We start from the raw sequence: 57,671 nt of genomic DNA on the forward strand, positions 1-57,671 counted from the left end.
ACAGGCGCCGCCCCCAGCCCCGGGGCGGCCGTGTGTCGGCAGGGGGCGCGGGTGCTTCGGGGCCGCGGTTATTTGGACGAACCTCCAGGTTCTGGGTGTGATGTGGGCGAAACGCCTGCCCGGAAGAGCCGCCCGGGGCAGCCATCGAGTACGGTCGTAGTCACAACAGGGATGAAAACCGACATTCACCCTGCTTGTACACACGTACAGATCGTCAGCTGGCTGTCGACACCGCGCGAGAGAGACCCCGCAACGGGGCGCCGACGGGGCAATACTCCCCAGTAACCTCTCAGGCACCATGGACCGCGTGGAGGAGGCCGCTCTGAAGCCTGGGCGCCGTCGTGCCCGGTGACAGAGGGGGAGACCGTGAGGAACACCGCCGACCCGACTCGGCCCTGTCACCAGGAGGTCTCCGTGCCAGACCAGCCCGTGCACACCCCCGGCGCACCCGCCCGGGTGTTCGCCGACCGCCACATCGGCCCCACGCCCGCCGAGGTCCAGGAGATGCTCAAGGCGGTCGGCTACGGCTCCACCGCCGAACTCATGGCCGACGCCGTGCCCGAGTCCATCCTCACCGGCCCCGGCCGCAGCGCGCCGCTTGACCTGCCCCCGGCGCTGAGCGAGGCCGAGGCCCTGGCCGAGCTGCGCGACCTGGCCTCCCGCAACCAGGTGCGCACCTCGCTGATCGGCCAGGGCTACTACGGCACCCTCACCCCGCCGGTCATCCTGCGCAACATCATGGAGAACCCCGCCTGGTACACGGCCTACACGCCCTACCAGCCCGAGATCTCCCAGGGCCGCCTGGAGGCCCTGCTCAACTTCCAGACCATGGTCTCGGACCTGACCGGCCTGCCCGTCTCGGGCTCCTCCCTGCTCGACGAGGCCACCGCCGCCGCCGAGGCCATGACCCTGGCCCGCCGCGCCTCCAAGAGCAGGGCCGACGTCTTCGTCGTCGACGCCGACGTCTTCCCCCAGACCCTGCACGTGCTGCGCACCCGCGCCGAACCCCTCGGCATCGAGGTCGTGGTCGCCGACCTGTCGCAGGGCCTGCCCGAGGGCGACGCCTTCGGCGTCCTGGTGCAGTACCCGGCCTCCAGCGGCGCCGTGCGCGACCCGGGCCGGGTCATCGCCCAGGCCCACGAACGCGGCGCCCTCGCGGTGGTGGCCGCCGACATCCTGGCCCTGACGCTGCTGCGCAGCCCCGGCGACCTGGGCGCCGACATCGCCGTCGGCTCCACCCAGCGCTTCGGCGTCCCGCTCGGCTTCGGCGGCCCGCACGCCGGTTACATGTCCGTGGGCGAGAAGCTGCGCCGCCAGCTGCCCGGCCGCCTGGTCGGCGTCTCGGTGGACAACGCGGGCAAGCCCGCCTACCGGCTGGCGCTCCAGACCCGCGAGCAGCACATCCGCCGCGAGAAGGCCACCAGCAACATCTGCACCGCGCAGGTCCTGCTCGCCGTCATGGCCGGGATGTACGCCGTCTACCACGGTCCCGACGGCCTGCGCGCGATCGCCCGCCAGGTGCACACCCGCACCGCCGCCCTGGCCGACGCCCTCGCCGAGCGCGGCTTCGAGGTCCTGCACCGGGCCTACTTCGACACCCTGCGCGTGCGCGTGCCCAGTGCCGCCCGGGTCGTGGAGTCCGCCCTGGAGGCCGGGTACAACCTGCTGGCCGCGGACGAGTACACGGTCGGCGTGAGCGTGGACGAGACCACCACCGAGGCCGACCTGGAGAAGGTCCTGGCCGCCTTCGGCGAGGCCGAGCGCGGCTCCTCGCGCGTGCGCCTGAGCGTGGACGAGGACGCCGACCGCCTCCCCGCCGAGCTGGCCCGCCAGGTGGACTACCTCACCCACCCGGTGTTCGGCACCCACCGCAGCGAGACCTCGCTGCTGCGCTACATGCGCCGCCTCTCCGACCGCGACCTGGCCCTGGACCGCACGATGATCCCGCTGGGCTCGTGCACCATGAAGCTCAACGCCACGGCGGAGATGGAGCCCGTCACCTGGCCCGAGTTCGCCGGGCTGCACCCGCTGGCGCCGCTGGACCAGGCCGCCGGGAGCGTGACCCTGATCCGCCAGCTGGAGGCCTGGCTGGCCGAGGTCACCGGCTACGACGCGGTGTCCCTCCAGCCCAACGCCGGGTCCCAGGGCGAGTTCGCCGGGCTGCTGGCCATCCGCGGCTACCACCGCTCGCGCGGCGAGGCCCACCGCGACGTGTGCCTGATCCCCAGCTCCGCGCACGGCACCAACGCCGCCAGCGCCGTGATGGCCGGTATGCGCGTGGCCGTGGTGGCCTGCGACGACAACGGCAACGTCGACCTGGAGGACCTGCGCGCCAAGACCGGCAAGCACGCCGACGACCTGGCCGCCATCATGATCACCTACCCGTCCACGCACGGCGTGTACGAGGACACCGTCACCGAGGTGTGCCGCCTGGTCCACGAGGCGGGCGGACAGGTGTACGTGGACGGCGCCAACCTCAACGCGCTGCTGGGCTGGGCCAAGCCGGGCGAGTTCGGGGCCGACGTCAGCCACCTCAACCTGCACAAGACCTTCTGCATCCCGCACGGCGGCGGCGGTCCGGGCGTGGGCCCGGTCGCGGTCCGCTCGCACCTGGCCGGTTTCCTGCCCAACCACCCGGGCCAGCCCGAGGCGGGCCCGCACACGGGGGTCGGACCGGTCTCGGCGGCCCCGTTCGGCTCGGCGGGCATCCTGCCCATCTCCTGGGCCTACGTGCGCATGATGGGCGAGGAGGGGCTGCGCTCAGCCACCGAGGTCGCCGTGCTGTCGGCGAACTACCTGGCCAAGCGGCTGGAGCCCTACTTCCCGGTGCTCTACACCGGTGCGGGCGGTCTGGTGGCGCACGAGTGCGTCGTGGACATCCGCCCGCTCCAGAAGGCCAGCGGCATCAGCAACGAGGACCTCGCCAAGCGGCTCATGGACTACGGCTTCCACGCGCCGACGATGTCGTTCCCGGTCAACGGCACCCTGATGGTGGAGCCGACCGAGAGCGAGAACCTCGCCGAGCTGGACCGCTTCGTGGAGGCGATGGTCGCGATCCGCGGCGAGATCGACAAGGTGGCCTCGGGGGAGTGGGACGCGCAGGACAACCCGCTGCGCAACGCCCCGCACACCGCTGAGGCGGTGACCGCGGACGAGTGGTCGCACGGCTACACGCGCGCCGAGGCGGCCTACCCGCTGGCGTCGCTGCGCACGGACAAGTACTGGCCCCCGGTCGGCCGGATCGACCAGGCCTACGGTGACCGCAACCTGGTCTGCTCCTGCCCGCCGCCGGAGGCCTTCGAGCTGTAGGGCGGCCCGGGCCGCGGGAAGGGGCACCGGTCCGAGGACCGGCGCCCCTTCCCTGTTGTCCCTTTGTAGATCTACGTCGTAAAAGTCCGTTTTGTTCTCTACCTCGGCAGGAGAGGGGTGAAGAGCGGGGCGTGCCCACCGGTCGCGGCGCGGGTCCCCGGTCCCCGGCCGCCGCAGGCGTTAGAGTTGCGGCGACACGGATCGCGTTCCCACCACGCGGACCGCCACCCCGCCACCCCCATGGAAAGCGGAGAGCATGACCACGACGTCCGGACCTTCCGCGCGCTCTGGCCCCGCCGACCCGCCCCCGGCCACCGATCCCCGGGACACGGACGAGGCGCAGGCGCCGACCGGGCAGGGCGCCGCCGAACTGTGCGACCAGGCCCAGGACCTCGCCGGGAGCGGCCACCTCAAACGCGCGGCCAGGCTCTACCAGCAGGCGGTGGCCGCCAACCCCCACCCGCGGGTGCAGGCCCGCGCCCTGCTCGGCCTGGCCGTGGTCGAGGACCAGCGGGGAGACCTGGCCGCCGCCCGTGAGGCCGCCCGCCGCGCCCTGGCCACCGGCGACCCGCGCTACGCCCCGCGCGCCGCCTACCACCTGGCGCTCTCCCTCGAACAGGACGGCGACCACGCCGAGGCCGACCGCGTCTGGCGCCGCCTGCTCGACCTGGGCGGGGCCGACTACACGGCCGTGGCGCACTACGGGCTGGCCCGCTCCGCCGAGGGGCGCGGCGACACCGGCGGGGCCGAGGAGCACTGGGAGGCGGCGCTGGCCCTGCCGTCCGACCCCGGTTCGCTCGGCCGCCTGCACGCGGCCACCGTCGTGGACGCCTCCCGCGACCTGGCCGAACGCCTGCTGGGGCGGGGGCTGCCGGGCGCCGCCGCGGCCGCGGTCGAACGCGGCCTGTCGGTCGCCGACGACCCGGGCCTGCGCCTGCTGCGCGCCGCCACCCACCTGGAGCACGCCATCGCCGACGTCGGCGCCATCGTGGACCCGGACGCGGCCTTTGAGGACGCCGAGGAGCCGGGGGTCGCGCCTGGCACCTTCGCCGCCGCCGTGGAGCTCCTGGCGGGGCTGCTGGCGCTGCGCGGGGACCCCGGCGCGGCCGAGCGGGTCTGGCGGCTGGGCCTGGGGGACCGGGACCCGGACACCGCGGGGCAGGTGCGCCAGAGGCTGCGCAGGGCCTTCGCCGGGCCCGAGGAGGACGGCGGGGCCGGGGAGGCGTGGTGGGACCCCTACCTGGAGGAGGCCGCGGCGACCGCGAGCGCGCCCGCGCTGGCGGGGGAACTGTTCGCCGTGGTCACCCAGATGCACGCCCTGCTGGCGCTGCCGGTGGCCGAGGGGGAGGCGCGCCCGGCGGCGCTGCGGGCCGTCATGGAACAGGCGCTGCGCACGCCGAGCGGACTGGTGTGGGGGCCCGGAGTGCACGCCGACTTCCGGCGTCGCCTGAGCGAGGCGATGGGCGGCCAGGACGTGCTGCCGGAGGGGTGGCCCGACGCGGTCCGGGAGTGAGGCCGGGGACGGGCCCCGGCGCTCGTGCGGTCACCGGGGGCCGTCGGGGGACACCTCACCGCCCGGGGGTGCTTGCCGGGCGGGGTACGTCGGCCTCGCGGCCGCGGTGTGCGGGTGCGGCCGGGCGTCAGGCGGCGACGCGGGGCCGGTGCGGGGCGACGACCGCCCCGTCGGGAAGCAGCTCACCGGTGTCGTCGAAGAGGACGACACCGTTGCAGAGCAGGCTCCAGCCCTGCTCGGGGTGGCTGGAGACGACCCGGGCCGCCTCGCGGTCGGTGTCCTCGAAGGACGGGCAGGCAGGTTCGTGGCTGCACATGGGACAGGCCTTTCGGTCCAGAGGTGCTCGTCGTTGAGCTGACGCCAAGAGTAGTGGTTCACATCACATGCTTGTCGCGGTTTAACACGGATGTGTTCGCCCCGCCGCTGTCGTCCGCTCTCGGGAGGTGAGACACCCCCAGGCCAGCAATGGTTCTGCCCCGTCCGTCCTCGGACACGAGGAACTCAGTACCCGCCGCGTGTCCGGCGCGCCGCAGGGCGGCTGCGCATCCCCGCGCCGGCCAGCCCGCCGTGCTGGAAGGCCCTGACCAGCTCGCCGCCGAGGTTGACCCCCGCGCCCAGCGCCAGGCCCACCGTGACCGCCTCCGCGAGGCTGAGCAGCCCGGCGGAGGGGTCGCCCTGCGTGATCTCGATCAGGCCCCGGTACAGGATGCTGCCGGGCAGCAGCGGGGCGATCGACGGGACCAGGTAGGGCAGCACCGGTCTGCGCGTGCGCCGCGCCAGCCAGTGGCCCACCACGCCCACCGCGACCGCGCCCGCGACCGTGCCCACCACCGCGGGCACGTGCAGCAGGTCGCGCATGCTCGCGTAGATCACCCAGATCATCACGCCGAGCACGCCGATCATCGGCAGCATCCGGGGCGGTACGGCGAGCGAGATCGCGAAGGCCACCGCGATCCCCGCCGCGCCGATCAGTACGGGGACCTCCATCGAGGTTCCCGCGGAGGGGAGGTCCTCCAGGTTGATGTTCACGCCCAGGCGCTGGGCGGTGTAGGCGACCGCGCCCACGCCGGACACGATCGCGCCCAGGATGAAGAAGGTCTCCAGCAGGCGCGCCGCCGCCGACACGTAGGTGCCGCTGATGCCGTCCTGGAGGCTGGAGACCAGCGGGCGTCCGGGCAGCAGGGCCATGATGTTGCCGGTGATGATCGCCCCGGCCTGGAGGCCGAGGTCCAGCGTGGTGCTGGCCCACAGCAGCGCCACGCCGATCGTGGCGGCCACCACCGCGGCGCCCGCCATCTGGTAGAACTCCGCGACGCCCCGCTTGGCCAGGAACACCGACGTGCGGTCGCCCATGACGGTGGCCAGGAAGGCCGCGGTCGCCACGATCAGGCCGCCGCCCACCATGAGGCTCGCGCTGGAGGCGATGAGGCCGAACCCGACCGCGATGAGCCAGTTGGGGTAGGGCATGCGGGCGCGCCTGATCTGGGTCAGGCGGGCGGCGGCGTCCTCCAGTTCCAGCAGGCCGAGCGCGCACTGCTGCACCAGGGTGTGCAGTTCGTTGACGCGGAAGTAGTCCAGGGTGCGGCGGCGCACCACCCGTTCGCCGGTGATCGGGGGGTGTTCGCCCCCGGGGTGGGTGGACAGGGTGATGGTGGTGAAGGTGACCGAGACCTCCGAGCGGGGCAGGTCGAAGGCGACCGAGAGGCTGAGCATCGCCTCGCTGACGGCCTCCGTGCCCTCTCCGCTGGCGAGCATCAGCTCGCCCACCCGCAGCACCAGGTCGATGGCGCGGGCGTCGGGGAGGTTGACGTCCTCGGTCTCGTCGAAGCCGTCCGGGGTCAGCTCCCGCTCGTGCGCCTCGCGCCAGTCCCGCATCCTGCTGAGCAGGCGGTCCTCGCTCGGGGGCACGGGTCGCTCCCGCTTGCTTGGCATTCCTGTCTCCGTCTCCTCCCCGCCTGTACCCGTGGTGACCGGCGTGCTGTGGACAACCCATGAGGGGACGCGGTACCGGAGGGTGGGGTTCGCCCGGAACGGGGCTCGTGGCCGGTGAGTTCGATCACCGGATCATCCTGTCAAGGCCGGGGGCCCGTCCACAGCGACGCGCCGGGGTCCCCGGCGCCGCGCCCGGGGCCCGTGTTCGGGGGGGTCCGGGGCCGGGCCGGAGCCTGTGCGGGGCGGGGGTTCGCGTGCCGGGGCCGTGTGTCCGCGCGGACCGGTGAACCTGGTGGCCCGGTGCGTGTGTCGCGGGCGGGGTCCGCGGGACCTGGTGGCCAGGTCCTCCCGGGACGCGGGTCGCGGGTGTCAGCCGGAGTGGGGTCCGGAGCCGTGGTCGCGCTCACCGGGGCGGACCAGTCCGTGCTCGTAGGCGTAGACCACCGCCTGGACCCGGTCGCGCAGTTCCAGCTTGGTGAGGATGCTGCCGACGTGGGACTTGACGGTGGTCTCGCCTAGGACCAGGTGGGCGGCGATCTCGGCGTTGGACCACCCGCGTGCGAGCAGGCGCAGGACCTCGTGCTCGCGGGCGGTCAGGGTGTCCTCGGCGGGTTCGGTGGCGGGGGAGGCGGAGGGCAGGAGCGGGGCGAAGCGGTCGAGCAGGCGGTTGAGCACCGCGGGGGAGATGGCCGCCGCCCCGTCCGCGACCACCTCCACGGCCGAGACGAGTTCGGCGGGCGGCGCGTCCTTGAGCAGGAACCCGGAGGCGCCCGCGCGCAGCACCTCGACGGCGTACTCGTCCAGGTCGAAGGTGGTCAGCGCCAGGACCCGTACCCGGTGTCCCAGGGGCCGCGCCCACGACACGATCTGCCGGGTGGCCTCGATCCCGTCCATGCCGGGCATGCGCACGTCCATGAGGACGACGTCGGGCAGCAGGCCGCGGGTCGCCCGGACCGCCTCGCGGCCGTCGGAGGCCTCGCCCACGACGGACAGGTGCGGGGCGGACTCCAGGATCATGCGGAAGCCGGCGCGGACGAGGGGCTGGTCGTCGACCAGCAGTACTGAGACGGGCACAGGGGGAATTGTGCCGTATCCCGGGCGGTGCGCGGGTCCGAGCCCGGGGTCACCCGTGTCAGTGGACTGTGGGCGCGGCGCGGATGGGGCGGGGCCGTCCCCGATGCGGGGCCGGACCCCGCGTCCTGCCGGTGCCCGGCCGGGTCACGCGCGCGGTCGGCGTACGGGCGGGTCACCCGCGTGGGCGGTCCGTCGGCGCGGGCAGGGGCGGCGGGGTGCCGCCGAACTCCGGGCACAGCGCCTGGTGCTCGCACCAGCCGCAGAGCTTGCTCCTGCGGGGCTCCCACACCCCGGCGCGTCCTGCCGCCTCGATCCGCGCCCAGATGTCGGCGATCTCGGACTCCGCGGCCCGGAGTTCGTCCTCGGTGGGGTCGTACCAGCGCACCGCTCCGTCGCCGCCCAGGTAGACGAGTTGGAGGCGGGTGGGGACGACGCCGAGGTCGCGCCAGATCATGACCGCGTAGAAGAAGATCTGGAAGCGGGCCTTGTCCTCGAACCGGGGCGCGGGGGACTTGCCGGTCTTGTAGTCCACGATCCGGATCTGGCCGGAGGGGGTGGCGTCGATGCGGTCCACGTAGCCGCGCAGCCGCAGGCCGGTGGGCAGGGACACCTCCAGGCGCATCTCGCGGTCGCGGGGCTCCAGGGCGGTGGGGTTCTCCAGGTCGAAGTAGCGGCGGACCAGGTCGCGGGCGGACTCCAGCCAGGTGTCGCGCTCGGCGTCGTCGGCGAACAGCTCGTCCAGCTCGGGCTTCTTCTCGCGCAGCTTCTTCCACTGGGGCTCGACGAGGCCGACGGCGTTGCGCGGGTTGCGCGACTCGGCGGGCAGCTCGTACAGGCGCTCCAGGCAGGCGTGGACGAGGGTGCCGCGCAGGGCCGCCGCGCTGGGCGCCTCGGGGAGGCGGTCGATGGTGCGGAAGCGGAACAGCAGCGGGCACTGGAGGAAGTCGGAGGCCCGGGAGGGGGAGAGGGCGGACGGGAGGAGCGCGGTGGTCATGGATCGAGCCTATGAGAAGGTCGCGACAGGCCGCGAGGGGAGAGGGCGGCCTGTGGACGAGCGGCCCGTGGAGAGAGCGGTCTGTGGAGAAGCGGCACGGGTGCGGGAGGCGGTCCCGAATCCGGGAAGCAGGGTGCCGACCGGTCCCGTGGGCCCCCTGTATCCAGGAAACACCGGCGGCCCGGCGTAGCGCCACGGGCGGATCGGGCCTGTGGACAACCGGGCGGGCGGTGCGGCGCGGAGCCGGGCCGTGGGCGCCGCGGGGCCGGGGCGGGCGGGCCGTAGGCTGGGGGTGTGACGACCGGTAGTGACCCATCCGCGCCCAGACCCCGCGAGCGTTCCGCCAGACCGGGGTTACTGATCGGCCGCCCCTTCGGCATCCCCGTGTACGTGACCTCCTCGTGGCTGATCGTCGCGGCTCTGATCACCCTGGTCTACGGCGGCGTCGTCCAGGGCCGCCTGGCGCTGGGGCCGACCGCCTACCTGCTGGCCTTCGTCTTCGCCGTGCTGCTCTACGCCTCCGTGCTGGTGCACGAGCTGGCGCACGCGGTGGTCGCGCGCATGTACGGCCTGCCGGTCCGGCGCATCGTGCTGTACGTCCTGGGCGGGGTCTCCGAGATCGAGCGCGAGGCGCCCACGCCGGGGCGTGAGTTCTGGATCGCGTTCGCCGGTCCGCTGTTCTCCCTGCTGCTGGCGGCGGGCGGGTTCGGTCTGTACCTGTTCACCGAGCCGCGCACCGTGGTGGGTGAGCTGCTGTTCCAGTTGTGGATCGCCAACCTGCTGGTGGGCGCGTTCAACCTGCTGCCGGGGCTTCCGCTGGACGGCGGGCGGCTGCTGCGCGCCGGGGTGTGGAAGGCGACGGGCAGGCCCTTCGCGGGGAGTGCGGCCGCGGCCTGGGGCGGTCGGGTGCTGGCGCTGCTGGTGGTGGCGCTGCCGTTCCTGATCACGTGGTGGGCGGGCGGTCGGCTCAGCCCGTGGAGCGTGGTGTGGGGCTTCGTCCTGGGCGGTTTCATGTGGATGGGCGCCTCCGACGCGCTGCGCTCCGCCCGGGTGCGGGAGCGCATTCCGCGCCTGCGGGCCCGGGACCTGGCCCGGGCCTCGGTGACGGTGTCGGCCGACACGCCGCTGGCCGAGGCCGAGCGACGGGCCCGGGAGGCGGAGGCGGTGGAGGTCGTGGTGACCGACGCCCGGGGCGTTCCCACGGCGGTGGTGCACCCGGCGGCGGCCGGGGCGATCGAGCCGCAGCGCCGGGCGTGGGTGCCGGTGTCGAGCGTGTCCCGTGCGGTGACCGAGCATTCTCTGGTGCCGGTGGGTCTGGAGGGTGAGGAGTTGCTACGGGCGCTGACGGGTCATCCGCTGCCGGAGTACGTGGTGGTGGACGAGGCCGGTGGGGTGCGCGGGGTGCTCAGGGCCGCGGACGTCAACGCGGTGGTCTCGGGCGGGCGCTGAACCGGCCGGGGCCGGACGGTGTCGGCGGGGCCGTTTTTCTCCTTCGCGGCGGGGCGCGCGGCGCGGGCGGTGGACGCTGGGTGGTGGGAGGGTGCCGATCTTCTCCTTCGCGGCGCGGGTGGGGGTCGCGCGGCGCGGTTGGCGGGCGCCGAACCGGGGATCAGCGGCGGGCGCCCTCGGGCCACAGCACCGAGACCGGGCGAAAGAGCGAGCGCGCGTAGGCCACCACGTCGGCGGTGCCGCCGGGGCCGCGCGCGGGCTGGCCGTCCCAGACGGCCACGAGCTGGTCGCAGCGCCGCACGAGCAGCCTTCCGGCCTCCAGGTGAGCCTCGGGGGTGGACTCGGTGCGGGGCAGCGTGTGCACGAGGACGGCCTGTCGCAGGAGGCGGTCGTAGACGGGGCGGTGCTCCTCGGGCAGCGCCTGGCGGTAGCCGGAGGCGGGGATGACCGCCTCCAGCGGGGCTCCGGCGGCGACGACGGCCTCGGCGAAGACGGCGTCGGCGCCGTCGGCCAGGCAGGACAGGCCCACCATCTCGCAGCCGTAGGGCTCCAGGTGGGCGGTGAGCAGCGCGGTGACGGTGCGTCGCACGCCGGGGGCCAGGTCTCGGTGACCGGTGACTCCGATGTGGATCACGGGACCTCCCTGATGGTCGCTTCGCGGTTTTCCTACCCCTGGGCGGCGGCGCCCCTCACCAGGGACAGGAGCCGGTCGTCCAGGTCGGCCACGCAGCGCGCCCGCGTTCCCGAGCAGCGGCGGCGAAAGGCCCGGACCCGGCCGATGATCCGCTCGGACTCGTAGCGCACGCCCGTGTTCAGCGCCTCGTGGACCAGGCGGAAGGCCTCGTCCACGTCCCCCGCGTCGGCGTGCGCCGAGGCCAGTTCCACCTGGAGGACCGCGGACTGCTTGGGGTTGCCCCCGTTGGGCGCGAACGCCTCGGCGAAGGCCCGCCGGGCGTCGTGCGGCTGGCGCAGCCGCACGCCCACCCGGGCGCGGTAACCGGCGACCTTGGTCTCGTCGAAGGCGAACACCCACGGCCAGGGCGGGTCGGTGTTGGCGGAGCGGGCCACCTCCCGCTCCGCCCGGCCCAGGGCGCGCGCGGCCGCAGCGCCGTCCCCGTTCCCGGCGTGCGCGAGCGCCCCCACGCAGGCCAGCCAGGCGCGCGCGGTGGGGTGGGCGGCGGGGCCCAGGACGTGTTCGGCCTCCTGGACCAGCCCCAGGCCCAGGTGGTGGTCCTCGGCGGTGTCGGTCTCGAAGGCAGCCAGGGAGCCCAGCATGTACACGTCGAGCAGGCGCATGTCCGCCTGGCGCGCGCGCGTCACGGCGGTGCGGTAGTGCGCCCTGGCCGACCCCATGTCCCCCCGGTCCGCGTGCAGCCAGGCGGCGAAGCCGGAGGCCTCGCTGGCCGCGGCGCTCAACTCGCCGTGGAAGGGCGTCCCGTGCGCCTGCCCACGCATGTGCTCGGCCAGATGCACGTGCGCCACAGCGCTGGGCAGCAGGTGGCGGGAGGGGGAGGTGGCGTCCATGCGGCGCTGGCCCCCGGTGATGGCGCGCAGGGAGGGCGCGGTCGTCTCGTTGACGGTGTCGGGGTACGGGTCCGACGCCACCGGGGCCGGAGCCGCACCGGTGGTGACGGTGGTGGCGGTGAGCAGGGCTCCCGCGGCCACCGCGCGTCCGAAGTCGCGGCGCCTCGTGGTGTCCACCCCCTTCTCGGCGGGACGGGCCTGGGGCGCGGTGCCGCCGAAACGCAGCATGTGCAGCGGGATGCCCAGGCGTCGGGCGAGGTCGTGTACCTGGCTGATGGTCAGCGACTGCTGGCCGTTGACCACGCGCGAGACCCAGCTCTGGGAGTAGTCGATCGCGCGGGCGAGGTCGCCCTGGGACCAGCCGTGCGCCGCGCGCACGCCCTCGATGATCGTCGCCATGTCACAGGTGGCCAGGGCACCCGCCATGCGGGGGCGTGTCCACAGGTCCGGTGGAAGAACGCCGTCTGGTTGGGACATGAGCTTAGGTTAGGGAATCCGGGCGCCGCTGGTGGCTATGTGTAAGAAAGAAGTACGTATGCGTGATCCGCATAGGACCGGCGGTTTTTCCTCCGGATACGGCAGAGTGCAAGGGTCGTTGGTCCCAGAAGGCGTCTGGGAAGGGGAGGGGAGTCCCGTTGACCGTTGAGACCCCGCCGACGGGGAGTCCGAGCCTGAGGTGTGCCCCGGGTACGGCCGGGCCGGTGGACCGCGTGGAGCTGACCAACCTCGCCCTGCGCGGGCTGGCCGCCGAGCTGCGCTCACGCGGGGTGGAGGCCCGTGAGGACGGGTTGTGCGGGGCGGTGGACGCCGGCCCCAGCACCCGGCCCCACCGCGCCCTGCTGCGGCCCCACCGCGGGGACCTGTGGTGGTGGATGCGCTGGCCGCTCCAGGACGGGCTGCCCACGGCGTTGGCGGGCGTGCCCATCTCACCGGTCGCGCACACCTCCACCGCCGCGCGGCGGATCGTGGTCGCCCTGTCCCTGTCCGTCGGCGAGGGCTGAGCGGGCGCGGTCCGCCGCGCGGAACGCCCCCGGCGTGATCCCGTAGGAGCGGCCGAACCACCGCGTCAGATGGCTCTGGTCGGTGAACCCCGACCGCGCGGAGGCCTCCGACAGCGGCACCCCCGCCGCGCACCGGCGTCCACGCCCCCGGCGCCGGGGACGCGGCGTCCGCACACCCGTGCGTTTCGACACCGGGGGCGCCGTGGCCGTGTACGGGCCCAGGGGGGACGTGGACAAGGCGGTCAGGGGGCTGCGCCCGCACCCCTAGGGCCGGGTGGCCCGGGCCGCCTCAGCCGGTCTCGGACTCGGCGGCGGCCAGGGCGGCGCCGACGATCCCGGCCGTGTTGAGCAGCGAGGCGGCCACCACGGGCGTGCGGATGTCCAGCAGCGGCAGGAACTTCTCCGCCTTGCGGCTGACCCCTCCGCCGACCACGATCAGGTCCGGCCACAGCAGGTCCTCCACGACCCGGTAGTAGCGCTGCAGCCGCTCGGTCGCCCACTCGCGGTAGGACAGCTCCTCGCGTTCCTTGGCGCCCGAGGAGGCCCGCGTCTCGGCGTCGTGGCCGTCGATCTCCAGGTGCCCGAACTCGGTGTTGGGCACCAGGCGCCCGTCCACCACCAGGGCGGTGCCGATCCCCGTGCCCAGGGTGGTCATCAGCACCACCCCCGGCACGTCCTTGGCCGCGCCGTAGCGGCTCTCGGCCACGGCGGCGGCGTCGGCGTCGTTGAGCACGCGCACCGGGCGGCCGGTGGCCTCGGCGAACAGCGACCGCGCGTCGGTGTCGATCCAGCTCTTGTCCAGGTTGGCCGCGGTGCGCACCACGCCCCCCTGCACCACGCCCGGGAAGGTCACGCCCAGGGGCATTCCCGCCGCCTCGGGGAAGTGCTCGGCGATCCCGTGCACGATCTCGGCCACCGCCTCGGGGTCGGAGCGGTCGGGGGTGAGGACCTTCATCCGCTCCTTGAGGAACTCGCCGGTGGTCAGGTCGACCGGCGCGCCCTTGATCCCGCTGCCGCCGATGTCGATTCCCAGCCCCGTGGTCAGCTGTGACATGGGTTGTCTTCTCCCGTGGTCCTCGTGTGGTGGTCGGGCGCGGTCAGGGGCCCGTCAGGCTGAATACTGCCCTGGGCGCGGGGATTTCGCACGCGGGGGCGCCCCGTGCCCGTTCGCCGCGGTACCGGGGGGCCGATACCCTGGGCGATCGCCCTGCCAACCAATAGCGACGTGGGAAGACGAGAGCGACGTTGACCGGTATCCATGGCCGCCGCGGCCCCTTCACCGACGGCGACACCGTGCAGTTGACCGACCCCAAGGGTCGCATGCACACCATCACCCTGCGAGAGGGCGCCGCCTTCCACTCCCACAAGGGCAAGGTCGACCACGACGACCTCATCGGACAGCCCGAGGGCAGTGTGGTGCGCTCCAACACCGGCACGGCCTACGTGGCGCTGCGCCCCCTGCTGATCGACTACACCCTGTCGATGAAGCGGGGCGCGACCATCGTCTACCCCAAGGACGCCGCCCAGGTGCTCGTGGAGGCCGACATCTTCCCCGGCGCGCGCGTGGTGGAGGCCGGGGCGGGCTCGGGGGCCATGTCCAACTGGCTGCTGCGCGCGGTCGGTGAGAGCGGCATGGTGCACTCCTACGAGCGCCGCGCCGACTTCGCCGAGATCGCCCGCAAGAACGTGGAGAGGTTCCACGGCGGTCCGCACCCGGCCTGGAAGCTCACCGTCGGCGACCTGGTGGAGGAGCTGGACGAGACCGACGTCGACCGCGTCTTCCTGGACATGCTCGCGCCCTGGGAGTGCCTGGACGCGGTCGCCGACGCCCTCATCCCGGGCGGGCTGGTGTGCTGCTACGTCGCCACCACCACCCAGCTCTCGCGCGTCGTGGAGCAGCTGCGCGAGGACCCCCGCTTCTACGAGCCGCGCTCGTGGGAGACCATGCTGCGCACCTGGCACGTGGAGGGCCTGGCGGTGCGCCCCGACCACCGCATGATCGGGCACACCGGTTTCCTGGTGGTCGCGCGCCGCCTGGCCGACGGGGCCGAGGCCCCCGAGCGACGCCGCCGTCCGGCCAAGGGCGCCTACGGCAAGGACTTCACCGCCGCGCGCGAGCAGGACCGGCGCGCGGACGGAGCGCGGGAGGCGACCCCGGCCGGGGAGGTCCGGGCGCTGGCCACCGACGCGGCGGTTCCCGAGGCGCCCCGGGGTGCCGAGGAGTCCGGCGGGGCGGCCGACGCCTCCGGCCCGCAGACCCCGGAGGGCGCTGTCGACCCTCAGGCCCCGGAGGACGGCGCCCGCGGCTGAGCTCCCGGCCCCTCACCCGAGCCCACCGACTGAGCCCGCCCGCGCGGGACGCACACCGCTCCTCACCGTGCGTCCCCGGCGCGGTCCCCACGGGGACCCGCCCGGGCGGGCTCCGGCGTGTGCGGGCGGGTCCGCTGACGTGCGCGGGGAGGGAGCGCCCGGAGGGGCGGACTCCTTGCCCGTGGCCGGACCCAGAGGTTACGTTCTCATTACGTCGGGTCATCCGCTAGCACTCTGACCTGTGCTGACGCAAGACCTGGAAATGAGGCCTACGACACTCTGCGGCCTTGGGAGGTTAGGAATAGGGCGAGGGTAGGTAGGCTCCGATGTAGTTCCTCATAGGGAGGTGGCGGACGTGGCTGAGCGCGACGACGAGCGTCAGAGCGACCGGGACCGTGAAGTCGAAGAACTCACGGCCCAGGTCTCCTACATGGAAAAGGAACTCAGCGTTGTTCGGCGCAAGCTCGCCGATTCGCCCCGGCATGTACGCCTGCTGGAGGAGCGGCTGAGGGAGGCACAGGCCAACCTCGCCGCCGCCAACGGCCAGAACGAACGGCTCGTCTCCACTTTGAAGGAGGCGCGCGAGCAGATCGTGGCGCTCAAGGAGGAGGTCGACCGGCTCGCCCAGCCGCCGTCGGGCTTCGGCGTCTACCTCGGTTCGCGCGAGGACGAGACCGTCGAGATCTTCACCAACGGCCGCAAGATGCGGGTCAACGTCAGTCCCTCGGTGGACCTGGACAACCTGCGCCCCGGCCAGGAGGTCATGCTCAACGAGGCCTTCAACGTCGTCGAGGTGGAGTCCTTCGAGACCGTCGGCGAGGTCGTCATGCTCAAGGAGATCCTTGAGGACGGCGAGCGCGCCCTGGTGATCTCCCACCACGACGAGGAGCGGATCGTCCGCCTGGCCGAGCCGCTGCGCGACGAGGCGATCCGCCCCGGCGACTCGCTGCTGCTGGAGCCGCGCTCGGGCTACGTCTACGAGCGCATCCCCAAGTCCGAGGTCGAGGAGCTCATCCTCGAAGAGGTCCCCGACATCGCCTACACCGACATCGGCGGCCTCTCCGGGCAGATCGAGATGATCCGCGACGCGGTCGAGCTGCCCTACCTGTACAAGGAGCTCTTCTACGAGCACAAGCTGCGCCCGCCCAAGGGCGTGCTGCTCTACGGCCCTCCCGGGTGCGGTAAGACGCTCATCGCCAAGGCGGTCGCCAACTCGCTGGCCAAGCAGGTCGCCGAGCGCACCGGCCGCGACGTCGGCAAGAGCTTCTTCCTCAACATCAAGGGCCCCGAGCTGCTCAACAAGTACGTGGGAGAGACCGAGCGGCACATCCGCCTGGTCTTCCAGCGCGCACGGGAGAAGGCCTCCGAGGGCACCCCGGTCATCGTCTTCTTCGACGAGATGGACTCGATCTTCCGCACCCGCGGCTCGGGTGTGTCCTCCGACGTGGAGAACACGATCGTGCCCCAGCTCCTGAGCGAGATCGACGGTGTGGAGGGCCTGGAGAACGTCATCGTCATCGGCGCCTCCAACCGCGAGGACATGATCGACCCGGCGATCCTGCGCCCCGGCCGCCTGGACGTCAAGATCAAGATCGAGCGGCCCGACGCCGAGGCGGCCCGCGACATCTTCGGCAAGTACATCACCACGGACCTGCCGCTGCACGACGAGGACCTCGTCGAGCACGGCGGTTCGGCCAGGGCCACGGTGGACGCCATGATCCAGCGGGTCGTGGAGCGCATGTACACCGAGGGCGAGGAGAACCGCTTCCTGGAGGTCACCTACGCCAACGGTGACAAGGAGGTCCTGTACTTCAAGGACTTCAACTCCGGCGCGATGATCGAGAACATCGTCTCCCGGGCCAAGAAGATGGCCATCAAGGACTTCATCGACCAGCAGTCCAAGGGCATCCGGGTCTCGCACCTGATGCAGGCCTGCGTCGACGAGTTCAGCGAGAACGAGGACCTGCCCAACACCACCAATCCCGACGACTGGGCGCGCATCTCCGGTAAGAAGGGCGAGCGCATCGTCTACATCCGGACCCTGGTCACGGGCAAGAAGGGCGCGGACTCCGGTCGGAGCATCGACACGGTGCCCAACACCGGCCAGTACCTGTAGGAACACGGCTGCAAGAGCGCTCCGAGGGGCCGACCGGACCACCGGTCGGCCCCTTCCCGTGCCGGTTGTCCCCGGGTCCCGTGACGGCAGGGTGATGACACTTTCCCGGAGGCGGAGCGGGCCGAGGAGTGCCCTCGCCGACGCCCGTTCGAATCCGGCTGACAGCCGAGGGCGGTTCCCGGGCGGGGTTGTGAGAGGCTCTGGTGCCACGGCCCGAACGGGTTCCGTGCCAGAGCACTACAGCATCGGAGACGACAGCAGTTATGGAAAGCTACGGGGTTCAACTCGGCCTCGTCCTTGTCCTCGTTCTCGTCAACGCCCTGTTCGCGGGGAGCGAGATCGCCCTGATCACCCTCCGGGAGGGGCAGATCAAACAGTTGGCGGCGCGGGGTCCCGGCGGCCGGGCGGTGGCTCGCCTGGCACGGGACCCCAACCGTTTCCTGGCCACCATCCAGATCGGCATCACCCTCGCGGGCTTCCTGGCCTCGGCCACCGCGGCCGTGTCCCTGGCGCAGCCCCTCATCGAGCCCCTGGGCTTCCTGGGCTCGGCCGCCAGCCCGGTGGCGATCGTCCTGGTGACCGTGCTCCTGTCCTTCGTCACGCTGGTCTTCGGAGAGCTGGCGCCCAAGCGCATCGCCATGCAGCGGGCCGAGACGTGGGCGGTGCTGGTCTCCCGACCGTTGGACCTGCTCGCCATGCTCTCCCGCCCCGTGGTGTGGCTGTTGAGCGTCTCCACCAACCTCGTGGTGCGCCTGACGGGCGGTGACCCCTCCGCGGCCAAGGAGGAGGTCAGCGAGGAGGAGCTGCGCGACATGCTCGCCACCCAGCGGGGCATGACCCGGGAGCAGCGCACCATCATCTCCGGAGCCTTCGAGATCGACGACCGGCGCCTGCGCCAGGTCGTCGTTCCCCGTGGTGAGGTGTTCACCATCCCCGCCCGCACGCCCGCGGCCCAGGCGGCGCAGATGCTCGCCGAACACGGGCACTCCCGGGCGCCGGTGGTCAACGACGACGACCTGGACGACGTGCTCGGTGTCGTGCACTGGTCCGACCTGGTGCGCGGTGGGGCCGACGCCGGAGAACTGGCCCGCGAACCGCTGCTCCTGCCTGATTCCCTGGTGGTGTCGTTGGCCCTGCGCCGCATGATCGCCGAACACCAGCAGCTGGGCGTGGTCATCAACGAGGTCGGTGGCGTCGACGGCATCGTGAGCCTGGAGGACCTGCTGGAGGAGATCGTCGGGGAGATCTACGACGAGACCGATTCCGACATACGCACCGTGACCCGCAACGCCGACGGGTCCTTCACCCTGCCCGGGACCTATCCCGTGCACGACCTGCCCGACATCGACATTCATCTGGACGACCTGCCCGAAGGGGACTACGTCACCGTCGCCGGGCTGGTCATCGCGGTGCTGGGCCACATCCCCCAGGAGCCGGGGGAAGAGGTGGTGCTGGACTCCTGGAAGGCCAGGATCGACCAGGCCAACGGGCGCACCGTCACCCAGGTGACCATGTCCCCCGCGGCGTAACACCGCGCGGCCCGCCCGGACGCGCTGTACCGCTGCCCTGGTACCGGCCAGTGCCTGTGGAAACGCACTCCGAGAGCGCCTTGGGGGGCCGACCGGACCACCGGTCGGCCCCTTCCCGCGCCGGTCGCGTCCGGTCCCCGTGACGGCGGGGCGATGGTGCTCTGGGTCCCCGCGCTGGTTGGCCGGGCGCGGCACGGGCCAGGCGCTCCGGGCACATCAGGTGAGCGGTCGCCGGGGGCGGCGGCCCCCGGCTCCGCGTCCCGCTGACCGGGACGCCGCCCCCGCCCGGCGGGAGCGGACCGGCGCCGACCGGGTGTGGGGCCTTCGTACGTCGTGACCTGCGAGGGGGCGGCACGCCGCGGTACCGCGCAACGCCCCAGAACACGGCACTTGGGCCACAATTGGCGCGGAAGCGTTCAAGACCACGCCTCGGTGGATAACCTCTCACCATGAGTGTGCGGCGGATTATGGGTATCGAGACCGAGTACGGGATCTCCGTACCAGGCAACCCCGGGGCCAACGCGATGGTCACCTCCACCCAGGTGGTCAACGCCTATCTGGCCGCCTCGGCGGCCCGGGCGCGGCGCGCCCGCTGGGACTTCGAGGAGGAGAACCCGCTGCGCGACGCGCGCGGCTTCGACCTGGCGCGTGAGGTCGCCGATCCCACGCAGCTCACCGACGAGGACCTGGGCCTGGCCAACGTCATCCTCACCAACGGCGCCCGCCTGTACGTGGACCACGCCCACCCCGAGTACTCGGCGCCCGAGGTCACCAACCCGCGCGACGCGGTGCTGTGGGACAAGGCGGGGGAGCGGGTGATGGCCGACGCCGCCGCGCGGGCGGGCGCCACCCCGGGCATCGAGCCGATCCAGCTGTACAAGAACAACACCGACAACAAGGGCGCCTCCTACGGCTGCCACGAGAACTACCTGATGCACCGGTCGACGCCGTTCGGCGACATCGTCCGGCACCTGATCCCGTTCTTCGTCTCCCGCCAGGTGGTGTGCGGGGCGGGCAAGGTCGGCATCGGCTCCGACGGGCAGGGCAGCGGGTTCCAGATCTCCCAGCGCGCCGACTTCTTCGAGGTCGAGGTGGGGCTGGAGACCACCCTCAAGCGCCCCATCATCAACACCAGGGACGAACCGCACGCCGACCCCGACCAGTACCGGCGGCTGCACGTCATCATCGGCGACGCCAACATGAGCGAGATCTCCACCTACCTCAAGCTGGGGACGACGGCGCTGGTGCTGTCGATGATCGAGGACGGGTTCCTGAGCGCGGACCTGTCCCTGGAGACCCCGGTGGCCGACCTGCGGGAGGTCTCGCACGACCCCGGCCTCACCCACCGGGTGCGGCTGCGCGACGGGCGGCGGATGACCGCGCTGGAACTCCAGTGCGAGTACCTGGACCAGGCCCGCAAGTACGTGGAGGACCGCTTCGGCACCGACGTGGACCCCGACACCGCCGACGTCCTGGACCGCTGGGAGTCGGTGCTCAACCGGCTGGGCGCCGACCCGATGAGCCTGGCCGACGAGCTGGACTGGGTGGCCAAACTCAAGGTGTTGGAGGGCTACCGCTCCCGTGACTCCCTGGAGTGGTCGCACCCCCGCCTGCAACTGGTGGACCTGCAGTACTCCGACGTGCGGGCGGACAAGGGCATCTACAACCGGCTGGTGGCGCGCGGGCGGATGAAGCGCCTGCTGGAGGAGGCCCAGGTGGACCGGGCGGTCACCGAGCCGCCGGAGGACACCCGCGCCTACTTCCGCGGGCGCTGCCTGGCCAAGTACGCCGACGAGGTGGCCGCCGCCTCCTGGGACTCGGTGATCTTCGACCTGCCGGGCTACGACTCGCTCCAGCGGGTGCCGACCCTGGAGCCGCGCCGGGGCACCAAGGAACACGTGGGGAAGCTGCTGGACGCCTCCCCGACCGCGGCCGACCTGGTGGCGGTGCTCACCGGAGGCCGCTGACCGGCGGGAGTCCGCCCCCCGGGGGCCGCGGACGCCCGCCCGCGTCCGCGGCCCCCGCAGGGGCGCCTCAGGTGTGCCAGGTGCCGTCGTGGCAGCGGACGGGCTCCAGGCTCAGGGCGGTCCACAGCTCCAGCCGGGTGCGGGGCTCGTCCAGGCGGCGTCCCATGACCCGCTCGGCGGCGCGCAGCCGCGAACGCAGGGTGTTGCGGTGCACGCCCAGGTCCCGGGCGGTCGCCTCCACCTGTGCGCTGTTGTCCAGGTAGTGGCGCAGGGTGTGCGCCAGTTCCGTGCCGTTGCGGACGTCGTGGGCGCGCAGCCTGCCCAGGACAGCCTGGTCGAAGGCGCGCGCCCCCTCGGCCGGGACCGCCGAGCGCAGCAGCGCCCAGGCGTCGGTCTCGTCCACGTGCCGGTACCCCTCCGTCGCGGCCTGGCGCGCCCGGTCCACGGCCGAGGACAGGTCCTCGGGTCCCCGGGCGGTGCAGGCCCCGGCCGCGACCGGGCCCCCGTCCGGGGCGGACAGCGCCTCGAACAGGCGCCTGCCCGGGCGGGGTGCGCCCCCGCCGTCGGGCAGGACGGCCACCAGCACGTCCTCCAGGACGCACAGAGCGCTGTCGCGCGCGGCGGCGGTGTCGCCGAGCACGTCGGTCAGCGCGTCCGCCGCGTGGTCCAGCAGCCGGTCGGGCGAGGGGGTCCGCAGGCACACCACCTCCCAGGGCGGGACGGGCAGGGGCAGGGGCGCCCGGGGCCGCCCCGTCACCGCGGCGAGCAGGACCGGGGCGCGTTCGCGGTACAGCGCCCGCCGGGCGTGGCGCGAGTGCAGCAGGTCCACCGCCAGCAGTGAGGCCGCGTGGTTGGCCAGCATGCGCACGTGCGGCGTCACCGGGGACGTGCAGCGCAGAGCCAGCCAGCCCAGGGTCCGGCCGGTGGGCCCCAGCGTCTGGAGGAGGACGCTCGCCTCCCCGTCGGCCAGCACCGTCATCCCGCGCGGGCGCCCCGCCAGGGCCGAGCGCACCAGCGCGTGCCAGGGGGGTTCGGTGTCGGGCACGGCCGCGCTCGTCATCCCGTTGCGGTCCAACAGCAGCGACGCCCCCGAGGTGGCCGAGGACAGCTCGCCCATCACCCCGGCCGGGCCCGAGCGCAGCGACGCGCGCGCCATCGCGTCCTGCGCGGTGAGCACCCGGTGCTGTTCGCGCGTGCGCTCGGCCGCGTAGTGGTCGGCCACCGCCTCCACCACCGCGACGAAGGGGGTCTCGCCCTCCACGCGCAGGATCGGCAGGCCCAGGGCGTCGCCCTCCTCCAGAACCTCGGGAGGGACCTCGCGCCGCCACACGTCCACGGCCAACCCCAGGCCGGCGCACCCGGCCCCGTGCAGCCGGCGCACGTAGGCGCGGCGCGCCCGCTCGTCGGCGCCCAGCCCCAGCCCGACCGTGAGCACCAGCTCCCCGCCGCGCAGCCAGCGCACCGGGTCGTGCAGCTCGATCACGTGCGCCCAGCGGATCGCCCGGTCCAGGCCGGAGCGGCCCGCCGCCACCCGCACCTCCAGGTCCGGGTCGGCCGTGATGTCGCGGACCGTGATCGCCAACGCCCCTACCTCCTGCCTCGCGGGTTGTGCACTGTGCACATGTGTAACAGCTGGCGCGGTGCACACCGTCCCGGCGCGTACGGCTGGGGAGTGTCTACGGTCACAACAACACCCGAACCACCGGTCGTGACCCGCGGTGGCGCCCGTCCGCGACGTGTCGGCGGCGCCGCGCCGGTCCGCGGCGCCGCCGACCGGACGACCCGGCCCGGGGCCGCACCGAACGCGCAACGGAGTACACATGTCAGAGCGGACCGCCCCCACGTCCTCGCACCCCGCGCGTGCGGCCGTGGCGGCCTTCGTCGGCACCACCATCGAGTGGTTCGACTTCTACGTCTACGCCACGGCCGCCAGCCTGGTGTTCGGCACCCTGTTCTTCCCGCCCGGCACCGACCCGGTGATCGGCTTGATGGCCTCCTTCGCCACCTTCTCGGTGGGCTTCTTCGCCCGACCGCTGGGCGGCCTGGTCTTCGGCCACTTCGGCGACCGCCTGGGCCGCAAGTCCGCGCTGGTCGTCACCCTGTTGATGATGGGCACGGCCACGTTCTGCGTGGGTCTGCTGCCCACCTACGAGCAGGCGGGGTTCCTCGCCCCGGCGCTGCTGGTCCTGCTGCGCTTCGTCCAGGGCATCGCCGTGGGCGGGGAGTGGGGCGGCGCCGTCCTGATGGCGGTCGAGCACGCCCCCGAGGACCGCAAGACCTTCTACGGCTCCTTCGCCCAGCTCGGCAACCCGGCCGGTGCGCTGCTGGCCACGGGCTCGTTCGGGCTCATCGCCGCCTGGGACGCCGACCTGCTCCACACCTGGGGCTGGCGCCTGCCCTTCCTCGCCTCGGTCCTGCTGGTCCTGGTGGGCCTGTTCATCCGCCTGAAGGTGGAGGAGTCGCCGGTCTTCGAGGCCATGCGCGAGGACACCGACCAGCCGCGGGAGCTGCCGCTGCGCGAGGCCGTGCGCGGTTCCTGGCGCCCGCTGCTGCTGGGCATCGGCGTCCTGCCGGTGGCCGTCGGCGGCTACTACGTCGTCACCACCTTCCTCCAGGCCTACGGCGTCACCGAGGTCGGCATCAGCGAGCAGGTCATCCTCAGCGGCCTGAGCCTGGCCGCGTTCGTCGAACTCGTCGCGACCCTGGGCGTGTCCTGGCTGGGCGACCGCTTCGGCACCGTCCGCGTCGTCACCATCGGACTGGTCGGCGTCATCGTGCTGGCGCTTCCCCAGTTCCTGGTGCTGGAGACCGGCAGTACCGTGCTGATCTTCGTGGTGCTGTGCGTGATGCGCCTGGCCATGGCCGCGGTCTACGGGCCCATCGCCCGCGTGCTCGCCCAGATGTTCCCGCCGCGCACCCGCTACACCAGCATCTCCATCGCCTACCAGGTCGCGGGGGCGATCTTCGGCGGCCTGTCGCCGATCGTGTGCACCGCCCTGCTCGCCGCCACCGGCAGCATCCTGCCGGTGGCGGGCCTGCTCATGGCCATGGCCGTGGTGAGCATCCTGTGCCTGGCCCGGGCGCCGCGCCACCGCGACAGCGACCTCGCCACCGCCTGAGGCCCCCGTTTCGTGCCCGCAGGGGGCCGGGGGAAGCGACCTCACACCCCTGTGGCCGCGGGCCCCGCGGCCCGCACCGCCGTGGCCCGCACCGCCGTGGCCCGGGCCGCCGCGCCCGCGAGCGGCGGCCCGACCGCCGCGCGGCCCCTCCGGGCGCCGCGCGTCCCCCCCCCGCACCGCCGCCGGGCCGACCGGTCCGGCGCCAGCCCACCGAGGAGGAATCCCACCCGTGTCCGGTCTGCTCATCCACAACGCCAACGTCCTGACCATGGACGACGCCAACCCCCGGGCCCGCGCCGTGGCCGTGCGCGAGGGCCGGGTCCGCCTGGCCGGGGACACCGAGGCCGCCCGCGCCGCCGCGGGCCCGGGCGCGGTGGAGGTGGACGCGGGCGGACGGACCGTCCTGCCCGGGTTCATCGACCCGCACAACCACCTGCTCTCCACCGCCGAGTCGCTGGCCGCCGTCGACGCCGGGTACCCCCGGGTGGGCAGCGCCGCCGACCTGGTCGCCGTCATCGGGGCCGAGGCCGAGCGCACCCCGCCCGGCCAGTGGATCCGCGCCTTCCACATGGACGACGCCAAGTTCCCGGGAGGGCGGCCCACTCGCCGCGACCTGGACGGGGCCACCGGGGAGCACCCGGTCATCGTCTACCACGTCTCGGGCCACCAGGCCGTGGTCAACTCCGCCGCCCTGGCCTGGAGCGGTATCGGCGAGGACGTCCCCGACCCGGCGGGCGGCTCCTTCGTGCGCGACGAGGGCGGGCGCCTGACGGGCATGGTCCTGGACTCGGCCATGGAGCTGCTGCTGCCCCTGGCCGTGGACATCGGCTGCCACGGCCCCAACTTCCACACCGACCTGCCCGCCGAACAGCTCCTGGGCTGGTTGGCCGCCGCGGCCGACCCCTACCTGTCGGCCGGGGTCACCACCGTGTGCGACCCGCAGGTCTCGGCACGCGAGCTGCGCGTGTACCGGGCCGCCCGCGCGGCCGGGACCCTGCCGCTGCGCACGTTCGGCATGCCGCTGTCCCACCAGCTGGACGCGCTCACCTCCGCCGGGCTGGCCAGCCCCTTCGGCGACGACTGGCTGCGGCTGACCGGCATGAAGTTCTACTCCGACGGCACCCTGCTGGGCGGCACCGCCAAGTTCAGCGTCCCCTACGGCGAGCACGGCGAGTTCGCGGGCAGCCTCTACCACCACCCCGACCAGCTCGTGGACCTGGTCACGCGGGCCGCCGCGGAGGGCTGGCAGGTGGCCGTCCACACCCAGGGCGACGCGGCCATGGACAACACCCTGGCCGCCATCGCCTCGGCCGCGCGGGTGTCGGGCCCCGACCCGCGCCCGCGCGTGGAGCACTGCGGTTACCCCACCCCGGAGCAGGCCAAGCGCTTCACCGACTACGGCGTCATCCCCGTCAACCAGCCCAACTTCCTGTACGACAGCGGCGGCGACTTCCTGCGCCGCCTGGGGGAGCGGGCCCACCGGCTCCAGCCCATGCGCGAGGAACTGGACCTGGGGCTGCGCCCGGTGCTCTCCAGCGACTCCTTCGTCTCCAGCCTGCGCCCGATGGACACCGTGGCCAACGCGGTGTGCCGCACCACCCGCGAGGGCCGGGAGATCGGCGTCGAGCAGGCCGTCACCCTGCACGAGGCCCTGCGCGCCCACACCCTGGACGCCGCGCACGCGCTGGGCGTGGAGGACCGCCTGGGAGCGCTGCGCCCCGGACACCTGGCCGACCTGGTGGTGCTGGACCGCGACGTGGAGGCCCTGCCCGCCGAGCGGCTGCGCGAGGTCGACGCGTGGATGACGGTGCTCGACGGCCGCGTCGTCCACCGCGCCCCCTGAGTCCCGGCCGGGACCGTGCCCGGTCGCGCCTCCCGCCGGCTTGCGCCCGCCGTCCGCGCGAGCCCCCACGGTTTCCGGCCGCCCGGGGCCGCCGGACACGGGCGTCCCCCGCCCGCGCCTGCGCGCGGACGGGGGACGTGCTGGAGGGTGTGTCAGCTGGTGCGGATCCTGACGCCCCAGGAGTTGATCATCGGGGTGACCTCCTGGTAGTAGGTCGTGCCGCCGACGGAGCAGTTGCCGGAGCCGCCGGAGGTGACGCCCTGGGCCTGCGAGCCGGAGATGAACGAACCGCCGGAGTCACCGGGCTCGGCGCACACGTTGGTACGGGTGAGCGAGTAGACGGTGCCCTGCGGGTAGCGCACGGTCTGGTTGCGGGCCTGGATGGTGCCGCAGTGCCAGCCGGTGGTGGAGCCGGAGCGGCACACGGCCGAGCCGGCCGGGGCCTGGCTGGTACCGGTCACCGACTGGTAGCCGCCGGAGTTGTAGCGCGAGACCAGGTTGGTCAGGGTGAAGTTGGAGGTACCGCGGACGAAGGCGGCGTCGTTGCCGGGGAAGACCGAGTTCTGGAAGGTGCCGGTGCCGTTGCCGATGGTCACGCCGGTGCCGACGGTGCCGCAGTGGCCGGCGGTGACGAAACCGGGCTGACCGGCGCTGTTGGTCGCGGCGAAGCCGACGGAGCAGCGGCCGCCCATGTAGTAGGCCAGGCCGCCGATGATGTCGGCGTAGACCTGCGGGGCCTCCTCGGTCTCCTCCACCCGGACCGAGGAGGAGTCCACACCGGCGTCGGCGAGCAGGGCGGCGACGTCGGCGTCGGAGCCCTCCAGCACCTCGACCACGACGGTGTCGCTCTCCACGTCCGGGTACCAGCCGAGGACGCTCTCGGGAACCTCGGCGCCGTTGAGGTCCTCGACGACCTCGGTCAGGCCCTCGGTGCCGTGGGAGACGACGGTGGCCTGGGCTCCGGTGGCCTCGACCGCCTCGACGGCGGAGGCGTCGGTGACCAGCACGGTGAGTTCGAGGGTCTCGGTGTCGAACAGGGAACCGCCGTAGGCCTCGCCCGCGGCCTCGGTGGCCTCGGCGTCGGTCTCGATGGCGGCTTCCTGCGCCGAGAGCAGCTCCTCGGCCTCGGCCGAGGTGAGGTCGAGGTCGCGCTTGAGCGCCTCGGTCATGCTGGCGGCGCTGTCGTCGGCGACGGGGGTCTGGGGGACGGGGGCCGGCGCCGCGAGGGCTCCGGGGGCCATGGCCAGTGCCATGCCGAAGGCCAGGGCTCCTGTGCCCACGGCGGAGATGATGCTGGAGGGTCTCATGGGGGTCCCTACTCTCCAAGGGGGATAGACGGGGGATTCAGGGCTTCGCGTTCCTGTAGGAGCGAAAAGCCCCTTTCGGGGATCGAAGTTGATCCGATTCCCGAAATTCACCGAGACGTCCGGTAAACGATCACCAACATAAGTGCACACTTTGACGCTGCAAAGACCCGTGTGGTGTGTATTCATTCAGAAGGATGAGGGATTGTCCCATGACCCTTCGTTTCGCGATGGCTACGCGTAGTCGCTCTGCGTGCGACCTTGCGATCCTCGCGTTCGTCCGGTGACGGAGTGAAGCGGGGTCGTCGTGTCAAGGAGTGCTTCGTGGCCGGATGCGGACGCCGGTACCGGGTGCCATCCGTAACACCACGGCTACAGGGGTGTAACTCCAAAGGTCAAGGGTGGCCCTCCGGGGCCTTTCGGCCAGATGCGGCCCCGGGGGAGGGTGGACGCGCCCGTGGCCGAACCCGGACACGCAGGGGGCTTGCGGGGCGCCTGAGGCTCCCGCGCGTGCCCCCGGAGTGGCGTCCGCGCCGCGCCGCCGCGATGGTGTGAGCGGCCTCGCGCGTGCTCCCGGAGAAGGGCGGGTCCGCGCTCGTGCGGCACGGCCCGAGGGCTCGCGCGAATCCGGGAAAGGGCGGTCGTGGACGCGCGCGCACGAATACGGGGCGCGCCCACGATAGATGCCGCCACGTGAGGCGCCCCCACGAGAGGTGCCCCCACGAGGGGTGTCCTCATGAGAAAAGGCGCCCCCGTCCACGGCAGTGGACGGGGGCGCCGTGGGCGCTACCGGAGCGTTACCCGGTCACCAGGGACAGCCCCCAGCTGCTCAGCAGGGGAGTGACCTCCTGGTAGTAGGTCGTGCCGCCGGAGGTGCAGTTGCCCGAGCCGCCGGAGGTGACGCCCTGGGCCTGCGAACCGGCGATGAACGAGCCGCCGGAGTCACCGGGCTCGGCGCACACGTCCGTCCGGGTCAGGTCCTGGACCGTGCCCTGCGGGTAGCTCACCGTCTGGCCGCGGGCCTCGATGGTCCCGCAGTGCCAGCCGGTGGTGGAGCCGGAGCGGCACACCGCCGAGCCCTCCGGGGCCTGGCTGGAACCCGACACCGCCTGGGGGCTGCCGGAGTCGTACCGGCTGACCAGGTTGGTCACGTTCCAGTTGGAGGTGGCCGCGACGAAGGCGCCGTCGCTGCCCGGGAAGACGGACTCCTGGAAGGTTCCGGATCCGCTGCCGTCGGAGCTCTCGGCGCCGGTGCCGACGGTGCCGCAGTGGCCCGCCGTCACGAAGCCGCCCGCGCCGGAACCGTCGGTCACGGCGAACCCGACCGAGCAGCGTCCGCCGCCCATGTAGTACGCCTCGCCGCCGACGATGTCGGCGTACAGGCGCGGCGTCTCGCTGGTCTCCTCCACCCGGACGGCGGAGGGGTCCACGCCCGCGGCCTCGATGAGGCCGTCGGCGCTGGCGCCCTCGGCGACCTGGACCACGACGGTGTCGCTCTCCACATCCGGGTACCAGCCGACGACCCCTTCCCGGCCGCCGGTCTCGTCGAGCGCGTCGACCACCTCGGCCAGGCCCTCGGTGCCGTGTGAGACCACGGTGGCCTCGGCGCCGGTGGCCTCCACCGCCTCGACGGCCGAGGCGTCGGTCACCAGCACGGTGAGCTGGAGGGTCTCGGTGTCGAACAGGGAGCCGCCGTAGGACGCTCCCGCGGCCTCGGTGGCCTCGGCGTCGGTCTCGATCGCCTCTTCCTGCGCCGAGAGCAGCTCCTCGGCCCCGAGCGGGGTGAGGCCGAGGTCTCTCTGCAGCGCTTCCATCATCGTCTGGGCCTCGCTCGCTGGCTCGGCCGGTACGGTCGCCGCACTGGCGCCCGGCGTCACGGAGAACGCCAGACCGAACGCGAGTGCGCCGGTGCCGATAGCGGAGATAGCGGGGGAGGGTCGCATAGATCCCTACTCTCCTCGGGGAACTGACGGGGGTTCGGGGCCCGACGCCCGCCGGCGAGGACGTCGGACTCCGGTGGGGCCGTGCAGGGGGCCCGACCCCACGATGCGTCCACCGAGAGCCCTGTCTCCAGGACAATCGGTAAACGGACACACACCATAAGTGCACAACCTGGATAGCGGAAGAGCGGATGCGAGGGTCTGTCTTTCCAGGGATGATTGGGCCATCGGATGACCATATGAATTGCAATATGTGACGCATGGTGATGGTGTGTCTGACCTTGTGCTTCTCTGCCGTATCGCTTCCGCAACACGGAAACGCGGTGTTGGCAAGGGGTGTCTCGTGGCCGGATGCGGCCATCGGAACCGAGTGCCATTCGTGACCGCGCGGACACGTAGGAGTAACCCCGAAGGTCAGGGCGGTGACCCGCGGGTAACTCCCGTGCGCGTAGCGAACAGCCGTACCTGTGGCGGCCCTTCCCAGGCGGCGCGGCGTGGGATCCCGAGGGGACGGGCGGCGGGCGGGAGCGGGTTCTTCCGCGCCCTCCGTGTCCTCCGCGCGGACGGACCCGCTCCGCTCCGGGCCTGAGGAGGCGCGGGTCCGGCGGCCCCGCCGACGCCGTGCGGCGTCGTCCGTGACACGCCCGGGACGCGGCGCACACGCGTACGAGCACGTGCGCGCGCACATGGGACGATCCGAGGTAACTAGCGAGTATCGGGCCCCGGGAAGGGGGTTGAGGCGCCCGGTGTTGGGCCAAGATAAGGGCAAGAGCCCCGAACGGGGAGCCCGAACGGGAGGTAACAGGCTATGGCGACGAAGGACACGGGCGGCCAGAAGCACGCCTCGCGCCGCGACGAGGAGGTCGAGGAGACCGAGGCCTCGGCGGACGTTCAGGAGCGCAAGGACCAGTTGGACGAGGACGTCGACGACATCCTCGACGAGATCGACGACGTGCTGGAGAGCAACGCCGAGGACTTCGTCCGACAGTTCGTGCAGAAGGGCGGCCAGTAGCCGACCCGCGGCGGTTCGCTGACAGCGCACTCCAGCGCCGCCAGCCCCGCCGCGCACAGGACTAGGGTCAGTTCCAACGGTCGGCGCACAGCCACCGCAGACAACAAGGACAACAGGCGCCCCACCCGCCCCCATGACGGGGTGGGGCGCGCGTGGAGGGAGTCGCGTGTTCGAAGGGTTCGAGGGCGGACGGTTGCCCGCCGCTTTCATGAGTGCGGGAACCTCGTCCTTCACCGAGTTTCTCAGTTCGGTCCGCCCCGAGATGCTGCCCGGACACAAGCTGCCCCCGGGCGGCGGGACCGAGCACCTCACCCCCGACGCCACGACCATCGTCGCACTGACCTTCCCCGGCGGCGTGCTCCTGGCGGGCGACCGCAGGGCCACGCAGGGCAACATCATCGCCAACCGCGACATGGAGAAGGTCTTCCGCACCGACGAGTACTCCGCCGTGGCCATCGCGGGTTCGGCCGGATTCGGCATCGAACTGGCCCGCCTCTACCAGGTCGAGCTGGAGCACTACGAGAAGATGGAGGGCCGCTCGCTCTCCCTGGAGGGTAAGGCCAACAAGCTCGCGCAGATGGTGCGCGGCAACCTCGGCCTGGCCATGCAGGGCTTCGTCGTCGTCCCGCTGCTGGTCGGCTACGACGAGAACACCGGACAGGGCCGCGTGTTCAGCTACGACGCCACCGGCGGCCGCTACGAGGAGCAGCGCTACCACTCCATCGGCTCCGGATCGGTCTTCGCCAGGGGCGCGATCAAGAAGCTCTACCGCGATGACCTCGACCAGACCGGCGCCGCCAAGGTCGCCCTGGAGGCCCTCTACGACGCCGCCGACGACGACTCCGCCACCGGCGGCCCCGACCTGCACCGCAAGATCTTCCCCCTCGTCGACGTCGTCACCGAGGACGGCCACCGCCGTCTGCCCGCCGAGGACGTGGCCCGCCTGGCGACCGAGGTGGTCCAGGGACGCGCGGCCGACCCCGACGGCCCCACGGCCACGCTGGGCTGAACCGGCCCCGTCCCACACCAGACATCTCCCGACTAGGTAAGGAAACGATCCGCGGTGTCGATGCCGTTCTACGTCGCCCCCGAACAGCAGATGAAGGACAAGGCGGACTACGCGCGCAAGGGCATCGCGCGCGGCCGCAGCGCCGTCGTCCTGCAGTACGAGGGCGGGATCCTCCTGGTGGCGGACAACATGTCCCGCACCCTGCACAAGATCAGCGAGCTCTACGACCGGATCGGCTTCGCCGCCGTCGGCCGCTACCCCGAGTTCGAGAACCTGCGCCTGATGGGCGTGCGCTTCGCCGACGTGCGCGGATACCAGTACGACCGCCGCGACGTCAGCGGGCGCCAGCTCGCCAACATCTACGCCCAGACCCTGGGCACCGTGTTCAGCGAGAGCCTCAAGCCCTGGGAGGTGGAGATCGTCGTCGCCGAGGTCGGCGACACCGCGGCCGACGACGAGATCTACCGCATCACCTTCGACGGCTCCATCGTGGACGAGCAGGGCTTCGTGGCCGTGGGGGGCTCCTCCGAGCACGTGTCCGGCGTGCTCAAGGACCGCTTCGCCGCCGACGCCCCCCTCAGCGCCGCCCTCAACGCGGCCACCCACGCCCTGGCCAGGGAGAACGGCGAGGAGCGCGAACTGGAGGCCACCAACCTGGAGGTCGCGGTCCTGGAGCGGTCCAGGGAGCACCGCAAGTTCCGCCGCATCCACGGCCAGCGCCTGACCGACCTCATCGCGGAGGGCAGGACGGCCGGAGGCGGCACCGCAAGCACCGGAACCACCGGAAGCACCACCACGGGCGGGACCGACGAGTGACCTGGAAACGATGATTCACGGTGCGGCGCTCCCGAGGCGCCGCACCGGCCGGGCGGGTGTGGACGGCGCGGCCCCGTCGTCCACACCCCGGTGACGGGAAGTTGGTGAGGCCGCGTGGAACGACGGATCTTCGGGCTGGAGAACGAGTACGGGGTCACGTGCACCTTCCGTGGACAGCGCCGCCTGTCCCCGGACGAGGTCGCCCGCTACCTCTTCCGCAGGGTGGTCTCCTGGGGGCGCAGCAGCAACGTGTTCCTGCGCAACGGCGCCCGCCTGTACCTGGACGTGGGCAGCCACCCCGAGTACGCCACCCCCGAGTGCGACAGTCTCGTGGACCTGGTGGCCCACGACAAGGCCGGCGAGCGCATCCTGGAGGGGCTGCAGGTCGACGCCGAGCAGCGCCTGCACGAGGAGGGCATCGCCGGGGACATCTACCTGTTCAAGAACAACACCGACTCGGCGGGCAACTCCTACGGCTGCCACGAGAACTACCTCGTGGGACGGCACGGCGAGTTCGGACGCCTGGCCGACGTGCTCATCCCCTTCCTGGTCACCCGCCAGATCATCTGCGGCGCCGGAAAGGTGCTCCAGACCCCCCGCGGCGCCCTGTTCTGCGTCAGCCAGCGCGCCGAGCACATCTGGGAGGGCGTCTCCTCGGCCACCACCCGCTCGCGCCCCATCATCAACACCCGCGACGAGCCGCACGCGGACGCCGAGCGCTTCCGGCGCCTGCACGTCATCGTCGGCGACTCCAACATGAGCGAGACCACCACCCTGCTCAAGCTGGGCTCCACCGACCTGGTGCTGCGCATGATCGAGGCCGGGGTGGTCATGCGCGACTACACGCTGGAGAACCCGATCCGGGCCATCCGCGAGGTCAGCCACGACATGACCGGCCGCCGCAAGGTACGCCTGGCCAACGGGCGCGAGGCCAGCGCGCTGGAGATCCAGCGCGAGTACCTGGACAAGGTGCAGAGCTACGTCGACCGGCACGGCACCGACGCCACCGGCAAGCGCGTCCTGGAGCTGTGGCAGCGCACCCTGGAGGCGGTCGAGACCCAGAACCTGGAGACCGTCTCCCGCGAGATCGACTGGGTGGCCAAGTACCTGCTGCTGGAGCGCTACCGCGACAAGCACGACCTGTCCCTGTCCTCGCCGCGGGTGGCCCAGCTCGACCTGACCTACCACGACATCCACCGCGACCGGGGACTGTTCTACCTGCTCCAGGGCCGCGGCCAGATGGAACGGGTGGTCGGCGACCTCAAGATCTTCGAGGCCAAGTCGGTGCCGCCGCAGACCACGCGGGCCCGGCTGCGCGGCGAGTTCATCCGGCGCGCCCAGGAGCAGCGCCGCGACTTCACGGTGGACTGGGTGCACCTCAAGCTCAACGACCAGGCCCAGCGCACGGTGCTGTGCAAGGACCCCTTCAAGTCGGTGGACGAGCGGGTGGAGAAGCTCATCGCCGGTATGTAGGACTTCCGGTCCCCTGCTCCCGGAGCCCCGTCCGGCGGTCGAAGGCCGTCCGCGGCGGGGCTCCGGCGTTCGTGGCGTTCCAGGGGATGGTTACGGCCCCTCTTTTCGGTAGTGTGACTCTGTCCCAAGCCGGAAATCAGAGGTTGTGACCCATGCACCGACGTGCTGCCGCCCTCGCGGTGCCGCTGACCGCGATCGCCCTGGCGGTCTCAAGCTGCGGAAACATCCCCGAAGAGTGGCGTACTCCCGCCTTCATGCGTATGGGGGAGGACCAGCTCGACCCGCGGCTTCCCGAAGTCACCGGCGAGGTCGGTGAGGAACCGGAGGTCGCCTTCCCCGACGAGGAGCCCCCCACCGAGCAGATCGCGGGCGTCGTCGACGAGGGCCCGGGCGAGAACGAGCTGGTGCGCGCCGACGACCTCCTGATCGCCAACGTCGTCCAGTTCCAGTGGACCGGCCCCGGCGAGGGCGCGCCCGTCGAGGGGCAGTCCAGCTACGAGACCGGCGCCCCGGACCTGATCCGCATGGAGCAGATGCCCGCGGAGATCAGCGACGTGCTGGTCAGCCAGCCGGTCGGCAGCCGGGCCGTGTACGTCTTCCCGCCCCTGACCGAGCAGGAGCGCCAGCAGGCCGAGATGTCGGGACAGCCCGTCCAGGAGGGCGCGAGCGTCCTGGTCATCGACCTGATGGACCGCTTCAACAAGGGTTCGGTCGTGGAGGGCCAGCAGGTCACCGACGGCGGCGACGGCCTGCCCACGGTGACCCAGGAGGGCCACAGCGAGCCCACCATCGAGGTCCCCGACACCGATCCCCCCGAGAACCTGGAGGTCGTCCCGCTCATCGAGGGCGACGGCGCCGAGGTCGAGGAGGGCCAGCAGGTCATCGTCCAGTACAGCGGTGTGCGCTGGGAGGCCGACGACAACGGCGAACACCCGGTGTTCGACTCCACCTGGAGCCGCGGCGGCGACCCCTTCGACACCACGATCGGCGCGGGCGCGGTCATCGAGGGCTGGGACGAGGGCATCGTCGGCCAGCCGGTCGGCAGCCGCCTGATGCTGGTCGTGCCCGGCGACATGGCCTACGGCGAGACCGAGGAGGAGTCCGGGGGAGCCCCCGCCGGGACGCTGGTCTTCGTCATCGACATCCTGGGCGCCTACGACAACCCCCCGGCCCCCGAGCCCGCAGAGGGCGAGGGCGCCGGCGGCGAGGAGGCCGCACCGGAGGAGTCCCCCGCGTCCGAGGAGGGCGGGGAGTAGCCCTCCCGGCGCGGTCCCGTGCACGCCCGGGGCCGGGGAGCGGTCCCCGGCGCAGCCGGGCGCGCACACCCGGAGAGCCGACACCGGACGCCCCCGCGGGGAGGGAACCCGCGGGGGCGTCCGCGTGTCCGGCCCGGTCCCGCCTGGGCGGACACGCCCAGGTACCGCGTTCCACTGCCCTTCCCCGGCCGGTGCGTAGAGTCGAATCCATCGGTGGACGGGCGAGGGGGGAGCTCATGTCAGACCGTCGGCGCTACTGCTACGCCTCCGGGCTGGGCCTCGGTGTTCCGGCGCTGGAGGAGCTGTGCGCCCGAGGCTTCCCGCCCGGTCTGGTGGTGTCCCACCCCGCCGAGTTGGCCCACTGCTCCGGCTACCACGACTACGGGGCCCTCGCCGACCGGCTCGGTCTGCCGCACCTGCGCGCCGCCCTCGACTCGGGCGAGGTGCGCGAGGCCCTCACCTTCCACGGCATCGACCTGATGGTCGTCGCGGGCTGGTCGGGAACCGTCCCGGAGGAGGTCCTGTCCTCCCTGGCTCTGGGCGGGGTCGGGCTGCACCCGGCGCCGCTGCCCGTCGGCCGGGGCCGGGCGCCCATCCCGTGGACGATCCTGCGCGACATGCGCTCCAGCGCCGTGACCCTCTTCCACATCGAAGGGGAGGAGCACAGCGGCGACATCGTCGACCAGGCCTGGTTCGACGTGGCCCCGGACGCCACCGCCGCCGGTCTGTACGAACGCGTGGGGCTCCTCCAAGCGGAACTGCTCGTGCGCCACATGGAGGGCCTGCTGGAGGGCACCGCGCCCCGGCGGCCGCAGAGCGGCCACGCGTCGGTGTGGCCGCGCCGGCGCCCCAGCGACGGCCACCTCGACCTCACCGCCTCCGGAAGCGACGTGGACCGGATGGTGCGCGCGCTGGCCGAGCCCTACCCGGGGGCGTTCGCGATGTTCGGCAGCGCCCGGATCACGCTGTGCTCGGGACGCCTGGTGGGCGGGGTCGCCGGCGGGGCGCCCGGGCAGGTGGTCGCGACCGGCCGGGGGCGGGAGTGGGGGATCACCTGCGGGGACGGGGCCGTGTTCGTGCCCGAGGTGCTGCGGGTGGACGAGGGGGTGCGCGCCCGGCCGACCTCGTTGGCGATGTTCCGGCCCGGGACCTTCTTCGAGGCCCCCTCCCAGCACATGCTGGAGGGCACCCGGCGGGCGCCCCTGCCCGGACAGGCGCCGAGCGGACCGAACAGGGTCGTGCCCGCCGCCCGGACCGCGCCGGAGGCACGGGCCGCGGAGCCCGGGGTCCCGGGGGCGGGGGAGGGCGGCGCGCGGTCGCGGGCTCCGGCCCCGGAGGAGGGGGCTTCCGGGGCGAACGTGTCGGGGGCACCGGACGCGTCGGGGACTTCGGGTGCGGCCGGGGAGGCCGGGGCGGAGGTTCCGGAGGCCCGGGGGTCCGAGCAGCGGGTTTCTGAGGGGCGCGTCCCGGAGGCGCAGGCGCCGCAGGCAGGGGTTCCCGACACGCGGGGGCCGGAGCCCCAGACCCCGGAGGCGCAGGCGGGGGACGGTACGGACCTCGCGCCCGGGATCATGGCGGGCGACCCCGGTCCGGCCGACCAGCGCTGAGGAGCGGGGCGGCCGGGAACCCGTGACTTGGGGTGGGGCCCGCCGTGCCTCGGAGCCCGCGGTTCTGGGTGGGACGCGCCGGAGCCCGGAGCCCATAACCCGGGGCGGGACGTGCCGGAACCAGGAGCCCGGAGTTCGGAGTGGGAGGCGCGGTGCCCGTGACCCGGAGCCTGGAACCCGCGGTTTGGGGCGGGGCGCGCCGGGACCAGGCGCCTGAGGCGGGAGGCCCGGAAGCCGGAGTTCGGGGCGGGACGCACTGCAACCCGTAACCCGTAACCCGCAACCCGGGGCGGGAGGCGCAGAAGCCGGGGGTGCGGACCCCGGCGCTTTGGCGGGGCGCGGCGAGGGCCCGGAGCCCGGCGCGTTGGGCCGGGCCGGGCCGGGTCTGTCGAAGGCCGGGCAGCACGGGGCGGGCGGGGCGCGAGCGCCCCCTTTAACCAGGGTAGAAGCCCGGACCCAGCTCGAACCAGACCGTTCCGGAGCCTGTGGACAACCCGCCCGCGCCGCCCCTGACCCGCGCCTACAGCAGCGCGGCCGCGTGGCGGCCCGCCGCCGCGGCGCTCAGGAAGGCCGCGCGGTCCTCCTCCAGGCCACGGCCCATCGTCGACACCTTCACCGGAAGCGTCCGCACCGCCTCCTCCAGCCCGTCCACACCCACCTCCACCAGGGTGTGCCGCTCGCCCAGAGCCCCGGCCTGGACGCGCACGCGCTCGCCGAACACCCCCGGCAGCAGCGGCACCACCACCTCCGCCCGCGCCAGCGCCACCCGCCCGTAGGCGGTCAGGCTGTGGTGCGACACCCCCCGGTGCCGCTCGCGCGCGTCGGCCTCGCTCACCCGCAGCGACGCCACCGGACGCCCGCCCAGCACCGCCGCCGCGTTCACCGCCTCACCGCACGAGACTCCCGAGAACCCCCACGGCGTCCCGGTGCCCAGGTTGCCCGGACCCTGGCACACCACCGCCACGTCCGCACCCAGCACGTGCCGGGCAGCCAGCAGCCCCGAATGCACGGTCACCGCCTCCAGGTCACCGCCGAAGGACTGCCCCGTGGTCACGCACCCCGCCAGCAGACCCTCCTCGCGCAGCGCGCCCACCAGCCGCGAGAACGCCGCGGGCAGCGCGCCCCCGTCCAGCATCACGTGGACGATCCGCGCCCCCGGCCGGTGCGCGCGCACCCCCGCCACCACGGCGGGCAGCGCCGAGTGCAGGTCGGCCACCACCACCGGCATGCCCTCCACGCCCTCGGCCGAGCGCAGCACCTCGTGGTGGGGCGAGCCCTGCTCGTCGGCGCCCAGCACGGTGGCCTGCAACGGCGTGTAACGGGCCTTGACCAGGTGGCCGGGCCCGCGGGGGTCAGGGGGCAGCCGGTCGGGCACGGCCACCACCAGCGCGTACCCGCCCGTCCCCAGCCCCAGGTCCAGGGCGCCGGTGTTGAGCAGCACGGTGTCGCCCGCCTCGGGCGCGCCCACCAGGTCGGTGTAGGCCAGCGCGCGGCACGTCACCTCTCCGCCCGCTCCCGCGGCCCCGCGGCCTCTGCGGTCCGCTTCGGCCACGGGCTCCAGCGCCACCGCGCACAGCACGACCCCCGGCCAGGAGGGGAGGATCTGACGGACTTCACCACGGCGCCACCGGATCATGCAAGGCACGGTACCGTCGTTGCTGAACCGGTGCCCGGGCGACGCGCCAGCGTCAGCCGCCGCCGGTCCATCCACCACGGGCGAGAAGGGTGCGGACGATGTCGCGCAGGAAGACGGAACGACAGCTGAACCTGGTCATCTGTCTGTTGTCCACGCGCCGCCACCTGACCGCTCAGGAGATCAGGAAGACGGTGCACGGCTACGCCGAGGCCGAGACCGAGTCCGCCTTCAAGCGCATGTTCGAGCGCGACAAGCGCGAACTGCGCGACAGCGGCATCCCCATCCAGGTGGGCACCGGCGACGCCATCAGCGGCGAGGAGGGCTACCGCATCTCCCGCTCCGACTACGAGCTGCCCGAGATCGAACTCCTGCCCGACGAGGCCCTCGTCCTGGGCCTGGCCGCCCGCGCCTGGCGGCACGCCTCCCTCGGCGAGGCCGCCGCCAACGCCCTGTTCAAGCTGCGCTCCGCCGGGGTCCCCGTCGACAGCGAGGCCGCCCCCGGACTCACGCCCGCCATGCGCACCGACGAGCCCTCCTTCGGCCCGGTCTGGCAGGCCGTGCGCGACCGGCGCCCCGTCTCCTTCGCCTACCGCAAGCCCGGCCAGACCGAGGCCGAGACCCGCGAGGTCGAACCCTGGGGCATCGTCAACCTGCGCGGACACTGGTACGTGGTCGGTCACGACCGCCTGCGCGACGCCCGCCGCGTCTTCCGTCTGGGCCGCATCCGCGGTGAGGTGACCATCCTGCGCGGCGGCCCCGACGTCGTCGTCCCCGAGGGTGTGGACCTGCGCTCGGTGGTCGCGGGCCACAGCGCCGAGTCCGAGCGCACCGCCGTCCTGCGGGTGCGCACCGACTCCGCGCACGCCCTGCGCCGCAGCGCCCTGCGCGTGGTGCCCGGCGAGCGCGACAGCTCCGGCGTCGGCTGGGACACGCTCACCCTGCCCTACACCGACACCCCCGACCTGGTGCGGCGCGTGGCCTACTTCGGCTCCAACGCGGTCGTCGTCGAACCCGTGGGCGCCCGTGAGGCCATGGCCGCCCACCTGACGGCCACCGCCGAGACGGCCCCCGCCGCCGAGGCCGCGGACGGTCCCGGCACGGTGGAGGAGACCGAGGCCCCCGTCCGCGGTCCCCGCTCCGCCGACCAGCTGCGCCGCCTGCTGATGCTCGTCCCCTACGCCCTGGGTCGCGACGTGCGCGTGCCCGAGGTGGCCCGCCACTTCGGGCTCAGCGAGAAGCAGGTGGTCGCCGACCTCAGCCTGCTGTGGATGTGCGGCCTGCCCGGCTACACCCCCGGCGACCTCATCGACGTCGACCTCGACGCGGCCAGGGAGACCGGCGAGATCATCATCGCCAACGCCGACACCCTCGCCCAGCCGCTGCGCCTGACCGCCGACGAGGCGGCCAGCCTGGTCGTGGGCCTGTCCCTGCTGGAGGCGCTGCCCGAGACCGAGGGCCTGGAGACCGGCGCCCTCAAGCGGGTGGGCGAGAAGCTGCGCGCCGCCGCGGGGGCCGCCGTGGGCTCGCTGGCCGACTCGGTCCAGGTGCGCGTGGAGGGCGACGAGCAGGTCGCCCAGACCCAGCGCCGCTGCGCCGACGCGCTGGAGGCGGGCCAGCGCCTGCACCTGCGCTACCTGTCGGGCTACCTGGACCAGGTCACCGAGCGCGACGTGGACCCCATGGGGCTGGTGGTCCAGGACGGCTACCCCTTCCTGGAGGGCTACTGCCACCTGCGCCGGGACGTGCGCCTGTTCCGCCTGGACCGGGTCCTGGAACTGACGGTGCTGCCCTTCGCCGCCGAGGTGCCCGCGGGGGTGGGCCGCCGCGACCTGTCCGGGGGCGTCCTCCAGCGCTCGGAGCGCGACGCCCTGGTCGTCCTGGACCTGGAGCCCGCGGCCCGCTGGGTGACCGAGGACTACGTGTGCGAGTCGGTGACCGAACTGCCCGGGGGAGGGGTCCGCGCCACTCTGCGCACTCCCGCTCCGGCCTGGGTGGTGCGGCTGGCGCTGCGTCTGGGGCAGCAGGGGCGCGTGGTGTCTCCTGTGGCGCTCGCCGAGGAGGCCCGGGCCGAGGCCCGCCGTGCGCTGGAGCACTACCGGACGTCCCAAACCTCCGCGAAATTGGTCGAGACCACTTCGTCGTCCGAGTGAGGCCCAGACGTTCACCCCGGGGCAAGGGACAGGTCGGTCCGGAAAGGATAAGGTTGCAGCGTGATAGTCCTCGCTGTCCTGTTCGGTGTGGTCGCGGCCGGACTCGTCGCCATCGGAGCCCTGGCGCTGCGCGCACGCCGCGCGGCGGGGGTGCTGTCCCTGGCGGTGGCACGGGCGTCGGACGAGTACCGGGCGAGCAACGCTGACCTGCGTGAGCGCGTCGGCCGCGGCGGCGCGGGGCCGTGATGGCCCCGCGTCCGAATGCGCGTACCATCGAAGGCGCTTGGTCGCGCCCCACAGAGAGGTAGAACCATGGGACCGTTCAACGGACCTACCATCGCCATCCTCATCGTCCTGGCGATCCTGCTCTTCGGAGCCAAGAAGCTCCCGGACCTGGCCCGCTCCCTGGGGCGCAGCGCGCGCATCCTCAAGGCCGAGAGCAAGGGCCTGGTCGACGACGACAACAACGAGTCCGAGGACAACGCGGACACCCGCGCCCAGACCCACCAGCAGCAGGCCCCCCAGCAGAACGCGCCGGGCCAGCCCCAGCAGGGTTACCAGCAGCAGGGCTACCCGCAGCCGCAGCAGCCCCAGCAGCAGGGCTACCCGCAGCTGCCCCCCGGCCAGCGCATCGTCGACGAGTCCGGTGAGACCACGCACCGCACCTACGGCAACTAGCTTCCCGGAGGCCGTGGAGCGACGCGCGCGCGGGCTCCGCCCCGCCCCGGAGTCCAGGGCCCCGACGCCGAGCGGCACGGGGCCGGAGCAGACGACGAGAGAGTGACCGCACGATGAGGGCACGAAGCCGGGCCACCAACCCCGAGGCCCGGATGCCGCTCATGGACCACCTGCGCGAGCTGCGCAACCGCCTGGTGAAGGCGATGATCGCCCTCGCCCTGGGCACGGTGGTCGGCGTCCTGACCGACGACTGGGTGTGGGACTTCCTGGTGGAGCCCTACTGCTCCCTGCCGGTGTCCCAGGTGAACGGTCCCGACGACTGCTCGCTCATCGTCACCGGGCCCTTCGACGCCTTCTTCGTCTCCATGAAGATCTGGCTCTTCGTGGGCGCGCTCGTCTCCGCGCCGTTCTGGCTGTACCAGCTGTGGGCCTTCGTCGCCCCGGCCCTGCACGGTCGCGAGAAGCGCTACGCCTACGTCTTCGCTCCCCTGGCCGCGGTCCTGTTCGCGGTGGGCGCGACCCTGGCGTACTTCATCACCTCGTACGCGCTGACGATGCTCTTCGGGTTCCTGCCCGAGGACGCCGATCCCTTCCTCACCATCAGCGAGTACCTCAACTACATGCTCATCATGATGGGCATGTTCGGCCTGGGCTTCGTGCTGCCGCTTCTGGTGGCGCTGCTCAACATCATCGGGATCCTGCCGCACGCGGCCATCGCCAAGTGGCGCCGCGTCATCATCTTCGCGGTGTTCGTGATCGCGGCCGTCATCACCCCGGCCGAGCCGATCTCCATGCTCGCGCTGGCCGTTCCGCTCGTCGTCCTCTTCGAGGTGGCCGAGCTGTTCGCCTTCCTCAACGACCGGCGCAGGAAGCGCGACGACCCCTACGCCGGCCTGGACGACGACCAGATCTCCGAACTCGACGAGACGCCCTCCGAGCTGGACGAGACCCCCTCGCCGCTCGACGGTCCCGACGTGGGCGAGGAGAGCGGAAGGCGCTCCTGAGCCCCTCCGGCACACGCTAGGGTCGGGCGGTGGGACAGGCCGCGGCGCTGTCCCGTCGGCCCGGGCACCCCGGCCGACGCCGGTTGCTGGGAAGAGGAAGTGCGATGAGCGAGCGGACCGGGACCGGGCGGGAGCTCCCGCCCGAGGCCATGGGCAACGAGAAGTGGCACGACACCACCGACGCGGTCTGGATGCGGTCCTCCCTGTCCAAGGAGGAGTCCGAGGCCGTGGTCGAGGTCGCCACCTTCGACGACGGCTTCCGCGCGGTGCGCGACGGCAAGTCCCCCGAGAAGGGCACCCTGTTCTTCACCCCCGCCGAGTGGGAGGCCTTCGTCCTGGGCGCCCGTGACGGCGAGTTCGACATCCCCGAGGAGTACCTCACCGAGGAGGAGCGCCGCATCCAGCGCGGCGAGGTCGACACCGAGGTGGCCTGGGTCCCCTCGCCGCTGAACACGCCCAAGGCGATGGAGGAGTACCACCGCCGCCAGCGCGAGGAGGCCGGGCAGGGCGACGCGGGGGCCTCCGGGTAGGAACGGCCCGCCAGCGCTCCGGGCGCCGCCGTGCTGGCGGCGCCCGGAGCACGCGGAGTGGGACGGGTGCCCGGCCGGAGCAAGACCCGGAGCCGGAGCCTGACCCGGCCTCGGAGCGGTTCTCCGCCCGGCGGCCTGCGCTCCGCAGGTCCGCCCCTCCTCCGGTCCCCCTCCGGTTGCTACTCCTCCTCTTCCACCTCCTCGGGCTCCTCCTCGCCCTCGAACGCGTCGCCGATCTCGTCCACGACCTCGGCCGCCACGTAACCCGCCGCGAGGCCGCCCGCGACACCGAGAGCGACCCCGCCGACGGCGCCGAGCACGCCGCCGCCCCCCTGCTCCCCGTACTCCCCCTCGTGCCCGGAGAACCCGCGGCGCCGGTACAGCGCCTGCCCGATCCACTCGTCCACCGCCCGCGCCCAGTCGGTGTGGTCGGCCTCGGAGTGCTCGGCCCGGAACCAGCTGGGGGCGCCTCCCTCCGAGAACCCCTCGGCGTGGCGGTCGAAGACGAAGCCCACCCCGACGCCCGCCGGGTCGGCGGCGAAGAGGACCTCCACCTCACCCACCTCGTGCGCGTGGTGCTCGGCGGGGTGGAACACCAGGGTCTGGAGGAACGCGGACTCCTCGTGGGGCCCGGGCGCCGGCCAGCCCTCCACCCGCACTCCGGCGAACACGGCCCCCAGCCGCAGCATCGCCTCCAGCACGCGGTCCTGGATCGGCAGCGGGTGGACGTGGACGCGGTCGAGGTCGCCCTTGTCCGCGTCCCCGTCGACGATCACCTCGGTGCGCAGCCCCGCCAGGACGCCGGGCAGCGGCGAGCCCCCGGCCTCGGTGAGGGGCGCCTGCCAGGGGACGGGGTGGCTGAAGGGGATCGACAGGTGCTCCCCGGCGTCCAGGCTCACGCCCGCCGCCACGGGGACGCGGGTGCACTCCGCGCCGCCGGTGGCCTCCCCCTCCTCGTCCTCGGTCCGGGCGACCAGCACGAGGACGATCTCGGCGATCTCGGTGCGGCTCCCGCCGCCCGTGAGCTCGACGCTGCCCTCCAACAGGTCCCCGGGGCGGGTGTGGGGGTGCGGCAGGACGGTGTCGACGGTGGGTCCGTCGTCACCGAAGGCGGCGAGCAGGCGTTTGAAGACCATGGTTTCCTTCCGGGAGGCGTCGTGTGCGCCCCGGCGCGCGGATGGCCGGTGCGCTGGTGTCGCCCGCCCAACGCGGACGCGGTGCGCGCCGGTTCCGCGAGGACCGGGCCCGGATTCCGGGGGAGGGCTTTGGGGGCGTCCGCAAACGCGCCCGTGCGCAGTGTGGCCGGGAGTGTGCGAACGGTGCCCGGCGATGGCGCCGGTGAGACCGGCGGGTCCCGCAGGTCCACGGTGGGCCACGCCGTGGCCGGGCTGTGGCAGATCCGTGGCAGGACTGAGCGGCTGTGGCCCGGCCGATGTCGTTTGGGGCGGGCCGCAACACGGCTGCCCTGCCGCAGCGTTGCCCCGCCGCACCCCACCCCGCCCCCGCTTCGCTGCCGTAGCCCTTGGCCGGAAGCGGCCAGGGGGTGCGCTGACGGTGGGGCGGGCCTAACCTTGTCCCCATCCTGTGGCCGACCCGACCCGACCCGACCCGACCCGACGCGCACGGTCACGGCATTCGGCGAGCCGTGCCCGGACGGTCCTCCCGACCCCGAAGGTGCGTGATGGTGCGATTCCTTATCGCGGTCCTCCTGCTCGCGGCGGTGACGGCGTGCGCGGGTGCCGACGGAGGTGCTGACGACGGCGCCGCTCCTTCCTCTTCCCCGTCGCCCTCGGCTGTGGAGGCGGTGACGCCGTCCCCGTCTCCTTCCTCTTTCCCTTCCCCCTCGCCCTTCGCGTCCGCCGCGGCCGGTTCCGAGGCGGACGCCACGGCCGACGTCTGCGGCAGAGCCGTCGAAGCGGCCCAGGCCCGGGAGGACGGCGCCGTCCAGATCGCGGAGAGCGGGGAGCGGCTCGCCCTGATGGCGGTGGCGGCGGCGCCCGCGATCGACGAGGAGGTGCTCCAGATCTACAACGACAACTCCGACCAGCCGCAGGAGGCGGTATCGCTGATCGCGGACTGGTGCGAGGAGAACGGCTACTAGGTCATTGTGGGGAGCGCCCCGGAGCGATCGCGGGCATGAGGCAGGCGGTCAACGCTTACTGTGCGCGTGTGGTTGCTCGCTCCGGCGGTGGCGCCAGCTGCCGCGTAGTGGTGCGGGAGGGTGATCAACGGTTGGTGTTCGCGCGTGGTGGGGCTTTGCTGCGTTGGCAGCGAGGGCGGCGGGTGTCTGGGGCTCCACTCAACGACCTGGTTGCGGGTGGTGGCGGTAGTGGCGGCGCCTGCTGCCGCGTAGTGGTGCGGGAGGGTGATCAACGGTTGGTGTTCGGGGGTGGTGGGGCTTTGCTGCGTTGGCGCCAAAGGCAGCGGGGCTGTCGGGCCTCGGGCAGCGGTACCGGCCCCCGGGGTGGGGGCGGGCGACGGTGGCAGCGACCACGGTGGGCGCGAGGCCCGGGCCGCCCGTCGGGCGCGGGCATGCCGGGGTTCGGCGTGCCCGGAGGTCATTCCCGGGGTGGTGGATCCGGCTCCCCGCCGGGTGGGTGGTCTCCTCCCCGTCCCCGCCGCCGTCCTTGGTGGTGTGTGCGCAGTTCGCGTTGGTACTTGGCCCGGTTGTGCGGCCCGCACAGCGGTTGGAGATTGGCGACCACCGTGCGTCCGCCTCGGGAGAACGACTGCACGTGGTCGGCTTGACAGAGGGCGACTGGCACTTCGCATCCGCCCGGGTGCGCGCAGGTGGCGTGTCCGTGGAAGGCGGCGGTGCGTTGGCGGGTTGAGGCCAGGCGGCGGCTGTGGCCCACGTCCAGCACCTGTCCGGTGGGCGGTGCGGTGAGCATCCGCACCACCTCAGAATCGGCGGCCAGTTCGTGCACCAGCCCGACCGGAATCACTCGACCGTGCTTGTCCAACGCGGGCCTTTCCTGACCCTGAGCGTCCAGGTAGGTCTGCACGGGCACCACGATGCGGATCTGCGCCAACGGAGCCGGAGCGTTGTCACATCCGGTGTGGGTGGTGGCGAAACGCAGCGCCGCGATGAGCGCGTCGTGCTCACGCTGGGACCGGGACCGGGTGTCGTCCTCGCTGGGTGGGGTGGTGAAGGTGTCGATGGCCGCGCGCACGACCAACGCATCCCCAGACCCACCCCAGGCCTGGAGTTGGTAGCTGCCCTGGAACGTGTCATGGACCGTCAGTCCACGGGCGGCATGGGCGGCTTCGTGGTCGCGGTCCAGGCGGTGGGGGTCCAAACGGTAGGCGACCTGGCGGGCCACCGACTGGAGCTGGTTGACCGACAACGCAGGCCGCTCCGCCTTGGCCGCCACCAGAGCCGCTTCGAACCCCTCCCGGTACTCCCCCTCATCGGGAAAGTGGTCCTCATCGCGGGTCTGGACGGCCTTGTCAGTGGCCTTGGCGATCGCCACCGCCTCACCCAACACCACCCTGCCCTCAGCTACTGCTTGGGCAGTGGCGGGCAACGTCTCCTCCTGCACGTGCTGGGCCAAACGAGCCAAATCCTTGGCCTGGGCAGTGGGGACCTTGCAGCGATGGGTGATCCACTTGTCCAACGTGCTGTAGCCGCTGTAACGGGCGACCTCACCACGTGCGTACAGGCGCGCCATCTGTGCCAACGCCTGATAGCGGATCTGGTCCAGCTGCGCCCACAGCGCCGCGATCTCCTCAGCGGCGGCCTCGTCGGCCCCGGGTGGCACCTCGGCGTTCAACGCCTGGTGGATGATCTCGCGCGCACCGGCCAGCGCGGCCACGGCCGGGGAACATTCCCCGGGGGCCGCCTCGGGCGCTGCGGTCGTCATCTCCATGCTTCTTATTATAGGCCAGCGTCCGCCATTTCTCCACTATTCACAGCATCAATGGCTGACTTTCTTTCCGGAGACTGCTTTTGCTTCTTCTGCCACAATTAGACCGGACTCAAAAGGCGTCCGAAAATGTGGCCCAGAATGTCACCTTAGCCTTGGCGCGATCGTCGCCCGCGCTGACCACGGGGGCCGGGGTCGTTGCCCGAGGCTGGAGGGCCTGCTTGCCGTTGGTGCCGACGCAGCAGAGCCCGGCCATCCGTACACCCTGGGCGTTGGTCGCCCTCCGGTGGCCGCTCACGCCTTTGGTGCCGCTGTTCGTCCGATGCCCAACCCTTCACCGGCCCCGACCGCTCTCCGCCGTCCGTACCCTTTCGCGGCAGCTGGCGCGCTTTCGTTGCCGCCAGAAACCCCCGACAGGAATGGCGTAGGGAGGGGCCCTGAAGACGGCCCCTCCCTGCCCTCCAATTCATTACCCCCGTGAGCACAGGGCGCTTAAGGGCACACCAAAACCTCCGTGGGTGGGATCCCCCCTATTTCCAGGAAACCATCACCACCCCACCCGCGACCACCCCCAACCCCCACATGTGGAAAAACCAGCCGCCTCTAGAAAACCCGGGCACCACCGACCCACCCCGACCCAACCCACCCCGGCCCACCCCACCCCGACCTCCTCCCGATCCGATCCACTCCGGTCCCTCCCGCCGCACCCCACCCCGCCCCTCCCGGCCTCCCCATCCCGGCGCTCACCACCCCGGGACGCCGAGGCGTAGGGACTCCGTTAGCGTTCGCGCCCCGCCCGCATGGAAACCGTTAGGACGCGCTCCGTCCGCTTTCGCGGGGACTTGCATGGGTTCGGGTCCTTCGGGACCCGCGTCCTCCGCCCTGGAGGACGCACCCGTCCGCGCCTTCCCTGGAGTTCCACCGTGCTCGACGCCGTCTACCTCCTCGGCGCCCTCGCCGTGTTCGCGCTCGTGGGCGTGATCGGCCGGGGGGTCGAGAAGCTGTGATCGTCCTCGACCTCCTGGCCGCCGCGCTCGCGGTGGCCGCGATCGCCTACCTCGTGTGCGCCCTCGTCAGACCGGAGTGGTTCTGATGACGGTGCTCCTCGCGGCCCTGCCCGTCGCCGCCCTCGCCCTGATCCTGGCCCTGCTGTACCGCCCGGTGGGCGACTACACGGCCCGGGTCTTCACCTCGCCCAAGGACCTGCGGATCGAGCGCGGGTTCTACCGCCTGGTCGGCGTGGACCCCCGCTCCGAGCAGTCCTGGCCCGCCTACCTGCGCGCCGTGCTCGCCTTCTCGGCGGTGGGCCTGGTCCTGCTCTACCTGCTCCAGCGCCTCCAGCACGTCCTGCCCCACGCGCTGGGCCTGCCGCCGGTCCCCGAGGGGCTGGCCTTCAACACGGCCGCCTCGTTCGTGACCAACACCAACTGGCAGTCCTACTCGCCGGAGCTGACCCTGGGCTACACCGTCCAGTTCGCCGGGCTCGCCGTCCAGAACTTCGTGTCGGCGAGCACGGGGATCGCCGTCGCCGTCGCCCTCGTCCGGGGCTTCGCCCGCCGCCGCTCGGGCACGATCGGCAACTTCTGGGTGGACCTGACCCGCGGCACGCTGCGTCTCCTGCTCCCCGTCTCCCTGCTGGCCGCACTGGTGCTCGTCGCGGGCGGCGTGGTGCAGAACCTCAACGGCTTCACCGAGGCCACCACCCTCACCGGCGCCACCCAGACCGTCCCCGGCGGCCCGGTGGCCTCCCAGGAGGCCATCAAGATCCTGGGCACCAACGGCGGCGGGTTCTTCAACGCCAACTCGGCGCACCCCTTCGAGAACCCGGCGCCCTGGACCAGCCTGTTCCAGGTCCTGCTCATGGTGATCATCCCGTTCACCCTTCCGCGCGCCTTCGGGCGGATGGTGGACAGCCACCGGCAGGGCTACGCGATCCTCGCCGCCATGGCCGTCCTGTTCACCGTCTCCCTGACCGCGCTCACCCTCCTGGAGGCCCACGGCGCGGGCACGGCGCCCGAGGCGGCCGGGGGCGCCTGGGAGGGCAAGGAGCAGCGGTTCGGCGTGTACGCCTCCACCCTGTTCGGGTCGGCGAGCACGCTGACCTCGACCGGAGCGGTGAACTCGATGTTCGACTCCTACACCGCGCTGGGCGGCATGATGCCCATGGTCAACATGATGCTCGGCGAGGTCGCGCCGGGCGGTGTGGGCTCGGGCCTGTACGGGATGCTCGTGCTGGCCGTCCTGGCGGTGTTCGTCGGCGGCCTGCTGGTCGGGCGCACCCCCGAGTACCTGGGCAAGAAGCTCGGGCCGCGGGAGATCAAGCTCGCCAGCCTGTACATCCTGGTCACCCCGACCCTGGTGCTGGCCGGTACGGCGCTGAGCTTCGCCGTCCCCGCCGTGCGCGCCGACGTCGTGGCCACCTCCCTCCTCAACACCGGACCGCACGGGCTCTCGGAGGTGCTGTACGCGTTCACGTCGGCCTCCAACAACAACGGCTCCGCCTTCGCGGGGCTGACCGCCGACACCCCCTGGTTCAACACCGCCCTGGGCGTGGCCATGCTGTTGGGCCGGTTCGTGCCCGTCGTGTTCGTCCTGGCCCTGGCGGGCTCCCTCGCCGCCCAGGACAGGGTGTCCGCCACACCGGGGACCCTGCCCACCCACCGGCCGCAGTTCGTCGGCCTGCTCGTGGGCGTCACCGTCCTGGTGACCGCCCTGACCTACTTCCCCGTTCTCGCGCTGGGCCCCCTGGCGGAAGGACTGTGAGCACCGTGTCCCTGACAACGCACGCCCCCGACACCGACCGGCCGACCGGCGACGGTCCCGCCCCGAGGAACGCCCGGCGGGCCTTCGGCCCCCGCCAGCTCGCCGCGGCCCTGCCCGGCGCGCTGCGCAAGCTCGACCCCAGGTCGATGCGGCACAACCCCGTCATGTTCGTCGTCGAGGCGGGCGCGGCGCTCACCACCGTCCTGGCGGTCGCCGAGCCCTTCCTCGGCGGTCCCGAGCCCTCCGGCGGCTCCCCGGTCCCGGTCGGGTTCACCGCTGCCATCGCCGTCTGGCTGTGGCTGACGGTCCTGTTCGCGAACGTGGCCGAGTCGGTGGCCGAGGGGCGCGGCAAGGCCCAGGCCGACAGCCTGCGCCGCACGCGCACCAGCACCACGGCCAACCGGGTCCGCGCCTACGACCCCGCGGCCGACCCCTCCGCCGAGCACGCGGTGACGGACCCGGTCGCCTCCTCCGAGCTGGCCCCCGGCGACGTCGTGGTGGTCTCGGCCGGTGGACTCGTCCCCGGTGACGGCGACGTCGTCTGGGGCATCGCCTCGGTGGACGAGTCGGCGATCACCGGCGAGTCGGCCCCCGTGGTCCGCGAGTCCGGCGGCGACCGCAGCGCCGTGACCGGCGGCACCCGGGTGCTCTCGGACCGGATCGTGGTGCGCGTCACCTCCCGGCCGGGGGAGACCTTCGTGGACCGGATGATCTCCCTGGTCGAGGGCGCCTCGCGCCAGCGCACCCCCAACGAGATCGCGCTCAACATCCTGCTGGCGAGCCTGTCGGTCGTCTTCGTGGTCGTCGCGCTCACCCTGAGCCCGATCGCCGCCCACGTGGGCGCGCCGGTGAGCGTGCCCGTCCTGGTCGCCCTCCTGGTGTGCCTCGTCCCCACCACCATCGGCGCCCTGCTCTCGGCCGTGGGCATCGCCGGAATGGACCGGCTCGTGCGCCGCAACGTCCTGGCCGTGTCCGGCCGGGCCGTGGAGGCCGCCGGGGACGTGAGCACCCTGTTGCTCGACAAGACCGGCACCATCACCCACGGCAACCGCAGGGCGAGCGCGTTCCTGCCACTGGAGGGCGTGCCCGAGGCGGACCTGGTCCGCGCCGCCGCCCTGTCCTCCCTGGCCGACCCCACGCCCGAGGGCACCTCCGTCGTGGAGCTGGCCGCCGCGCGGGGGGCCGACGTCGGCCCGGCGGCCCGGGGCGAGGTCGTGCCCTTCACCGCCCGGACGCGGATGAGCGGCCTGGACCTGCCCGACGGCACCCGCATCCGCAAGGGGGCCGCCTCGGCGGTCACCGCGTGGGTCGGTGAGGAGGGCCCGGTCGGCGCCGTGGTGCGCACCGACCTGGAGGCGCTGGTCGTCGACGTCTCGCAGGGCGGGGGCACCCCGCTGGCCGTCGCCGTGCGCGAACCCGGGGGAGGGGCCCGCGTCCTCGGGGTGGTCCACCTCAAGGACGCGGTCAAGGAGGGCATCGCCGAACGGTTCGCCGAACTCGGGGCGATGGGCATCCGCACCGTCATGGTCACCGGCGACAACCCGCTGACGGCCCGGGTGATCGCCGCCGAGGCCGGGGTGGACGACTTCCTCGCCGAGGCCACCCCCGAGGACAAGCTCGCCCTCATCCGCCGCGAGCAGGAGGGCGGCGCCCTCGTCGCGATGACCGGCGACGGCACCAACGACGCCCCGGCCCTGGCCCAAGCGGACGTGGGCGTGGCGATGAACACCGGCACCTCCGCCGCCAAGGAGGCCGGGAACATGGTCGACCTGGACTCGGACCCGACCAAGCTCATCGACGTCGTGCGGATCGGCAAGCAGCTGCTCATGACCCGCGGCGCCCTGACCACCTTCTCCATCGCCAACGACGTCGCCAAGTACTTCGCCGTCATCCCCGCGCTGTTCGCGGGCGCCTTCCCCGGCCTGGCCGCGCTCAACGTGATGGGGCTGGGTTCTCCGGCCTCGGCCGTCATGTCCGCGGTCGTGTTCAACGCGCTCGTCATCGTCGTCCTGATCCCGCTCGCCCTGCGCGGCGTGCGCCACCGGCCGCTGAGCGCGTCCCGCGTCCTGAGCCGCAACCTGCTCCTCTACGGCCTGGGCGGCGTGGTCGCCCCCTTCGCCGGCATCGCACTGATCGACCGCGTCGTCAGCCTCCTCCCCGGATTCTGACGCGCTCCCACGGGAGGCAACACCCACCATGAGCTCCACACGCGCCATCCTGCGCCAGTTCGGCGCCGCCCTCCGTGCGGTGCTGGTCCTGACCCTCGTGCTCGGCCTGGCCTACCCGCTGGCCGCCACGCTCCTGGCCCAGACCCTCATGCCCGCCCGCGCCGACGGCTCGCTGCTGCGCGCGCCGGACGGGACGGTCGTGGGGTCCGCGCTGATCGGCCAGTCCTTCACCGGCTCCGACGGCCGTCCCCTGCCCGAGTGGTTCCAGTCCCGGCCCTCGGCCGCCGGGGACGGCCACGACGCCGGGGCCTCCGGCGGCAGCAACCTGGGCCCGGAGAACCCCGGGCTCGTCGCGGCGGTCGAGGAGCGCCGGGAGGCGGTCGCCGCCTTCGAGGGAGTGGATCCCGACCGCGTCCCAATGGACGCCCTGACCGCGTCCGCCTCGGGTCTGGACCCCCACATCAGCCCCGAGTACGCCCTGCTCCAGGTGCCGCGGGTGGCCGAGGCGCGCGGCCTGCCCGAGGGGGAGCTGCGGGCCCTGGTCGGGCGTAGTATCGAGGGCCGGGACCTGGGATTCCTCGGCGAGGAGAGGGTCAACGTCCTGGAGTTGAACATCGCGCTCGACCGGTGGGGAAGCTGATGAGGCGGGGACGGCTGCGGGTCTTCCTCGGGGCGGCCCCGGGAGTGGGCAAGACCCACACCATGCTGGAGGAGGGCAGGCGCCTGCGCGACGAGGGCCGCGACGTGGTGGTCGCCATCGTGGAGACCCACGGCCGCGAGGCCGTCGCCGCCCTGCTCGACGGGATGGAGACCGTCCCCCGCACGGCGGTCTCCCACCGGGGCGTGGGCCTGACGGAGATGGACCTGGACGCCGTCCTGGCCAGGCGGCCGCAGGTCGCCCTGGTCGACGAGTTCGCCCACACCAACGCCCCCGGCGCGCGCCACGGCAAGCGCTGGGAGGACGTGGCGCGGCTGTGCGCCGCGGGCGTGGACGTCATCACCACCGTCAACATCCAGCACATCGAGTCCCTCAACGACGTGGTCCAGCGCATCACCGGGGCGCCCCAGCGCGAGACCGTCCCGGACCGGGTGCTGCGCGCGGCCGACCAGATCGAGCTGGTCGACCTCGCGCCCCAGGCCCTGCGCGACCGGCTCGCGGCGGGCCGGGTCTACCCTGCCGAGCGCATCGACGCCGCCCTGTCGAACTACTTCCGCCTGGGCAACCTCACCGCGCTGCGCGAACTGGCCCTGCTCTGGCTGGCCGACGAGGTCGACAGCGCGCTGATGGACTACCGGGCCGAACACCGCATCGACAGCACCTGGGAGGCGCGCGAGCGCGTCGTGGTCGCCCTCACCGGCGGCCCCGAGGGGGAGACGCTGCTGCGCCGGGGCGCGCGCATCGCCGCCCGCTCGGGCAGCGGCGAACTCCTGGCCCTGCACGTCAGCGGCCAGGAGGGCCTGCGCGACGCCCGTCCCGAGGCTCTCGCCGCCCAGCGCGTCCTGACCGAGCGGCTGGGGGGCACCTTCCACCAGGTGGTCGGCGACGACATCCCCCGCTCGCTGGTGGAGTTCGCCCGCGCGGTCAACGCCACGCAGCTGGTCATCGGCATCAGCCGCCGCGGCCGCCTCCTCACCGCGCTCACCGGACCCGGGGTCGGCGCGACCGTCATCCGCGAGTCGGGCCCCATCGACGTGCACATGGTCAACCACGCCGCGGCCGCCAGGGGTCCGGCCCTGCCGCGCCTGGGCGGGGCGCTCAGCCTGCGGCGCCGCCTGGCCGGGTTCGCGCTCTCGCTCGTGGCGGGACCGCTCCTGACCTGGATGCTGGCGGCCGAGCGCAGCCCGGAGGCGCTGGTCGCGGACGTGCTGACCTACCAGCTGCTGGTGGTGGTCGTGGCGCTGGTCGGCGGCATCTGGCCCGCGCTCTACACCGCCGTGATGTCGGCCGTGACGCTGGACCTGCTGTTCATCGAACCGGTGCTGCAGATCAGGATCGACCACCCCGTCCACCTGGGCGCCCTGGTCCTGTACGCCCTCAACGCGGTCCTGGTCAGCTACGTCGTCGACCAGGCCGCGCGCCGCACCCGCGCCGCCCAGCGGGCCGGGGCCGAGTTCGAGCTGCTCGCCACCGTCGCGGGCAGCGTCCTGCGCGGCCAGGACGCCCTCAGGGCCCTGGTCGGCCGCACCCGCGAGGCCTTCGCCCTGGACGCGGTGCGGCTGCGCTCGGACGGTGCGGTCCTCAGCTCCGCGGGCGAGGCCCCGCCCGGTGCCGAACCCACGGTCGTGGCCGTGGGCGAGCGCGCCAGCCTCGAACTCCACGGCGCCGAGCTCGGCGCCTCCGAACGGCGGCTCCTGGAGGTGATCGCCACCCAGATCGACGCGGCCCTCGAACACCAGGACCTGCGCGCCACCGCCAGCGAGGTGGGCCCGCTCGCCGAGAACGACCAGGTCAGGAGCGCCCTGCTCTCCGCGGTCAGCCACGACCTGCGCCGTCCGCTGGCCGCCGTGACCACCGCGGTCAGCAGCCTGCGCCTGTCCGGGGTGGACTGGTCGCCCGGCGACCGCGACGAACTGCTCGCCACGGCCGAGGAGAGCCTGGCCACGCTCACCGCCCTGGTCACCGACCTGCTGGACGTCAGCAGACTCCAGGCGGGCGTGCTGGCGGTCTCCGCCCACGACACCGACGTGGACGAGGTGATCCTGCCCGCGCTGGACGAGCTGGGCCTGGGCCCCGCCGACGTGGACCTGGAACTGGACCCCGACCTGCCCGCCGTGCGCGCCGACGCCGGGCTGCTCCAGCGGGCCATCGTCAACCTCCTGGCCAACGCCGTGCGCTTCTCCCCGCCGGGGCGCGGGGCCCGCGTGGCCACCAGCGCCTTCGGCGCCGCCGCCCAGATCCGGGTGATCGACCACGGCCCGGGCGTCTCCCCGGACCGTCTCGACCAGCTCTTCGTCCCCTTCCAGCGGCTGGGCGACACCGACAACACCACGGGCCTGGGCCTGGGGCTGGCGCTGTCCCGGGGGTTCGTGGAGGGGATGGGCGGGCGGCTCACCGCCGAGGACACCCCCGGCGGCGGGCTGACCATGGTCATCTCCCTGCCCCTGGCCGAGCGCCCCGGCCCTGGGGAGGACGCGTGAGGATCCTCGTCGCCGACGACGACCCGCAGATCCTGCGCGCCCTCAGGGTGACCCTGCGCGCCCGCGGCTACGACATCGTGGTCGCCACCAACGGCGCCGACGCCCTCAACGCCGCCGTCGACCAGCGCCCGGACCTGTACGTGATCGACCTGGGCATGCCGCACCTGGACGGGGTGGAGGTCATCGAGGGGCTGCGCGGCTGGACCAGCGCCCCGATCCTCGTCGTCTCCGGGCGCACCGACTCCGTGGACAAGGTCCAGGCGCTCGACGCGGGCGCCGACGACTACGTCACCAAGCCCTTCGCCATCGACGAGTTCCTGGCGCGGGTGCGGGCCCTGACCCGCCGGGGCGCGGGCGGCGACGCCGAACCGCTCGTCAGGCTGGGGGAGCTGACCGTGGACCTGTCGGCCAGGACCGTGACCCGCGAGGGCGGTTCGGGCGCGGAGGGCGTGCGGCTGACCCCCACCGAGTGGCGCATCCTGGAGATCCTCATGCGCCACGCCGGGAAGCTCGTCACACGCCAGAGGCTGCTGGCGGACGTGTGGGGGTCCGAGCACGTCACCGACACCGGTTACCTGCGCCTGTACGTCTCCCAGCTGCGCAAGAAGCTCGAACCCGACCCCAAGGCGCCGCGGTTCCTCATCACCGAGCCCGGCATGGGGTACCGTTTCCAGCCCCCCGGATGACAAGCGCCGCACGCGTGGTTCATCGTTGTGTTGAGCGGCCGTGGACCCGGGGGGACCGGGCACCCGAGCCGAGGAGGCCGTGCCACGGGGCACGCCGCGGAAGAAGGAAGTGAGAACGATGGGTTTCGGGGCACGTGAGATCCTGATCCTCCTGGTCATCGCGCTACTGCTGTTCGGAGCCAAGAAGCTCCCGGACCTGGCGCGCTCCCTGGGCCGCAGCGCCCGCATCCTCAAGGCCGAGACCAAGGGCATGCACGACGACGCCGACGGCGCGCGGCCCGCCGAGCCGGAGCGGGCCGCCGCGCAGCCCCAGCCCCAGCAGCCGGTCGCGCAGCCGACGCTGGAGGGCAGGATCATGACCGCCGAGGAGTACGGCACCGCGCGGCCCCACACCGCCGGGAGCTGAGGCCGCCTCGCGGGCCCTTCCTTCGGGGATGCGCGGGGGCGTGATCCGGGATGACCGAAATCCGGGGCCTTCGGCGGGAGCGGCGGGGCGCCGCACGGGGCCGCCAGAAACCTGGTGGCCGGCTGGTGCGGCGGCGGGGCCGGTGTGGGTAGTGTGACCCATCAGGTACCCCGGCCGGGCCCGCGGTCCGGTTCGGGAAGCCCGTAGCCACACCGCCGTGCGCCGTTCCCGCCCCCGTGGCCGACGGGAGACGAGCGCACCGGGCACGGCGCGCTCCGGCGCACCCCGCGCCCCCGTTCCCGCTAGGACTCCCATGCCCCCACACATCGCCCTCCTGGTCAACCCCAACTCCGGGCGGCGCCGCGCGGCCGTCGTCGCGGTACGCCTCAAGGAGGCGCTGCGCGAGGCGGGAGCCAGAGTGCACGTCTACACCGGCCGCTCGGCCGCCGACAGCCGCCGCATGGCCCGCCTGGCCGCCTCCGACCGCCCCGACGCGCTCGTGGCCGTGGGCGGGGACGGGCTCGTCCACCAGGCCCTGCAGGCGGTGGTGGGCACCGGGGTCCCCCTGGCCGTGGTCCCCACCGGGACCGGCAACGACATCGCCCGCGCCTTCGGCCGCCCGAGAGGGTCGGCCAGGGACGTGGCCGAGGCGGTCCTGCGGGGGCGCACCCGCCCCGCGGACGCCGTGCGCCTGACCCTGGCCGACGGCACGCAGCGCTACTTCCTCAGCGTCCTGGCCTGCGGCTTCGACGCCCGGGTCAATGAGCGCGTCAACGGGTTCCGCCACCGGATCGGCCGCGCGGGGTACGTGGCCGGAATCCTGGCCGAGCTGCGCTCCTTCCACCCCATCGACTACGACATCGAGGTGGACGGGCGCCGCATCGCCGAACCCGGGATGCTCGTCGCGGTCGGCAACACCAGCGCCTACGGCGGCGGCATGCACGTGTGCCCCGACGCCGTCCCCGACGACGGCCTCCTCGACGTGGTCTTCGTCCGCCAGGCCCCGATCGGCCGCTTCCTGAGCGTGTTCCCCCGCGTCTTCAACGGCAGCCACACCGGCCTCGACGAGGTGGTGGTCGAACGCGGGCGCACCGTCACCATCCGCGGCGCGGCGGGCGTCGCCTACGCCGACGGTGAACGCGTCGGGGAACCGCCACTGGTCTGCGAGGTGACCCCCAAAGCGGTCGAGATGTTGGAGCTGACCTCATAGGCTGGAGGCCATATGAGTAGTCACGCTGAGCGGTACGCCGCCTTCCGTCGGCGCCAGGGGTCCTCCAGCGCCGCCATCGAGGCCTTCCAGGGCCTCTACGGGTTCGAGTTCGACCCCTTCCAGATCCGGGCCTGCAAGGCGCTGGAGAACGGCCACGGGGTGCTGGTGGCCGCGCCGACCGGCTCCGGCAAGACCGTGGTCGGCGAGTTCGCCGTACACTTGGCCCTGGGCGAGGGCACCAAGTGCTTCTACACCACGCCCATCAAGGCGCTGTCCAACCAGAAGTACAACGACCTCGTCAAGCGCTACGGCGCCGACCAGGTCGGCCTGCTCACCGGTGACAACAGCGTCAACGGCGAGGCGCCCGTGGTGGTCATGACCACCGAGGTGCTGCGCAACATGCTCTACGAGGGCTCGTCCACCCTCGGCGGACTGGCCTACGTGGTGATGGACGAGGTGCACTACCTCGCCGACCGCTTCCGCGGCGCGGTCTGGGAGGAGGTGATCATCCACCTGCCCGAGTCGGTGCGCATGGTCGCCCTCTCGGCCACCGTCAGCAACGCCGAGGAGTTCGGCGAGTGGCTCCAGCAGGTGCGCGGCGACACCACCGTCATCGTCGACGAGAAGCGGCCCGTGCCGCTGTGGCAGCACGTGATGGTCGGCAACCGCGTCCACGACCTGTTCGTGGACATGGAGGAGGACACCGGCCCCGGGTCCGGGGACGGGGAGGAGCGGGAGGGCTCCACCGGGCGCGCCAAGAAGCGCAGGCGTGAGCGCCGCCGCCAGGGCTGGCAGCCCCGCGAGATCGAGGTCGGCGGGCAGAAGCTGCGGATCAACCCCCGGCTGACCCGGTTCGCCGAGGAGGACTCGCGCATCACCCAGCTCGCCAACCGGCGCCGCCACCCGCAGTCGCGGGCCCGCGGCAACGTGCGGCCGCGCTCGCGGTTCGCGCCGCCCTCACGGCCCACCATCATCGAGGAGCTGGACGACGACGGCCTGCTGCCCGCGATCACCTTCATCTTCAGCCGGGCGGGGTGCGACGACGCCGTCCGCCAGTGCCTGGCGGCCGGGCTGGTGCTCACCACCCCGGAGGAGGCCGACGAGATCCGCGAGTACGCCGAGACGCGGTGCGCCGACATCCCGCCCGCCGACCTGGCCGTGCTCGGCTTCGAGCAGTGGCTGCGCGCCCTGGAGGCGGGCATCTCCTCCCACCACGCCGGGATGCTGCCCACCTTCAAGGAGATCGTCGAGCACCTGTTCTCGCGCGGCCTCATCCGCGCGGTGTTCGCCACCGAGACCCTTGCCCTGGGCATCAACATGCCCGCGCGCACGGTGGTCA

The 57,671-nt window shown here is 73.0% G+C and carries 43 protein-coding genes, 1 pseudogene and 1 riboswitch (1 of these 45 cut by a window edge); of the genes and pseudogenes, 31 read left to right on the plus strand and 13 right to left on the minus strand.

Annotation, left to right across the window (positions count from 1 at the left end):
- The first annotated feature begins 226 nt into the window (after window positions 1-226).
- Window positions 227-316, plus strand: a riboswitch (glycine riboswitch).
- A gap of 98 nt (window positions 317-414) precedes the next feature.
- Together gcvP and UIS43_RS01075 are read left to right on the plus strand one after the other, a co-directional pair.
- Window positions 415-3,309 (plus strand): aminomethyl-transferring glycine dehydrogenase, encoded by a 2,895-nt coding sequence (gene gcvP / locus UIS43_RS01070; protein WP_013152511.1) that lies wholly within the window; start codon window positions 415-417, stop codon window positions 3,307-3,309.
- A 256-nt stretch (window positions 3,310-3,565) separates the two neighbouring features.
- The gene (locus UIS43_RS01075; RefSeq protein ID WP_071621838.1) at window positions 3,566-4,822 is read left to right on the plus strand and encodes a lipopolysaccharide assembly protein LapB; all 1,257 of its coding nucleotides are present in this window, start codon (window positions 3,566-3,568) and stop codon (window positions 4,820-4,822) included.
- 127 nt (window positions 4,823-4,949) lie between these two features.
- Here the strand turns inward: UIS43_RS01075 and UIS43_RS01080 are convergent, their stop codons facing one another.
- The 4 genes from UIS43_RS01080 to UIS43_RS01095 all read right to left on the minus strand — a co-directional run bounded on the left by UIS43_RS01080 (window position 4,950) and on the right by UIS43_RS01095 (window position 8,822).
- On the minus strand, window positions 4,950-5,138 hold the full coding sequence (locus UIS43_RS01080) for a DUF5999 family protein (RefSeq protein WP_013152513.1): 189 nt from the start codon (window positions 5,136-5,138) through the stop codon (window positions 4,950-4,952).
- A gap of 185 nt (window positions 5,139-5,323) precedes the next feature.
- On the minus strand, window positions 5,324-6,697 hold the full coding sequence (locus UIS43_RS01085; RefSeq protein WP_041553093.1) for a threonine/serine exporter ThrE family protein: 1,374 nt from the start codon (window positions 6,695-6,697) through the stop codon (window positions 5,324-5,326).
- Between the two features lie 426 nt (window positions 6,698-7,123).
- Window positions 7,124-7,828, minus strand: coding sequence for a response regulator transcription factor (locus UIS43_RS01090; protein ID WP_013152515.1), 705 nt, complete (start codon window positions 7,826-7,828; stop codon window positions 7,124-7,126).
- A gap of 172 nt (window positions 7,829-8,000) precedes the next feature.
- Window positions 8,001-8,822, minus strand: a complete 822-nt coding sequence (locus UIS43_RS01095) for a RecB family exonuclease (RefSeq protein WP_013152516.1) — start codon at window positions 8,820-8,822, stop codon at window positions 8,001-8,003.
- 384 nt (window positions 8,823-9,206) lie between these two features.
- On the opposite strand from UIS43_RS01095, the gene UIS43_RS01100 reads away from it, so the two are divergent.
- Window positions 9,207-10,271: a site-2 protease family protein gene (locus tag UIS43_RS01100; protein WP_071621839.1), complete on the plus strand. Its 1,065-nt coding sequence runs from the start codon at window positions 9,207-9,209 to the stop codon at window positions 10,269-10,271.
- Window positions 10,272-10,431: 160 nt separating this feature from the next.
- Here UIS43_RS01100 and UIS43_RS01105 read toward each other — a convergent pair whose 3' ends face one another.
- Window positions 10,432-10,905, minus strand: coding sequence for a hypothetical protein (locus UIS43_RS01105; protein ID WP_013152518.1), 474 nt, complete (start codon window positions 10,903-10,905; stop codon window positions 10,432-10,434).
- Between the two features lie 32 nt (window positions 10,906-10,937).
- On the minus strand, window positions 10,938-12,221 hold the full coding sequence (locus UIS43_RS01110) for a helix-turn-helix transcriptional regulator (protein ID WP_013152519.1): 1,284 nt from the start codon (window positions 12,219-12,221) through the stop codon (window positions 10,938-10,940).
- 209 nt (window positions 12,222-12,430) lie between these two features.
- Between UIS43_RS01110 and UIS43_RS01115 the strand changes: the two genes are divergently transcribed.
- Window positions 12,431-12,796, plus strand: coding sequence for a hypothetical protein (locus UIS43_RS01115; RefSeq protein ID WP_013152520.1), 366 nt, complete (start codon window positions 12,431-12,433; stop codon window positions 12,794-12,796).
- Window positions 12,797-13,085: 289 nt separating this feature from the next.
- Here UIS43_RS01115 and ppgK read toward each other — a convergent pair whose 3' ends face one another.
- Window positions 13,086-13,850 carry a polyphosphate--glucose phosphotransferase gene (ppgK, locus tag UIS43_RS01120; protein ID WP_358414170.1) on the minus strand — a complete coding sequence of 255 codons (765 nt, stop codon included), beginning with the start codon at window positions 13,848-13,850 and terminating at the stop codon, window positions 13,086-13,088.
- Between the two features lie 191 nt (window positions 13,851-14,041).
- Here ppgK and UIS43_RS01125 point away from each other — a divergent pair, with 191 nt between their 5' ends.
- The 4 genes from UIS43_RS01125 to dop all read left to right on the plus strand — a co-directional run bounded on the left by UIS43_RS01125 (window position 14,042) and on the right by dop (window position 20,718).
- Window positions 14,042-15,106, plus strand: coding sequence for a tRNA (adenine-N1)-methyltransferase (locus UIS43_RS01125; protein ID WP_013152522.1), 1,065 nt, complete (start codon window positions 14,042-14,044; stop codon window positions 15,104-15,106).
- Window positions 15,107-15,452: 346 nt separating this feature from the next.
- The gene (gene arc, locus UIS43_RS01130; protein ID WP_019609145.1) at window positions 15,453-17,222 is read left to right on the plus strand and encodes a proteasome ATPase; all 1,770 of its coding nucleotides are present in this window, start codon (window positions 15,453-15,455) and stop codon (window positions 17,220-17,222) included.
- 263 nt (window positions 17,223-17,485) lie between these two features.
- Window positions 17,486-18,751, plus strand: a complete 1,266-nt coding sequence (locus tag UIS43_RS01135; RefSeq protein WP_013152524.1) for a hemolysin family protein — start codon at window positions 17,486-17,488, stop codon at window positions 18,749-18,751.
- A 449-nt stretch (window positions 18,752-19,200) separates the two neighbouring features.
- Entirely contained in the window at window positions 19,201-20,718 is a 1,518-nt protein-coding gene (gene dop, locus UIS43_RS01140; RefSeq protein WP_013152525.1) for a depupylase/deamidase Dop, read from the plus strand.
- Between the two features lie 67 nt (window positions 20,719-20,785).
- Here the strand turns inward: dop and UIS43_RS01145 are convergent, their stop codons facing one another.
- Window positions 20,786-22,300 (minus strand): PucR family transcriptional regulator, encoded by a 1,515-nt coding sequence (locus UIS43_RS01145; RefSeq protein WP_358455591.1) that lies wholly within the window; start codon window positions 22,298-22,300, stop codon window positions 20,786-20,788.
- 238 nt (window positions 22,301-22,538) lie between these two features.
- On the opposite strand from UIS43_RS01145, the gene UIS43_RS01150 reads away from it, so the two are divergent.
- Together UIS43_RS01150 and UIS43_RS01155 are read left to right on the plus strand one after the other, a co-directional pair.
- Window positions 22,539-23,837, plus strand: a complete 1,299-nt coding sequence (locus UIS43_RS01150) for an MFS transporter (RefSeq protein ID WP_013152527.1) — start codon at window positions 22,539-22,541, stop codon at window positions 23,835-23,837.
- Window positions 23,838-24,066: 229 nt separating this feature from the next.
- On the plus strand, window positions 24,067-25,680 hold the full coding sequence (locus UIS43_RS01155) for an amidohydrolase (RefSeq protein ID WP_013152528.1): 1,614 nt from the start codon (window positions 24,067-24,069) through the stop codon (window positions 25,678-25,680).
- Between the two features lie 152 nt (window positions 25,681-25,832).
- On the opposite strand, the gene UIS43_RS01160 is transcribed toward UIS43_RS01155, so the two are convergent.
- Both UIS43_RS01160 and UIS43_RS01165 read right to left on the minus strand, forming a co-directional pair.
- Window positions 25,833-26,987 (minus strand): S1 family peptidase, encoded by a 1,155-nt coding sequence (locus tag UIS43_RS01160; RefSeq protein ID WP_013152529.1) that lies wholly within the window; start codon window positions 26,985-26,987, stop codon window positions 25,833-25,835.
- Between the two features lie 794 nt (window positions 26,988-27,781).
- A complete protein-coding gene (locus tag UIS43_RS01165) occupies window positions 27,782-28,927 on the minus strand; it encodes a S1 family peptidase (RefSeq protein ID WP_013152530.1) in 1,146 nt (381 codons plus the stop codon).
- An 805-nt stretch (window positions 28,928-29,732) separates the two neighbouring features.
- Between UIS43_RS01165 and UIS43_RS01170 the strand changes: the two genes are divergently transcribed.
- From UIS43_RS01170 to UIS43_RS01195, 6 genes and pseudogenes are all read left to right on the plus strand, one after another.
- A complete protein-coding gene (locus UIS43_RS01170; RefSeq protein ID WP_013152531.1) occupies window positions 29,733-29,936 on the plus strand; it encodes a ubiquitin-like protein Pup in 204 nt (67 codons plus the stop codon).
- Between the two features lie 166 nt (window positions 29,937-30,102).
- Window positions 30,103-30,945: a proteasome subunit beta gene (prcB, locus tag UIS43_RS01175; RefSeq protein ID WP_013152532.1), complete on the plus strand. Its 843-nt coding sequence runs from the start codon at window positions 30,103-30,105 to the stop codon at window positions 30,943-30,945.
- A gap of 54 nt (window positions 30,946-30,999) precedes the next feature.
- A complete protein-coding gene (prcA, locus tag UIS43_RS01180) occupies window positions 31,000-31,761 on the plus strand; it encodes a proteasome subunit alpha (protein WP_041552524.1) in 762 nt (253 codons plus the stop codon).
- 114 nt (window positions 31,762-31,875) lie between these two features.
- Entirely contained in the window at window positions 31,876-33,234 is a 1,359-nt protein-coding gene (gene pafA, locus UIS43_RS01185; RefSeq protein ID WP_071621844.1) for a Pup--protein ligase, read from the plus strand.
- Between the two features lie 152 nt (window positions 33,235-33,386).
- Window positions 33,387-34,490, plus strand: a complete 1,104-nt coding sequence (locus UIS43_RS01190; RefSeq protein WP_370012201.1) for an FKBP-type peptidyl-prolyl cis-trans isomerase — start codon at window positions 33,387-33,389, stop codon at window positions 34,488-34,490.
- 236 nt (window positions 34,491-34,726) lie between these two features.
- Window positions 34,727-35,716: pseudogene (locus UIS43_RS01195) on the plus strand (methionyl-tRNA formyltransferase); the annotation flags it as partial.
- 901 nt (window positions 35,717-36,617) lie between these two features.
- Here UIS43_RS01195 and UIS43_RS01200 read toward each other — a convergent pair.
- Complete coding sequence (locus UIS43_RS01200) at window positions 36,618-37,733, minus strand: DUF3866 family protein (protein WP_013152537.1); 1,116 nt, start codon at window positions 37,731-37,733, stop codon at window positions 36,618-36,620.
- Window positions 37,734-37,831: 98 nt separating this feature from the next.
- On the opposite strand from UIS43_RS01200, the gene UIS43_RS01205 reads away from it, so the two are divergent.
- From UIS43_RS01205 to UIS43_RS01225, 5 genes are all read left to right on the plus strand, one after another.
- Window positions 37,832-39,883, plus strand: a complete 2,052-nt coding sequence (locus UIS43_RS01205) for a YafY family protein (RefSeq protein WP_013152538.1) — start codon at window positions 37,832-37,834, stop codon at window positions 39,881-39,883.
- A 60-nt stretch (window positions 39,884-39,943) separates the two neighbouring features.
- Entirely contained in the window at window positions 39,944-40,129 is a 186-nt protein-coding gene (locus UIS43_RS01210) for a hypothetical protein (RefSeq protein WP_013152539.1), read from the plus strand.
- A 66-nt stretch (window positions 40,130-40,195) separates the two neighbouring features.
- Window positions 40,196-40,561, plus strand: a complete 366-nt coding sequence (gene tatA, locus UIS43_RS01215; protein WP_013152540.1) for a Sec-independent protein translocase subunit TatA — start codon at window positions 40,196-40,198, stop codon at window positions 40,559-40,561.
- A 152-nt stretch (window positions 40,562-40,713) separates the two neighbouring features.
- Complete coding sequence (gene tatC, locus UIS43_RS01220; protein ID WP_041552527.1) at window positions 40,714-41,565, plus strand: twin-arginine translocase subunit TatC; 852 nt, start codon at window positions 40,714-40,716, stop codon at window positions 41,563-41,565.
- A 104-nt stretch (window positions 41,566-41,669) separates the two neighbouring features.
- Entirely contained in the window at window positions 41,670-42,095 is a 426-nt protein-coding gene (locus UIS43_RS01225) for a DUF397 domain-containing protein (protein WP_071621847.1), read from the plus strand.
- Window positions 42,096-42,274: 179 nt separating this feature from the next.
- Here UIS43_RS01225 and UIS43_RS01230 read toward each other — a convergent pair whose 3' ends face one another.
- Complete coding sequence (locus tag UIS43_RS01230; protein ID WP_013152543.1) at window positions 42,275-43,231, minus strand: sporulation protein; 957 nt, start codon at window positions 43,229-43,231, stop codon at window positions 42,275-42,277.
- A 545-nt stretch (window positions 43,232-43,776) separates the two neighbouring features.
- Between UIS43_RS01230 and UIS43_RS01235 the strand changes: the two genes are divergently transcribed.
- Window positions 43,777-44,196, plus strand: a complete 420-nt coding sequence (locus UIS43_RS01235) for a hypothetical protein (RefSeq protein WP_013152544.1) — start codon at window positions 43,777-43,779, stop codon at window positions 44,194-44,196.
- 457 nt (window positions 44,197-44,653) lie between these two features.
- Here UIS43_RS01235 and UIS43_RS01240 read toward each other — a convergent pair whose 3' ends face one another.
- The gene (locus UIS43_RS01240; RefSeq protein WP_370012202.1) at window positions 44,654-45,964 is read right to left on the minus strand and encodes a DUF222 domain-containing protein; all 1,311 of its coding nucleotides are present in this window, start codon (window positions 45,962-45,964) and stop codon (window positions 44,654-44,656) included.
- A gap of 1,000 nt (window positions 45,965-46,964) precedes the next feature.
- On the opposite strand from UIS43_RS01240, the gene UIS43_RS01245 reads away from it, so the two are divergent.
- From UIS43_RS01245 to UIS43_RS01285, 9 genes are all read left to right on the plus strand, one after another.
- Window positions 46,965-47,054 carry a potassium-transporting ATPase subunit F gene (locus UIS43_RS01245; RefSeq protein ID WP_017564843.1) on the plus strand — a complete coding sequence of 30 codons (90 nt, stop codon included), beginning with the start codon at window positions 46,965-46,967 and terminating at the stop codon, window positions 47,052-47,054.
- Window positions 47,054-48,724, plus strand: a complete 1,671-nt coding sequence (kdpA, locus tag UIS43_RS01250) for a potassium-transporting ATPase subunit KdpA (RefSeq protein WP_370012203.1) — start codon at window positions 47,054-47,056, stop codon at window positions 48,722-48,724. The genes UIS43_RS01245 and kdpA overlap by 1 nt, the downstream gene beginning before the upstream one ends.
- On the plus strand, window positions 48,721-50,892 hold the full coding sequence (kdpB, locus tag UIS43_RS01255) for a potassium-transporting ATPase subunit KdpB (RefSeq protein ID WP_013152548.1): 2,172 nt from the start codon (window positions 48,721-48,723) through the stop codon (window positions 50,890-50,892). Before kdpA ends, kdpB begins: the two co-directional genes overlap by 4 nt.
- Window positions 50,893-50,920: 28 nt before the next feature.
- A complete protein-coding gene (kdpC, locus tag UIS43_RS01260) occupies window positions 50,921-51,532 on the plus strand; it encodes a potassium-transporting ATPase subunit KdpC (protein ID WP_358455345.1) in 612 nt (203 codons plus the stop codon).
- Window positions 51,532-54,030: an ATP-binding protein gene (locus tag UIS43_RS01265; protein WP_013152550.1), complete on the plus strand. Its 2,499-nt coding sequence runs from the start codon at window positions 51,532-51,534 to the stop codon at window positions 54,028-54,030. Before kdpC ends, UIS43_RS01265 begins: the two co-directional genes overlap by 1 nt.
- Entirely contained in the window at window positions 54,027-54,716 is a 690-nt protein-coding gene (locus tag UIS43_RS01270) for a response regulator (protein ID WP_117197904.1), read from the plus strand. The genes UIS43_RS01265 and UIS43_RS01270 overlap by 4 nt, the downstream gene beginning before the upstream one ends.
- A gap of 118 nt (window positions 54,717-54,834) precedes the next feature.
- Window positions 54,835-55,122 carry a Sec-independent protein translocase subunit TatA gene (tatA, locus tag UIS43_RS01275; protein WP_071621852.1) on the plus strand — a complete coding sequence of 96 codons (288 nt, stop codon included), beginning with the start codon at window positions 54,835-54,837 and terminating at the stop codon, window positions 55,120-55,122.
- Window positions 55,123-55,435: 313 nt separating this feature from the next.
- Window positions 55,436-56,332, plus strand: coding sequence for a diacylglycerol kinase family protein (locus UIS43_RS01280; RefSeq protein ID WP_013152553.1), 897 nt, complete (start codon window positions 55,436-55,438; stop codon window positions 56,330-56,332).
- A gap of 12 nt (window positions 56,333-56,344) precedes the next feature.
- Window positions 56,345-57,671, plus strand: the start of a protein-coding gene (locus tag UIS43_RS01285; protein ID WP_013152554.1) for an RNA helicase. It continues 1,526 nt past the right edge of the window; only the first 1,327 of its 2,853 coding nucleotides appear in the window; its start codon is at window positions 56,345-56,347; its stop codon lies beyond the right edge, outside the window.

The organism is Nocardiopsis sp. LDBS0036 (genome assembly GCF_041228755.1).
In the GTDB taxonomy this organism is placed as follows: domain Bacteria; phylum Actinomycetota; class Actinomycetes; order Streptosporangiales; family Streptosporangiaceae; genus Nocardiopsis; species Nocardiopsis dassonvillei.

Coding starts and splice junctions, on each gene's coding strand:
- UIS43_RS01080 (WP_013152513.1), bottom strand. CDS start 5,138: ATGTGCAGCCACGAACCTGCCTGCCCGTCCTTCGAGGACACCGACCGC.
- UIS43_RS01205 (WP_013152538.1), top strand. CDS start 37,832: ATGTCGCGCAGGAAGACGGAACGACAGCTGAACCTGGTCATCTGTCTG.
- UIS43_RS01085 (WP_041553093.1), bottom strand. CDS start 6,697: ATGCGGGACTGGCGCGAGGCGCACGAGCGGGAGCTGACCCCGGACGGC.
- UIS43_RS01110 (WP_013152519.1), bottom strand. CDS start 12,221: ATGGCGGGTGCCCTGGCCACCTGTGACATGGCGACGATCATCGAGGGC.
- UIS43_RS01200 (WP_013152537.1), bottom strand. CDS start 37,733: ATGATCCGGTGGCGCCGTGGTGAAGTCCGTCAGATCCTCCCCTCCTGG.
- UIS43_RS01165 (WP_013152530.1), bottom strand. CDS start 28,927: ATGCGACCCTCCCCCGCTATCTCCGCTATCGGCACCGGCGCACTCGCG.
- UIS43_RS01160 (WP_013152529.1), bottom strand. CDS start 26,987: ATGAGACCCTCCAGCATCATCTCCGCCGTGGGCACAGGAGCCCTGGCC.
- UIS43_RS01235 (WP_013152544.1), top strand. CDS start 43,777: ATGGTGCGATTCCTTATCGCGGTCCTCCTGCTCGCGGCGGTGACGGCG.
- tatC (WP_041552527.1), top strand. CDS start 40,714: ATGCCGCTCATGGACCACCTGCGCGAGCTGCGCAACCGCCTGGTGAAG.
- UIS43_RS01265 (WP_013152550.1), top strand. CDS start 51,532: ATGAGGCGGGGACGGCTGCGGGTCTTCCTCGGGGCGGCCCCGGGAGTG.
- tatA (WP_071621852.1), top strand. CDS start 54,835: ATGGGTTTCGGGGCACGTGAGATCCTGATCCTCCTGGTCATCGCGCTA.
- dop (WP_013152525.1), top strand. CDS start 19,201: ATGAGTGTGCGGCGGATTATGGGTATCGAGACCGAGTACGGGATCTCC.
- kdpC (WP_358455345.1), top strand. CDS start 50,921: ATGAGCTCCACACGCGCCATCCTGCGCCAGTTCGGCGCCGCCCTCCGT.
- tatA (WP_013152540.1), top strand. CDS start 40,196: ATGGGACCGTTCAACGGACCTACCATCGCCATCCTCATCGTCCTGGCG.
- UIS43_RS01135 (WP_013152524.1), top strand. CDS start 17,486: ATGGAAAGCTACGGGGTTCAACTCGGCCTCGTCCTTGTCCTCGTTCTC.
- UIS43_RS01225 (WP_071621847.1), top strand. CDS start 41,670: ATGAGCGAGCGGACCGGGACCGGGCGGGAGCTCCCGCCCGAGGCCATG.
- kdpA (WP_370012203.1), top strand. CDS start 47,054: ATGACGGTGCTCCTCGCGGCCCTGCCCGTCGCCGCCCTCGCCCTGATC.
- UIS43_RS01230 (WP_013152543.1), bottom strand. CDS start 43,231: ATGGTCTTCAAACGCCTGCTCGCCGCCTTCGGTGACGACGGACCCACC.
- UIS43_RS01240 (WP_370012202.1), bottom strand. CDS start 45,964: ATGGAGATGACGACCGCAGCGCCCGAGGCGGCCCCCGGGGAATGTTCC.
- UIS43_RS01190 (WP_370012201.1), top strand. CDS start 33,387: ATGCACCGACGTGCTGCCGCCCTCGCGGTGCCGCTGACCGCGATCGCC.
- ppgK (WP_358414170.1), bottom strand. CDS start 13,850: ATGTCACAGCTGACCACGGGGCTGGGAATCGACATCGGCGGCAGCGGG.
- UIS43_RS01170 (WP_013152531.1), top strand. CDS start 29,733: ATGGCGACGAAGGACACGGGCGGCCAGAAGCACGCCTCGCGCCGCGAC.
- UIS43_RS01150 (WP_013152527.1), top strand. CDS start 22,539: ATGTCAGAGCGGACCGCCCCCACGTCCTCGCACCCCGCGCGTGCGGCC.
- UIS43_RS01075 (WP_071621838.1), top strand. CDS start 3,566: ATGACCACGACGTCCGGACCTTCCGCGCGCTCTGGCCCCGCCGACCCG.
- UIS43_RS01095 (WP_013152516.1), bottom strand. CDS start 8,822: ATGACCACCGCGCTCCTCCCGTCCGCCCTCTCCCCCTCCCGGGCCTCC.
- UIS43_RS01280 (WP_013152553.1), top strand. CDS start 55,436: ATGCCCCCACACATCGCCCTCCTGGTCAACCCCAACTCCGGGCGGCGC.